We start from the raw sequence: 57671 nt of genomic DNA, 5'->3' as shown, positions 1-57671 counted from the left end.
GCTGAATGCCGAGGGCACGCTGAAGATCGCCGGCCCGTTTCTGGATGCCGAAGGCAAGCCGAATGGCAGCCTCGTTATTGTGGAAGCAGTTGATATCGATGCAGCCAAGGCGCTCGCCGATGCCGATCCCTATGCCAAGGCGGGGCTGTTCGAAAGCGTCGATGTGAAGCCCTATAACTGGGTCTTCAACAATCCGGGAGCTTGAGCGGGCATGGCGAATTACTGGCTGTACAAGTCCGAACCGTTCAAGTGGTCCTGGGAAATGCAGAAGGCCAAGGGCGAAGCGGGCGAAGAATGGACCGGCGTGCGCAATTATCAGGCGCGCAACAACATGCGCGCCATGAAAATCGGCGACAAGGGTTTCTTCTATCACTCGAATGAAGGGCTGGATGTCGTCGGCATCGTTGAAGTCTGCGCGCTGTCGCATCCGGACTCGACTGCCGAAGGCGATCTGAAGTGGGACTGCGTTGATATCCGCGCTGTCTGCGATATGCCGCAGCCGGTTTCGCTAAAGGATGTGAAAGCCAACCCCAAGCTGGAGAAGATGTCGCTCGTCACCTCCATGCGGCTTTCCGTGCAGCCGGTGACGGAAGAGGAATATTTGGAGGTCTGCCGCATGGGTAACCTCGCCAATCCGCCGAAATCACCGGACTGAGCCTTCGGTGAAGACCGATCCCGAACGCTTCATTCTCGACAATGCTGCCATCATGCATCCGCCGCATGTGCCGGAATTGCGCCTGCATCTCGCCACCGAAGCCCATGAGCTGTGGTTGAAGACGGAGGAGGAGCTGGAAGAGATCGGCCTGCCGCCGCCTTTTTGGGCCTTCGCCTGGGCGGGTGGGCAGGGGCTTGCCCGTTATGTGCTGGATCACCCTGCCAGCGTGTGCGGCAAGCGTGTGCTGGATTTCGCCAGCGGCTCCGGACTGGTCGCCATCGCCGCCGCAAAGTCGGGCGCGACCAGCGTTCTGGCTGCCGATATCGATCCGTGGACGGAGACGGCCATTCGGCTGAATGCGGCGCTTAATGGCGTGGCTGTCGATTTTACCGGGATCAACTTGGTGGGCAAGCCGGTTGAGGCGGATGTTCTGCTGGCGGGCGACGTGTTTTACGACCGCGCCTTTGCCGAACTTCTCGTTCCATGGTTTCTGGAACTGACTGAGAAGGGCGTGAGCGTCCTTGTGGGCGATCCGGGGCGTGCCTACCTGCCCAGACAGCGTCTTCGTGCCGAGGCGACCTATGAGGTGCCGGTGACACGGGCGCTGGAAGACAGCGAAGTGAAAAAGACTACCGTCTGGCGTTTCGTCTGATTAAGGCCGGATGATGCAGACGCCGTGCTCATAAGCACAGGCGTCGCCGGCGGTTTCGGCACGGACATTGATGATTTTAGCTTTCGGTGCAAGCCGGGCACCGATTGTTGCGTTTGCGCCGTTTCGCGCAAGCCGACCGCCTACCGCGAAATAATTGCCGTTGCCGCGAACGCGCAGCGCCGATATCGCGCCGACATAGGTGCCGCCGGAGAGGGTGGATGGCAGCCCATCGGTGGAGAAACTGACCTGTGATTGACGGTGCTGATAATGATGGCGGCCCTGAAAATCCTCTGCCATTACAGGAGGCATCACGGCGAAAACGACGCCCGTGACGACCATGGCGAAAGCGGCGATTCGACGCTGTAACATGAGCCTCATTCTCCGGATTTGTTTGGTTAATCAAAGGTAAATTACACGATTCCTGAATTACGTAAAGGTAAATATTTTGAGGGTGTAAATCTTGGAAACACTCGATTTTTTATTTTCAGGCAAAAAAATCTCAAAAAAATTCGTGAACCAATCGATTAAATTCGAATCGGTCATGAAATATGCTTGTCGTGACGCCCCCATGTGATTAAACGTCGCGGTTGGTGCAATGCACATTCTTTCGTCATGTGCAGTTGCTTGGGGGCGTCCTGTCTGATGGGCGCACGGGAAAACGCCGCGAGGTTCTGATGGCGAATTTGACAAATAACCGGCCTTTGTCGCCGCATCTTCAAATTTACAAGCCGATTCCGACGATGGTCGCGTCCATCGTGCACCGCATCACGGGTTCCGCCCTTTATTTCGGAACGCTGCTGGTCGCCTGGTGGCTTATCGCGCTTGCTTCCGGCCCGGCCTATTACGACTGGGTCAGCTGGGCGATGGGTACGATCATCGGCAAGATTATTCTGATCGGCTATACTTGGGCTCTCGTTCACCACATGCTCGGCGGCCTTCGCCATTTCATGTGGGATCTCGGGCACGGCTTTGAGAAGAACTTCAACACGAAACTCGCCAAGGCGACCTTTGTAGCGTCGATCTGTCTGACCGCGCTCATCTGGGTCATCGCCCTGATCGTGCGCTAAGGAGAAGCCTGTCATGGATATGCGTACACCTCTCGGAAAGGTTCGCGGCCTCGGCTCCGCCAAGGAAGGCACCGACCATTTCTGGCGTCAGCGCCTGACGGCGGTCGCCAACGTTCCCCTGCTGATCTTCTTTGTGGTCTTCCTCATCAAATATGCCGGCGCGCCCTATCCGGAAGTTGCAGCCGCGCTGTCCAACCCGCTCGTCGCGGTCATCATGGCTCTGGTGCTGGTTTCCGGCCTCGTCCACATGAAGCTCGGCATGCAGGTCATCATCGAAGACTACATTCACGCCGAGGTTTTGAAGCTCGTTCTTCTGATGCTCAACACGTTTTTCGCGATTCTGATTGGCGGTCTTTGCATCTTCGCCATTCTGAAAATCGCATTCGCAGGATAAGTCCGCCATGGCATCGATCAGTTCACCTTCCCAGAATGGCAAGGCCTACACCTATGTCGATCACTCCTATGATGTGATCGTGGTGGGCGCCGGCGGCGCGGGTCTTCGCGCCACGCTCGGCATGGCCGAACAGGGTTTCAAGACCGCCTGCATCACCAAGGTTTTCCCGACGCGCTCGCACACGGTGGCGGCGCAGGGCGGTATCGCCGCTTCGCTCACCAACATGACGCCTGACTGTTGGCAGTGGCACCTTTACGACACCGTAAAGGGTTCCGACTGGCTCGGCGACGTCGACGCGATGCAATATCTCGCCATGGAAGCGCCAAAGGCGGTCTATGAGCTGGAGCATTACGGCGTGCCGTTCTCGCGCAATGCCGAGGGCAAGATCTACCAGCGCCCGTTTGGCGGCCATATGCAGAATTACGGTGAAGGCCCGCCGGTGCAGCGCACCTGCGCCGCTGCCGACCGTACCGGCCACGCCATCCTGCACACGCTTTATGGCCAGTCGCTGCGCCACAACGCTGAATTCTTCATCGAATATTTCGCGCTCGACCTGATCATGGCACCGGATGGCCGTTGCACCGGCGTCGTGGCGTGGAACCTCGATGACGGTACGATCCATCGCTTCTCCGCCAAGATGGTGGTGCTGGCGACCGGCGGTTACGGCCGCGCCTATTTCTCCGCAACCTCGGCCCACACCTGCACCGGCGACGGCGGCGGCATGATTGCCCGAGCCGGCCTGCCGCTTCAGGACATGGAATTCGTACAGTTCCACCCGACCGGCATTTATGGCGCAGGCTGCCTGATTACCGAAGGCGCACGCGGCGAAGGCGGTTATCTCGTCAACTCCGAAGGCGAGCGCTTCATGGAGCGTTATGCGCCTTCGGCAAAAGATCTTGCCTCGCGTGACGTGGTGTCGCGCTGCATGACGATGGAAATCCGTGAAGGCCGCGGCGTCGGCAAGAACAAGGACCACATCTTCCTGCATCTCGATCACCTCGATCCGGCGATTCTGCATGAGCGTCTTCCGGGCATTTCCGAAAGCGCCAAGATTTTCGCCGGCGTCGACGTGACGCGCGAGCCGATCCCGGTCCTGCCGACGGTTCACTACAATATGGGCGGCATTCCGACCAATTATTGGGGTGAAGTGCTGAACGCCGATGCCGAAAACCCGGAACGCGTCGCGCCCGGCCTGATGGCCGTTGGCGAAGCCGGTTGCGCCTCGGTTCACGGTGCTAACCGTCTCGGCTCGAACTCGCTGATCGACCTCGTGGTCTTCGGTCGTGCTGCGGCCATCCGGGCCGCACAGGTCATCGATCGCGACTCGGCTGTTCCCGCTTTGGATATCGCGGCCTGCGACCGGATCATGGAGCGCTTCGACAGCCTGCGTTTTGCCAATGGCTCGACGCCGACGGCGGTGCTGCGCGACAAGATGCAGCGCGCCATGCAGGACGATGCGGCCGTGTTCCGCACGCAGGAATCGCTGGAAAGCGGTTGCCAGCGCCTGTCCGCCATCTGGAAGGAACTGCCTGATATCAAGGTCACCGACCGTTCGATGGTCTGGAACTCCGATCTGGTCGAAACGCTTGAGCTGCACAATCTGATGGCCAATGCGATTACCACGGTCTATGGCGCGGAAGCGCGCAAGGAAAGCCGTGGTTCGCACGCCCGCGAGGATTTCGTCGATGGCCCGTTCGCCGGTCGCGACGATGTGAACTGGCGCAAGCATACGCTTGCCTGGCTCAGCCCCGAAGGCGACGTCAAGCTCGACTACCGCCCGGTTCACACCGACCTGATTGCCGACGGCATCGATCCCAAAAAGATCGAGCCGAAGGCGCGCGTCTACTGATTTGAGGAACTGGACATGGTTGAACTCGCTCTCCCCAAGAATTCCCAGATCAGCGAAGGCAAGGTCTGGCCGAAGCCGGATAGTGCCAAGAATGTGCGCGAATACCGCATTTATCGCTGGAACCCGGATGACGGCCAGAACCCGCGCATCGATACCTATTATATCGATGTCGACGATTGCGGGCCGATGGTTCTCGATGCGCTTCTCTACATCAAGAACAACATCGACCCAACGCTGACGCTGCGCCGTTCCTGCCGTGAAGGCATCTGTGGCTCCTGCGCCATGAACATCGACGGCACCAATACGCTCGCCTGCACCAAAGGCATGGAAGAGATCAATGGCACGGTGAAGGTCTATCCGCTGCCGCACATGCCGGTCGTGAAGGATCTCGTTCCTGACCTGTCGAACTTCTACGCCCAGCACCGCTCCATCGAGCCATGGCTGAAGACGGTTTCGCCGGCGCCGGCCAAGGAATGGAAGCAGAGCCATGAAGACCGGCTGAAGCTGGATGGTCTTTATGAGTGCATTCTGTGCGCCTGCTGCTCCACCTCCTGTCCCAGCTACTGGTGGAATGGCGATCGTTACCTCGGTCCCGCTGTTCTGCTGCAGGCCTATCGCTGGCTGATCGACAGCCGCGATGAGGCGACGGGCGAGCGTCTCGACGATCTCGAAGATCCGTTCCGTCTTTATCGCTGCCACACCATCATGAACTGCGCGCAGGCCTGCCCGAAGGGGCTGAACCCGGCCAAGGCAATCGCGGAGATCAAGAAGATGATGGTGGAACGCCGCGTCTAAGGGCGATTCGCTGGTGACGGCAATTTATCCGGGCCGCGGTCTCCACCGCGGCTCTTTTTACAACCGGGTCTGGGAAATTTCGGTAAAAATTGACCGAAATGGTAATTATCCCGGCCATCGCTTGTGCAAGGTAAGGCTTTAGTAATAATTCAGCCTTCTTGTTCGATCATGGTCTTTCCGGAAGCGAGAGAATCGGGAGCTTGATATGCAGTTCAGATATGTGGTGACGGGCCTTGCGGTTGTGATGAGCCTTGCCGGTTGCCAACGTACCTCCTACGATTACAACAACAACGGCAGCAATAACCCCGGTTATACGCCGCCGTTGCAGGCACAGCCGGTCCCCTCCGTTCAGTCCGGTGCCCTGCCGCCACCCGGTGGCGCTTCGGGCAGCCAGTTCCCTTCGGCACCCGCATCCGCGGCGCCTGGCGGCGTGAATGTCGCTTCTGCAGCCCCGCCGGCGACGGCGCTCGACGTCACCAAGGAATCCATGGTCGGCAACTGGCGCATCTCCAATGGCGGCGCAAATTGCGACATGTTCCTGACGCTCACCAATCTCGGCAGCGGCTCGCGTGGCGGCACCCGTGGCTGCTCCGGCGAGCTGACGGCGATGGGTTCCTGGGAAGTGTCCGGCAAGATGGTTCTCTTTAAGAACCGTTCTGGTGACACGATCGGCCGCGTTTACAAGAGCGCCGATGCGCGCTTTGACGGCACGACCAATAGCGGCCAGCCGCTCAGCCTCAGCCGATGAGCATTTCCGGTGCATCCGGATTGCTTTCCTCGTTCTGAGCCATTCCATTCGTCGCGGGTGCTTTGCTGCGTCCGCGACAGGGGCGCTTTTTCATGAAGCCATTGCCTGATTACAATCATAGTGTCGTTGAACAGCTCAACGCATTGACGGCAGCTGGCACTTTGCAGGCCGATGCCGCTCAGCTTGGTGTGGCGACGCATCTCGATCGTATTCTCGCTGATCTGAAGGCGCGCAAGCCCGCCAGGAAAAAAAGCGCGCTCGGCTGGATGTTCGCGCGCAAGGCGGGACCAGCCACTTTCGTCAAGGGATTGTATGTCCATGGCAGCGTCGGCCGCGGCAAGACGATGCTGATGGATATGTTCTACGAGATGGCGCCCGTTTCTTCCAAACGGCGTTGCCATTTTCACGAATTCATGGCGGACGTGCATAATCGCGTGCATGCACATCGGCAGAAGCTGAAGAATGGTGAAACCAAACAGGCCGATCCCATACCGCCCGTCGCGGCCCAGCTTCTGGCGGAAGCCGAGCTGTTATGCTTCGATGAGTTTACCGTCACGGATATCGCCGATGCGATGATCCTAGCCCGGCTGTTCAGCGAGCTGTTTGCCAATGGCTGCACTTTGGTGACAACCTCCAACGTCGTGCCCGATAATCTCTATAAGGACGGCCTTAATCGCGGTCTGTTCCTGCCCTTCGTCGATTTGCTTAAAAAGTATGTGGATGTGGTGACGCTGGACAGCCCGACTGATTACCGGATGGAAAAGCTGGAAAGCCTGCCGGTCTATGTCACGCCGCTTGATGGTACGGCGGATCAGGCAATGGATATGGCTTGGCGGCACATGACTGCCGGTCATCTTGTTGCGCCGACGGAAATACCAATGAAGGGCCGCTCCATTCTGGTGCCGCGTGCCAGCGGTCGGGTCGCCCGTTTCTCGTTTTCCGACCTTTGCGAAAAGCCGCTCGGGGCTTCCGACTTCCTCGCCATCGCCAATCGGTTCGATACGGTCTTCATCGATCATATCCCGTTCCTCAACGCGGACAAGCGGAACGAGACCAAACGTTTCATCATCCTCATCGATGCGCTTTACGACCACAGCGTCAGGCTTTTCGCCTCCGCCGCGGCTATGCCGGAGGATTTGCTCGGCAAGCGCAAGGGCACCGAAGGTTTTGAGTTCGATCGCACGGCCTCGCGGCTGTTTGAGATGCGCAGCGCTGATTATCTCGTGCTTCACCATGAAAAGCGGCGGAAAGTTTGACACTTTCGTGACGCATTTTCTTACGTTTACGTAAGAAAATAATGATCTAAACGATTGAAAATATTCATCACAAAAGAATCTGTTGCCAATTTTGGCCAATGGGGCTAATCGAAGTGCGACAATTTGGCTGCCGGTTTGGCGCGGTGAAATTGAATTGAAGCTCAAGAGGAAGCATTCGATGGCTCGCAAAAAAATTGCACTTATTGGTTCTGGCATGATCGGCGGCACGCTGGCACACCTCGCCAGCCTGAAGGAACTGGGCGATATCGTCCTCTTCGACATCGCCGACGGCATTCCGCAGGGCAAGGGTCTGGATATTGCCCAGTCCGGCCCGGTTGAAGGTTTCAATGCGAAGCTTACCGGCGCTTCCGATTATGCCGCCATCGAAGGCGCAGACGTCTGCATCGTCACCGCTGGCGTTGCCCGCAAGCCCGGCATGAGCCGCGACGATCTTCTCGGCATCAACCTCAAGGTCATGGAACAGGTCGGCGCCGGCATCAAGAAATATGCCCCGAACGCTTTCGTCATCTGCATCACCAACCCGCTCGACGCCATGGTCTGGGCGCTGCAGAAGTTCTCCGGCCTGCCGAAGAACAAGGTCGTTGGCATGGCCGGCGTTCTCGACAGCGCGCGTTTCCGCCTGTTCCTAGCTGAAGAATTCAACGTTTCGGTTCAGGACGTCACGGCTTTCGTTCTTGGCGGCCACGGCGATACGATGGTGCCGCTCGCCCGTTACTCCACCGTTGGCGGCGTTCCGCTGACCGATCTCGTCAAGATGGGCTGGCTGACCGCCGAGCGCCTTGAGCAGATCATTCAGCGCACCCGCGACGGCGGTGCGGAAATCGTCGGCCTGCTGAAGACCGGCTCGGCCTATTATGCACCGGCTGCTTCGGCAATCGAAATGGCTGAATCCTACCTCAAGGACAAGAAGCGCGTTCTGCCAGCCGCTGCCCACCTCTCGGGCCAGTATGGCGTTGACGATATGTATGTCGGCGTGCCCACCATCATCGGTGCCGGCGGTATCGAGCGCATCATCGAGATCGAACTGAACAAGGAAGAAGAAGCAGCTTTCCAGAAGTCCGTCGGCGCTGTCGCTGGTCTTTGCGAAGCCTGCATCAACATCGCTCCGTCGCTGAAGTCATAACTTCAAGCGGCTCCAAACAGGGATTATTCCATGAATATTCACGAATATCAGGCCAAGGCTCTTCTGAAGGGCTACGGTGCGCCGGTTGCTGAAGGCGTTGCCATCCTCAAGGTCGAAGAAGCCGAAGCTGCTGCAAAGCAGCTTCCCGGCCCGCTCTACGTCGTCAAGAGCCAGATCCATGCTGGTGGCCGCGGCAAGGGCAAGTTTAGGGAACTCGGCCCCGACGCCAAGGGCGGCGTTCGTCTGGCGAAGTCGATCGAAGAAGTCGTTTCCCATTCGCGCGACATGCTCGGCAACACGCTGGTAACGGCCCAGACGGGCGATGCCGGCAAGCAGGTTAACCGCCTCTACATCGAAGATGGCGCTGACATTGCCCGCGAACTCTATTGCTCGCTGCTGGTTGATCGTTCGGTCGGCCAGGTTGCTTTCGTGGTCTCCACCGAAGGCGGCATGGATATCGAAGCTGTCGCCCACGACACGCCCGAAAAGATCCACACCATCGCCATCAACCCGGAAAAGGGTGTGAGCGATGCCGACATTGCTGCGATCTCCAAGGCTCTCGAGCTTGACGGTGCCGCTGCGGAAGACGCCAAGGCGCTGTTCCCGATCCTCTACAAGGCCTTCAACGAGAAGGACATGGCCCTCCTTGAGATCAACCCGCTGATCGTCATGGAAAATGGCCATCTGCGCGTTCTCGACGCCAAGATGTCCTTCGACGGCAATGCGCTGTTCCGCCATGACGACATCAAGGCGCTGCGCGACGAAACCGAAGAAGACGCCAAGGAAATCGAAGCTTCCAAGTGGGACCTCGCTTACGTGGCGCTCGACGGCAACATCGGCTGCATGGTCAATGGTGCTGGTCTTGCCATGGCGACGATGGACATCATCAAGCTGTACGGCAAAGAGCCGGCTAACTTCTGCGACGTCGGCGGTGGCGCCGGCAAGGAGAAGGTTGCGGCAGCTTTCAAGATCATCACGGCCGACCCGAAGGTCGAGGGTATCCTCGTCAACATCTTCGGCGGCATCATGAAGTGCGACGTCATCGCCGAAGGCGTGATTGCCGCGGTGAAGGAAGTCGGTCTGCAGGTTCCGCTCGTTGTTCGCCTCGAAGGCACCAACGTTGAACTTGGCAAGAAGCTTCTGAACGAATCGGGCCTTGCGATTACGGCTGCTGACGACCTGGACGACGCAGCCAAGAAGATCGTCGCGGCGATCAACGGCTAATTGAGGGACCGGAAATAATGTCTATTCTCGTTAATAAAGACACGAAGATCCTCGTTCAGGGTCTGACCGGCAAGACCGGCACCTTCCACACCGAACAGGCGCTTGCCTATTACGGTACGCAGATGGTCGGCGGTATTCACCCCAAGAAGGGTGGCGAAACCTGGACCGGTTCCAAGGGCGAAAGCCTGCCGATCTTCGCAACGGTTGCCGAAGCCAAGGAAAAGACCGGTGCAGACGCATCCGTGATCTACGTTCCGCCGGCAGGTGCCGCTGACGCCATCATCGAAGCCATCGAAGCGGAAATCCCGTTCATCACCTGCATCACCGAAGGTATTCCGGTGATGGACATGGTGCGCGTCAAGGCCCGCCTCGACCGTTCGAAGTCGCGCCTGCTCGGCCCGAACTGCCCCGGCATCATGACGCCGGAAGAATGCAAGATCGGCATCATGCCGGGCTCCATCTTCCGCAAGGGTTCGGTCGGTATCGTCTCGCGCTCCGGCACGCTGACCTATGAAGCCGTGTTCCAGACATCCAACGAAGGCCTCGGCCAGACGACGGCTGTCGGCATCGGCGGCGACCCGGTCAAGGGCACCGAGTTCATCGACATCCTGGAAATGTTCCTCGCTGACGACGCCACGCAGTCGATCATCATGATCGGCGAAATCGGCGGTTCAGCTGAAGAAGATGCGGCGCAGTTCCTGATCGACGAAGCCAAGAAGGGCCGCAAGAAGCCGATGGCTGGCTTCATCGCGGGCCGTACGGCTCCGAAGGGCCGCACCATGGGCCACGCCGGCGCTGTCGTTTCCGGCGGCAAGGGCGATGCAGAGTCCAAGATCGCTGCCATGGAAGCAGCCGGCATCAAGGTATCGCCTTCCCCGGCGCGCCTCGGCAAGACGCTGGTTGAAGTCCTCAAGGGCTGAGACCACATGAGACCGGTAACGGGCGGTGCGGCTTCAACGCTGCGCTGCCCGATGCCGCAAAGACGATAGACAGAACGGCATACCGCCCCGGCGGCAGACAGCAATAATCAAAGCGGCAGGCCGGTGAAACGGCCCTAACGGCATCGAGGAGGCGGACGGACAAGTCCGCAGGAACGAAAATGGCAAGGCAAGAAGCGAACGAGCAGTTTCAGATCACGTCGTTTCTGGACGGCGCGAATGCAGCCTATATCGAGCAGCTCTATGCCCGGTACGAAGAGGATCCCTCTTCCGTGTCGCCGGAGTGGCAGAGCTTCTTCAAGGCGTTGTCCGATAATCCGGAAGACGTGAAGAAGGCAGCCAAGGGCGCCTCCTGGAAGCGGGCCAACTGGCCGATCCCGGCGAATGGCGAACTGGTTTCCGCACTTGACGGCAACTGGGCCACGGTCGAGAAGGCCATCGAGAAAAAGGTTCAGGCGAAAGCCGATACGAAGAGCGCCGCTACCGGTAAGCCGGTCAGTGAAGCGGAAGTGCTGCAGGCGACCCGTGACAGCGTTCGCGCCATCATGATGATCCGCGCTTACCGTATGCGCGGCCACCTGCACGCAAAGCTCGATCCGCTCGGCATCGCCAGCGCCGTTGAAGATTACAATGAGCTCTCACCGAAGTCCTATGGCTTCGAAGACAGCGATTACGACCGCAAGATTTTCATCGATAACGTGCTCGGTCTCGAATATGCGACCGTGCGCGAAATGGTCGAAATTCTCGAGCGCACCTATTGCTCGACGCTCGGCGTCGAATTCATGCATATGTCCAACCCGGAGGAAAAGGGCTGGATTCAGGAGCGTATCGAAGGCCCGGACAAGGGTGTGGACTTCACGCCTGAGGGCAAGAAGGCCATTCTTTCCAAGCTGGTCGAAGCTGAAGGTTACGAGCAGTTCCTCGACGTGCGTTTCAAGGGTACCAAGCGTTTCGGCCTCGATGGCGGTGAATCGCTGATCCCGGCGCTGGAGCAGATCATCAAGCGCGGCGGCCAGGACGGTCTTCAGGAAGTCGTTCTCGGCATGGCCCACCGTGGTCGTCTGAACGTTCTGACCAACGTCATGGGCAAGCCGCACCGCGCTGTGTTCCATGAGTTCAAGGGCGGTTCGTTCAAGCCTGATGACGTCGAAGGTTCTGGTGACGTGAAGTACCATCTTGGTGCCTCCTCCGACCGCGAATTCGACGGCAACAAGGTTCACCTGTCGCTGACGGCCAACCCCTCGCACCTTGAAATCGTCAACCCTGTTGTCATGGGTAAGGCCCGTGCCAAGCAGGACCAGTTGGCCAAGCAGTGGGACGGTGACATCATTCCGCTGTCTGAACGCGCCAAGGTGCTGCCGCTGCTTCTGCATGGCGATGCTGCTTTTGCGGGTCAGGGCGTTGTTGCTGAAATTCTCGGCCTGTCCGGCCTGCGCGGTCACCGCGTTGCCGGCACGATGCATTTCATCATCAACAACCAGATCGGCTTCACCACCAATCCGGCCTTCTCGCGCTCGTCGCCCTATCCGTCTGATGTCGCCAAGATGATCGAAGCGCCGATCTTCCACGTCAATGGTGACGATCCGGAAGCGGTTGTCTATGCGGCGAAGGTTGCGACCGAATACCGCATGAAGTTCCACAAACCTGTCGTCATCGACATGTTCTGTTACCGCCGCTTCGGCCACAACGAAGGCGATGAGCCGGCGTTCACGCAGCCGAAGATGTACAAGGTCATCCGTGGCCACAAGACTGTTGCCCGCATCTATGCCGACCGCCTGATCGCGGAAGGTCTGATCACCGAAGGTGATTTCGAGAAGGTCAAGGCCGATTGGCGCGCCCATCTCGAGCAGGAATTCGAGGCAGGTCAGTCCTACAAGCCGAACAAGGCCGACTGGCTGGATGGTCAGTGGTCCGGCCTGCGCGCCGCCGACAATGCCGATGAGCAGCGTCGTGGCAAGACCGGCGTGCCGATGAAGCAGCTGAAGGAAATCGGCAAGAAACTGTCGACCATTCCGGAAGGCTTCACCGCGCATCGCACGATCCAGCGCTTCATGGAAAACCGCTCACAGATGATCGAGACGGGTGAGGGCATCGACTGGGCGATGGCGGAAGCGCTGGCTTTCGGTTCGCTTGTCGTCGATGGCCACAAGATCCGTCTTTCCGGTCAGGATTGCGAACGCGGCACCTTCTCGCAGCGCCACTCGGTTCTCTACGATCAGGAGACCGAAGAGCGTTACATTCCGCTCGCCAATCTCGCCCCGACGCAGGCCCGTTACGAAGTCATCAACTCGATGCTTTCGGAAGAAGCAGTTCTCGGCTTCGAATATGGCTACTCGCTGGCCCGCCCGAATGCGCTGACGCTCTGGGAAGCCCAGTTCGGCGACTTCGCCAACGGCGCACAGGTTGTGTTCGACCAGTTCATCTCGTCGGGTGAACGCAAGTGGCTGCGCATGTCCGGTCTCGTTTGCCTTCTGCCGCATGGTTATGAAGGTCAGGGTCCGGAACATTCCTCCGCCCGTTTGGAACGCTGGTTGCAGATGTGCGCCGAAGACAACATGCAGGTTGCCAACGTCACGACGCCGGCTAACTACTTCCACATCCTGCGCCGTCAGATGAGACGCGACTTCCGCAAGCCGCTGATCCTGATGACGCCGAAGTCCTTGCTGCGTCACAAGCGTGCCACCTCGTCGCTGGCGGAGCTGGCCGGCGAGTCCTCCTTCCACCGTCTCCTGTGGGACGATGCCGAAGTCATCAAGGACGGCCCGATCAAGCTACAGAAGGACGCGAAGATCCGTCGTGTGGTCATGTGTTCCGGCAAGGTTTATTACGACCTGCTGGAGGAGCGTGAAAAGCGCGGCATCGACGACATCTATCTGCTGCGCGTCGAACAGCTCTATCCGTTCCCGGCCAAGGCGCTCATCAACGAGCTTTCCCGTTTCCGCCACGCGGAGATGGTCTGGTGCCAGGAAGAGCCGAAGAACATGGGTTCGTGGTCGTTCATCGATCCTTACCTGGAATGGGTGCTGGCGCATATCGACGCCAAGTACCAGAAGGTCCGTTACACGGGCCGTCCGGCTGCCGCCTCTCCGGCGACCGGCCTGATGTCCAAGCATCTGGCGCAGCTTGCTGCGTTCCTGGAAGACGCGCTGGGAGAGTGAGAACTCTCCCGCATCGCCCCGTATAAAAGACACCCGAATAACGGAACTAGATCATGGCCACTGAAATCCGCGTACCTACCCTCGGCGAATCCGTCAGCGAAGCGACCGTCGGCACCTGGTTCAAGAAGGTCGGCGATACCGTCAAGGCCGACGAACCGCTCGTTGAACTGGAAACCGACAAGGTTACCGTCGAAGTCCCGGCGCCCGCCTCCGGCGTGCTGACCGAAATCGTTGCGCAGAATGGCGAAACCGTCGGTCTCGACGCGCTTCTCGGCCAGATCGCCGAAGGTGCCGCCGGCGCTGCAACCGCTGCACCGGCTGCGAAAGCTGCTGCAGCAGCCGCACCGGCAACAGTCGCAGCCGCTGCTCCTGCCGCCAGCGCCATGCCGCCGGCACCTGCCGCGGGCAAGCTGCTTGCTGAAAACAACCTGTCTGCCGACCAGGTGGATGGTTCCGGCAAGCGTGGCCAAGTTCTGAAGGGCGACGTTCTCGCCGCCGTTGCCAAGGGTGTTTCGGCACCTGCCGCCGCTCCGGCTCCGGTTGCTGCTCCCCGTCCGGTGTCTGCCGAGCAGGATCAGGTTCGCGAAGAGCGCGTGAAGATGACGCGTCTGCGTCAGACGATTGCCCGTCGCCTGAAGGATGCGCAGAATACCGCCGCCATGCTCACCACCTATAACGAGGTGGACATGAGCGCGGTTATGGACCTGCGTAACCGTTACAAGGACGTGTTCGAGAAGAAGCATGGCGTCAAGCTCGGCTTCATGGGCTTCTTCACCAAGGCCGTGACCCACGCGCTGAAGGAACTGCCGGCCGTTAACGCTGAAATCGACGGCACGGACATCATCTACAAGAACTATTGTCACGTCGGCATGGCTGTCGGCACCGACAAGGGTCTCGTCGTTCCCGTTATCCGCGATGCCGACCAGCTGTCCATCGCTGGCGTCGAAAAAGAACTCGGCCGCCTCGCCAAGGCTGCCCGTGACGGTTCGCTTGGCATGGCCGACATGCAGGGCGGCACCTTCACCATCACCAATGGTGGCGTTTACGGCTCGCTGATGTCTTCGCCGATCCTCAACGCACCGCAGTCGGGCATTCTCGGCATGCACAAGATCCAAGAGCGTCCGGTCGCCATCGGCGGTCAGGTCGTCATCCGTCCGATGATGTATCTGGCGCTCTCCTACGATCACCGCATCGTTGACGGCAAGGAAGCCGTGACCTTCCTCGTTCGCGTCAAGGAAAGCCTCGAAGATCCGGAACGTCTGGTTCTCGATCTTTAATCGGTCTTGCTTTTCCTTTCAGCGGGATTTCAACTGAGGTCCCGCTGAAATTGCATCAGGAGAGCGAAAGTGCAGCCGACATTTCTTGCCGCTTCACCCTTTTTACCGCTGATCGGTCTCAGCGTCCTGCTGCTTGTGGTGCATATCGTGCTGCAAGCCATGACGGCGACGCGGGAACTGGGGCTGGACTGGAATGCCGGCCCACGGGATGCGGAGAAGAAACCGGAAGGCAGGCTTGCCGGCCGTGCAGCGCGCGCGTCTGAAAATTTCCGGGAAACCTATCCCGCTTTCATAGCACTCGCCTTCGGCGTCATCATGGCCGGCGATCCGTCCGGACTGGCACTGACCGGCGCGTGGATATGGCTGATCTGCCGAGTGATTTACATACCGCTTTATCTGGCCGGCGTGCCTTATATCCGCTCATTGCTCTGGCTCGGCTCCCTGCTCGGCCTGCTGCTGATGCTTTTCGTGTTGATGTTCTAGAGGCTTGTTTCAGATGCATCAGTATTTAATCGAGCTTGCATCCCTGATGGCGATCTTCTTTTTCGCGATCGTCTCCCCCGGCGCCGATCTCGCGATGGTGATGCGCCAGGCCATGGTGCATGGGCGCAGGCAGGCCATCATCACCAGCTTCGGGGTGGGAACGTCGCTGATGTTCCACGTCACCTATACGATCCTCGGACTTGGTCTCATCATTTCCCAGTCGATCTATCTCTTCAACATCGTCAAGTGGCTGGGTGTCGCCTATCTGATCTATATCGGCATCAAGGCGCTGCGCGCTGGCAAGACGGAATTGCCGTCGGCTGAAGGCGAGGGTGGTGTTCAGGTCAAAAGCAGCCAGACGGCCCTGAAGGCCTTTACGCTCGGTTTCGCCGCCAATGCGCTCAATCCCAAGCCGGTGTTTTTCTTCCTGTCGATCTTTTCGACGGTGGTTCATGCCCATACGCCGGTCGCCATCAAATTCGGATATGGTCTCGTCATGGCGAGCTGTCTTATCCTGTGGTTCGTCGGCGTCAGCCTGTTCATGACGACGCCGCGCATGCGCGCTGCATTTCAGCGCGCCAGCCAATGGATCGACCGCACCAGCGGCGTGGTCTTCATTGCACTCGGTATAAAACTCGCAACGGAAAAAGCGGCCTGAGTTTCAGGTCAAACGCAAGCAGGGCAATGATCCGGTATCTTGCCCGACATCAATCAGGAAAACGAACATGGCATATGATGTAGTTGTAATCGGCACAGGCCCCGGCGGTTATGTTTGCGCGGTCAAGGCGGCACAGCTCGGCCTGAAGGTCGCTGTCATCGAAAAGCGCGCGACCTATGGCGGCACCTGCCTCAATGTCGGCTGCATCCCGTCAAAGGCGCTGCTGCACGCTTCCGAAACCTTCGCGCATGTTGCCCATGGCGTTGATACGCTGGGTATCGAAGTCGCTGCTCCGAAGCTTAACCTTGAAAAGATGATGGGTCACAAGGACGGCGTGGTGAAGGCCAATGTCGATGGCGTTGCCTTCCTGTTCAAGAAGAACAAGATTGATGCCTTCCAGGGTGCCGGCAAGGTGGTTTCCGCCGGCAAGGTTTCCGTCACCAACGACAAGGGTGAGACGCAGGAGATCGAGGCGAAGAACATCGTCATCGCCACCGGTTCCGATGTTGCCGGCATTCCGGGCGTTCAGGTCGATATCGATGAAAGCGTCATAGTCTCCTCCACCGGTGCGATCGCTCTTTCCAAGGTTCCGGAAAAGCTGATCGTTGTCGGCGGCGGCGTGATCGGCCTCGAGCTTGGTTCGGTCTGGTCGCGTCTTGGCGCGAAGGTTACCGTTGTCGAATATCTCGACAATATTCTCGGCGGCATGGACAGCGAAGTTTCCAAGCAGGCTCAGCGTCTGCTCGCCAAGCAGGGCCTCGATTTCAAGCTCGGCGCCAAGGTGACGGGTGTTGAAAAGACCGCCGCCGGCGCGAAGGTGGTGTTTGAGCCGGTGAAGGGCGGTGCTGCCGAGACGCTGGAAGCAAACGTTGTGCTGATCTCGACCGGCCGCAAGCCCTACACCGAAGGCCTCGGCCTTGCCGAAGCCGGTGTTGTGCTCGACAGCCGCGGCCGCGTCGAAATCGACGGCCATTACAAGACCAATGTCGAGGGCATCTATGCGATCGGCGACGTCGTGAAGGGTCCGATGCTGGCGCACAAGGCGGAAGACGAGGGCGTTGCGCTTGCGGAAATTCTCGCTGGCCAGCGCGGCCATGTGAACTATGATGTCATCCCGGCCGTGGTTTACACGCAGCCGGAAATCGCGTCCGTCGGCAAGACCGAGGAAGAACTGAAGGCCGCTGGCATCGCCTACAAGGTCGGTAAGTTCCCCTTCACCGCCAATGGCCGCGCTCGCGCCATGCAGGTGACGGATGGTTTCGTGAAGATCCTCGCCGACAAGGAAACCGACCGGGTTCTCGGCGGCCATATCGTCGGTTTCGGCGCTGGCGAAATGATCCACGAGATCACTGTGCTGATGGAATTTGGCGGTTCTTCGGAAGATCTCGGCCGCACCTGCCACGCGCACCCGACCATGTCGGAAGCCGTGAAGGAAGCAGCGCTCGCGACCTTCTTCAAGCCGATCCACATGTGATCGGCGTTTAAGCCCGTCGCTCGAAATATTAAATTTCAGTCATCTGTCGACCCCCGGCTTGCCATGCAGGCCGGGGTTTTTCATACTCGCGCCATAGCCGATCTAACCTTTTGATAAAAGGCAATAAAATGGCGTATTCCACTCAAGTTTCCTTCTCTGTCCCGCAGCGCGTCATTCATTGGATAATGGCGCTTTTGATCTTCTTCAACCTGCTGTTTCCCGACGCCATGGCGCATGCCTATCGGCTGATGCGGCGGGGCGAAACATTGACGCCGGAGCAGATTTCTTCGGCCAATATTCACGCCTATGTCGGTTTCTCCATCCTGTTGCTTGCAGTTCTGCGCCTCTGTCTGCGCTTCTTCCAGGGTTTGCCGCCGCATCCCGTCGAGGAGCCGCGACCGTTTCAAATCGCTGCCAAAGTCGCGCATTTTACCTTCTACGCGTTGTTCTTTATCCTGCCTTTATCCGGTATCGCCGCTTATTACTTCGGCGCTGAGGCGGCCGGGCAGTTACATTCCGGCCCCTTCAAGGCGCTGATGTGGGTGTTGATCGCCGGCCATGTCGTTGCCGTTCTGGTCCACCAGTTTTACTGGCGCACCGATATTCTGAAGCGCATGACGCACGGCTAGGGCATTTCCGGAGAAAGCCGCTTCGCAATTTTACCGGACATGCTCCAAGCGGCGGTTTGTCGCGTTTCTTCTCCGCCAGAAAAAGAAGATGGTCAGCCTTGCCGCATCGGGCGGCTGGGGTTCAGGGATGCGGGATAGCGAAGACATATTGCCGGGCGCTGACTGGTGGGATCGCTTTCAGGGAGAGATGGTGACGCCAGAATCGTCCTCGCTCAATGTGAGCAGGCTTCTTCTCGACCATCCCCCGGCGTGGATCAGCAGCCTGATGGCGCTTCGAAATCGTATTGTGTCGCTTTTCGGCCTCAGGACCGTTGAGCTGGCGGCGGGTGCTTCGGCGGGGGGATTTCCGGTACTGTCGTCTACAGCCGACCGAACCGTACTCGGTTTTGACGACAGCCATCTCGATTTCCGCATCGTCGTGGATCTGGAACAGGAAATGGACCGGCAGGTGGTAACCGTCACGACCATCGTCAGACGCAAGAACCTGTTCGGGTGGCTATATCTTTTTATGGTCGGGCCGTTCCATCGGCGCATCGTGCCGGCGACTATGCGGCCGTTCTGCGCCAATGTCCGGCCCGTTTAGGTCTCGGGGAAGAGGATCAGTCGACCCGTGTGAGCGTGAAGCCCTTTGCGCGCAGCAATTCGACCACGCCTTCCTCACCCGGCAGGTGCAATGCGCCGACGGCCATGAAGACATTGCCTTTGGCAAGCTCGGGGGTCGCCCGATCCGCCATGACGTGGTTGCGGTCGGTGATGATGCGTTGCTCGAAGGCGGCATAACCCTGATCGCCCTCTGCCGGTTTTTTGGTGTCGAGGCTTTTCAGCATGGGCATGGTCATGCCTATATCGCCCGCGACGTAAAGATCGGTCATGGTCGTCATGATATCGTCCATGCGATCACCGAGTTCCAGCGTTTCGATCAGCGCCTGTAGATGAAATTCCATCGGCAGCTCAGACATGGCCGTCAACTGCTCGACCATGGTTTCCAACCCGACGAGACGTTTTCCGTCCGCGACCGCATCTTCGGCCAGCTTCTTGTCGAGAAAAGACAGGCCGGTGGCCTTGCGGGCGAATTCACAGGCGGGAAGGGCGACGAAGCTAGACAGCATCCACGGCTTCATGCGCGAAACGGCGTTCAACGGAATGCCGCGTTCCTTGAGTCCCTTTTCCAGTCGCGCGACATTTTCCGGTGCCAGGATGTCGGTGATCGACTTGCCGTCCAGAAACATGGTGAGTTCCGGCTTGGCCAGCAGCGATGCGGCGATCTTCTTGTCATCGACGATTTCGTCCGATTCCACGATGACAGTTGCGGATTTTTCGAAGGCAGGTGCAGCGGCGGCAGGCATGCCGAGAACGCGCGGATCGGTGACATGCATGGTGCCGAGAAGAAAGGACGGGGCCGTTCCGGCCTTTTCGATACGCCAGAAATTACCCTTGCCGTTCGGGATCGCGGCGGCTTCCTGTTCGATCTTCGCAAAGCCCTGCGGATCGCTCTTGCGCATCTCCACAAGAATGTCGCTGCCCGTGCAGCTAATCTTCTGCTCGGCGGCCTGCGCCTCACCCAGCGATAGCAAGGTGGCGAGCACGATTGCGATGGCTGCGATATGCATTGCCGCCAGCAACCAGAGCAGGGCGTCACCGGTCTTGCCCATCAGGGTAGCGGTGAAATTTTGTGGTTTCATCAGGCTGTGCATGGGTCTCATCCGGTTCTCGTTCGCTTATAGAACGGCGGCTTGCACGTCTGGTTAATGACTATGGTTAAACAATTCCTGCTTTAGAGCTCGCCCGGTTCGACCGGAATTGTCGGACGTGTTCCATGTTTTGTTTTTACGCATTATCCTGATGTAAAACCGCTGCGCACTTTTACTGGAAATGCTTCATGCACGCGGGTGGGCGTTGTCGTAGATTTCCAACAATCTTGCGGTGTCGACGCCGGTATAGATCTGCGTGGTGGAAAGGCTGGCATGGCCGAGCAACTCCTGAATAGTCCGCAGATCGCCACCGCCGGCCAGAAGATGGGTTGCGAAGGAATGGCGCAACGCGTGCGGCGTGGCGTTTTCCGGCAGGCCGAACGCGCTGCGCAGCTTCTGCATTTCCCGCTGGATGATGGCAGGCTGGAGTTTCCCCCCGCGTGCGCCAAGGAACATCGGTTCATTCGCCGCCAGAGCATAGGGGCAAAGCTTCTTGTAGGCATCGACCGCTTCCGCCACCACTGCCAGCAGCGGCACGATACGCGTCTTGTTGCCCTTGCCGGTGATGCGCAGACTGCGGGCGCCGGGTGGGACATCGGCCGGCGTCAGACCGAGCGCTTCGGAAATACGAAGGCCGCAACCATAAAGCAGCGAAAGGACCGCTGCATTGCGGGCGGCGATCCATGGTTCCTCGTTCAACTGCGCCTCGGCCGTGGTGATCTTCAGCGCCTGACGGTCGGTCAGCGGCTTCGGCAGCGATTTCGGCTGTTTTGGCGCGCGCATGGCGGTGGCGCCGGCCGCATTGACGAGGCCTTTTTTTTGCAGGTGGTGAAGAAGGGAGCGCAGTCCCGCCAGATGCCGGCCAAGTGAACGCGCGCCAACACCTTCCTTGCGCCGGTTGGCCAGAAAGGCGCGAAGATCGACAGGGCGCAGATCGGCCATATCGGTCATGGCGGCGGGCTTGCCGATGTAACCGGTCAGGAACATCAAAAACTGGCGGGTATCGCGCTCGTAAGCTTCGATGGTATTGTCGGCAAGGCGGCGTTCGCCGGCGAGCGCGGTAAGCCAGGATTGACGTTCGTTCAACAGATCGGCTTCGGCAAAAGTCAGGATTTCGGTCACGCAGCGCTCCATTCCTGTTCCGCAGCCTATGCTCTCATGGTCAGTATTTGGTTAAGGCCTGTGTCTGCACTTTGCATCCGGCGTGGACTTTGCCGGGGTGAGCCATTACATCCGGGCGGTTTCCTTTTTCATTTCGCCGGGGCATGGTCGCGACATCATGGCAAAAGATTCGTCCGATCTGTTTGGGGCTCTGTTCGACCCACCGTCGCCCACGCGCACGGTGCCCGTTCTGGTGCCCATGCCGGCGCCCGGACCCTATAGTTATGCCGTGCCTGAAGATATGGTGGTGGAGACCGGTTCCGTGGTGCAGGTGCCGCTTGGTCCCCGGCAGGTCTTTGGCGTGGTGTGGGACGATGCCGGAGAGAAGAGCGTCGATCCGAAGAAGCTGCGGCCGATCACTAAAAGTTTCGAGTGCCCGCCGCTGAAGGCGGAAATGCGCCGGTTCGTGGATTGGGTCGCTGCCTATACGCTTTCTCCACCCGGTCTGGTGGCGCGGATGGCGCTTCGAGCGCCGGCCGCGTTCGATCCCGAGCCGATGATCGAGGGGCTTCGGCTAACGGAAGGCCGGCCGGAACGGCTCACTCCCGCCCGTGAGCGGGTGATGGAGCTGGCGGCAGAGGAGCATGGCTGGACGAAAAGCGGGCTTGCCCATGCTGCCGGTGTCTCGACCAGTGTCGTCGATGGCCTCGTCAAGCAGGGCGTGTTCGAGACGGTCTTTCTACCCGCCCCGCCTGTCGTGGCCGAGCCGGATCCTGATTATACCGAACCGCGACTGGAAGGCCCGCAGAGACAGGCGGCATCGGAAATTCTCGAGGATGTGCGCAAGGGCGGTTTTCACGTCTCGCTGATTGATGGCGTGACTGGCTCTGGCAAGACGGAGGTCTATTTCGAGGCGGTGGCCGAAACGCTACGGCAGGGCAAGCAGGTGCTCATTCTTCTTCCCGAAATCGCCCTGACGGCGGCGTTTCTGGAGCGGTTTCAGGATCGGTTTGGTGCAAAGCCAGCGGAATGGCATTCCGATGTGTCGCCACGAATGCGCGAAAAGGTCTGGCGACAGGCGGTGACAGGTGAGGTGAGGGTTGTTGCCGGCGCGCGCTCGGCGCTTTTTTTACCTTTCGACAATCTCGGTCTCATCATCGTTGATGAAGAGCACGATCCTGCCTACAAGCAGGAAGACCGTGTCTTCTATAATGCGCGCGATATGGCTGTCGTTAGAGCGAGGATCGCGGAGTTCCCGGTGGTGCTGGTGTCCGCCACGCCTTCGGTGGAAAGCCAGGTCAATGGCAGTTCGGGCCGTTACAACACCATCCATCTACATACACGTTTTGGCGATGCGGCGATGCCCGACCTGCATCTTGTCGATATGCGCCGCCATCCGCCGGAAAGGGGAGGGTTTCTTTCGCCGGTTCTGCTGCGCGGCATCGGCAAGACCATCGAGAAGGGCGAACAGTCGCTGTTGTTTCTCAATCGTCGCGGCTACGCGCCGCTGACGCTCTGCCGGGTCTGCGGCCACCGTTTCCAATGCCCGCAATGTTCCAGCTGGCTGGTGGAACACCGCTTTCGCAATCAATTGCAGTGCCACCAGTGCGGTCACAATGAGCCGACCCCGGATCATTGCCCGGAATGTGGAACCTTCGATCATCTGGTGGCCTGCGGGCCGGGAGTGGAGAGGATCGCCGAAGAGGTGGAGAAACATTTTCCCGAGGCCCGCACCATCGTGCTCTCCTCCGATCTCATGGGCGTCAAGCGCCTGCGTCTGGAGCTGGAGGCGATCGTCAAGGGTGAGGCGGATATCGTCATCGGCACGCAGCTCGTCGCCAAGGGGCACAATTTTCCCCTGATGACGCTTGTCGGCATCGTGGATGCTGATCTAGGACTTGCCAATGGCGATCCGCGCGCGGCGGAGCGAACGTTTCAGCTGCTCTCACAGGTGACGGGCCGCGCCGGGCGTACGGGGTTGAAAAGCCACGGCCTGCTGCAGACCTACCAGCCGCAGCATCCCGTGATGCAGGCGATCGTTTCGGGCGATGCGTCGGCCTTCTACGAAAGGGAGATCGTGGAGCGGGAAAAGGCCGTTCTGCCGCCCTTCGGACGCCTTGCCTCGATCATCGTCTCCGCCGATACGCGCGGCGAGGCGGAAACTCATGCGCGGGGCTTGAGAGCCGCTGCCCCGCAGGTTACGGGCATCATGCTGCTCGGCCCGGCGGAAGCGCCGCTGGCGCTGATCCGTGGTCGCCATCGTTTCCGTCTGCTGGTGCACGGGCGACGCAATTCCGACATGCAGTCTTTCCTCCGAACGCTTTTGGCCAACGGCCCGAAGGAGCGGGGCAGCGTACATGTGCAGCTTGATATCGATCCGCAAAGTTTCCTTTGAACTTTATCAATCAAGGCGTTTTCCCGCTGTCATGGCCGTGTCATAACGCAGCACACGAAAAGAATGATTTGGGGAACGAGATGGAGTTTTATTTTCCTGCCGAATTCGGTGAGCAGCTGGCCTTCGGTGCGGCGGCGGTGTCGGCCGTGATTGGCCTGTTTTTCATGTTCGCACCCGGCATGACGCTGCGCGCTTTCGGTCTTCAGCCGGCTGGCGAGCGCAGGGACGGCTATGCGCTTGTGCGTTCATCGCTTGCCGGCCTTTATCTCGGTCTCGGCGCCGCTGCGTTGCTTCTGGCGCAGCCCATGGTCTATCTCGCCTTTGGTGCGGCTTTTGGTCTGAGCGTGTTTGGCGGCATTCTCTCCATTCTCTCGGATGGAGGCGCAACCATGCGGAATTTCATACTCCTGGTTGTACACTTTCTGCTGTCCGCACTGTCGTTGAGCTACGTGTTCGGGTTGGTCTGAAGCGGGGTTTTGGGCTTTTGTGCCGCACCAAACCCGCATCCTGAGCGGAATCGGAAAATTTAAACGCATTCCCCCTTGCCCAAACGGCGCTTTCCGCTATTACGCGTGTTGCGAGTCCCGGCGTCCTATGCTAGACGGACCGCGAAATTGGGAAAAGACAGGGGGGAATTCCGGTCTTTTTCGGGGAAATTGAAACGATTTCAAGAATTTGATGCGGTGGATCTCCATTGCTGATGATCTTGGATGATTAGCAGGGAAAAAGTGCCCGTGGCAGACACCTCCCAGGGAACATCCGGTGTAGCGGAAAGGTATGCGTCGTCGCTTTTCGAGCTTGCTTTGGAAGCGGGTGCGGTTGAAGCGGTTGGAGCCGATCTGGACAAGTTCGGCGCACTTCTTGACGAAAGCGACGATTTGAAGCGTCTGGTTGCGAGCCCGGTGTTTTCCGCCGAGGATCAGTTCAAGGCAATCACCGCGATCTGCGAGAAGGCCGGAATTGCCGGTCTCGCTGTTAATTTCCTCAAGGTCGTTGCCAATAACCGCCGTCTCTTTGCCGTTCCCGGCATGATCCGAGCCTACCGCACCATTGCCGCTGCCCATCGCGGCGAAATCACCGCCGAGGTCACCTCGGCACATGCGCTCGACGAGGCGCAGGAAACTGAACTGAAAGCGGCGCTGAAGAGCGTTACCGGCAAGGATGTGACGATTTCCGTTACCGTCGATCCGTCGATCCTCGGCGGTCTGATCGTCAAGGTCGGTTCCCGCCAGATCGATACGTCTCTTCGCACCAAACTTTCCACCCTTAAGCTTGCACTGAAAGAGGTTGGCTGATGGATATCCGCGCCGCGGAAATTTCCGCAATTCTAAAAGATCAAATCAAAAATTTCGGCAACGAGGCGGAAGTCTCGGAAGTCGGTCAGGTGCTTTCCGTCGGTGACGGTATCGCCCGCGTTTATGGCCTCGACAATGTTCAGGCCGGCGAAATGGTCGAGTTCCCCGGCGGCATCCGCGGCATGGCGCTCAACCTTGAAGCCGACAATGTCGGTGTGGTTATCTTCGGTTCGGACCGTGACATCAAGGAAGGCGACACCGTCAAGCGGACTGGCGCTATCGTTGACGTTCCGGTCGGCCCGGAACTGCTCGGCCGCGTGGTTGACGCTCTCGGCAACCCGATCGACGGCAAAGGCCCGATCAATGCCGCCAAGCGTTCGCGCGTTGACGTCAAGGCTCCCGGCATCATTCCGCGCAAGTCGGTTCATGAGCCGATGTCGACCGGCCTCAAGGCCATCGACGCTCTCATCCCGGTTGGCCGTGGCCAGCGCGAGTTGGTCATCGGTGACCGCCAGACCGGCAAGACCGCGATCATTCTCGACGCGATCCTGAACCAGAAGGCCATTCACGACAATGGTCCTGACGGCGACAAGCTTTATTGCGTCTACGTTGCTATCGGCCAGAAGCGTTCGACTGTTGCCCAGTTCGTCAAGGTTCTGGAAGAGCGCGGCGCGCTGCAGTATTCGATCATCGTTGCTGCGACCGCCTCCGATCCGGCTCCGATGCAGTACCTGGCTCCGTTTGCCGGTTGCGCCATGGGCGAATACTTCCGTGACAACGGCAAGCACGCTCTCATCGGTTATGACGATCTTTCCAAGCAGGCCGTTGCCTACCGTCAGATGTCGCTTCTGCTGCGTCGTCCTCCGGGCCGCGAAGCTTATCCGGGCGACGTTTTCTACCTTCACTCCCGTCTTCTGGAGCGCGCCGCAAAGCTCTCCGACGAAATGGGCGCTGGCTCGCTGACGGCTCTGCCTGTCATCGAAACGCAGGGTAACGACGTTTCGGCCTTTATTCCGACCAACGTGATCTCGATCACCGACGGCCAGATCTTCCTTGAAACCGACCTGTTCTACCAGGGCATCCGTCCGGCCGTTAACGTCGGTCTGTCGGTTTCGCGCGTTGGCTCTGCCGCTCAGATCAAGGCGATGAAGCAGGTTGCCGGTTCGATCAAGGGCGAGCTTGCCCAGTATCGCGAAATGGCTGCCTTTGCCCAGTTCGGCTCGGACCTTGACGCTTCCACGCAGCGCCTGCTGAACCGCGGCGCACGCCTGACGGAGCTTCTGAAGCAGCCGCAGTTCTCTCCGCTCAAGACGGAAGAACAGGTTGCGGTGATCTTCGCCGGTGTCAACGGCTATCTCGACAAGGTTCCGGTCGCACAGGTCGGCAAGTTCGAGCAGGGTCTGCTTTCCTACTTCCGCTCGGAAGGCAAGGCGATCCTCGACACCATCCGCACGGAAAAGGCTATCAGCGACGATACCAAGAGCAAGCTCAAGGGCGCTCTCGATACCTTCGCCAAGTCTTTCTCTTAAATCAGGGCTCTTTTACTCGGACGGATAACGGATGCCTTCACTAAAGGATCTGAAAAACCGCATTGCCTCCGTGAAGGCGACGCAGAAGATTACCAAGGCGATGAAAATGGTCGCCGCGGCGAAGCTTCGGCGCGCCCAGGAAGCTGCGGAGGCCGCCCGGCCTTATTCTCAGCGCATGAGCGCCGTTCTCGCCAACATCGCCAAGGCGGTCGAGGCGGACGTTGCTCCGGCGCTGATGACCGGCACCGGCAAGGACGACGTGCATCTGCTCGTCGTCTGCACGGCTGAACGTGGTCTTTGCGGTGGTTTCAACTCGCAGATTTCCCGTTTTGCACGCGATCAGGCCCGCAAGCTGATTTCCGAAGGCAAGACGGTCAAGATCATCACGGTCGGCAAGAAGGGCTATGACAGCCTTCGCCGCGAATTTTCAGCCAATATCATCGAACGCATCGAATTGCGCGAAGTGAAAAAGGTTGCTTTCGAAAACGCCGACCAGATCGCCAAGAAGGTGATCTCGCTGTTCAATGCGGGTGAGTTCGATGTCTGCACGCTGATCTATTCGGAATTCAAGTCCGTCATCAGCCAGATCCCGACCGGCCTGCAGCTCATTCCGGCCGCAACCCCGGTTGTGGAAGAGGATGTGGCGACGCAGAGCGCCGTCTACGAATATGAGCCGGATGCGGCTTCTATTCTGGAAGACCTTATTCCGCGCAACATTTCCGTTCAGGTTTTCCGGGCTCTGCTTGAAAACGTTGCCGGTGAAATGGGCGCCAAGATGAGCGCGATGGATAATGCAACGCGCAATGCCGGTGAGATGATCAACAAGCTGACGCTTTCCTACAACCGTCAGCGTCAGGCTCAGATCACCAAGGAACTCATTGAAATCATTTCGGGCGCGGAAGCGCTCTGAGGTAAGGAAAGAGGGTAAGGATTATGGCTAAGGCAGCTACCCCCAAGAAAACCGCAGCGGTGACCGGCGCGGGCAAGGTTACCCAGGTTATCGGCGCTGTTGTCGACGTGGCGTTCGAAGGCGAACTGCCTTCGATCCTGAACGCGCTTGAAACCGAGAATAACGGCAACCGCCTTATTCTGGAAGTCGCGCAGCATCTCGGCGAAAACGTCGTCCGCACGATCGCAATGGACTCGACCGAAGGTCTGGTCCGCGGTCAGGCCGTTACCAACACCGGTGCACCGATCGAAGTTCCGGTTGGCCCGGAAACGCTTGGCCGCATCATGAACGTCATCGGCGAGCCGGTTGACGAAGCAGGCCCGATCGTTACCGCCAAGAAGCGCGCTATTCACCAGGATGCGCCATCTTACGTCGAGCAGTCGACGGAAGCACAGATTCTCGTCACTGGCATCAAGGTCGTCGATCTTCTGGCTCCTTACGCCAAGGGCGGCAAGATTGGCCTGTTCGGCGGCGCCGGCGTTGGCAAGACGGTTCTCATCATGGAACTGATCAACAACGTCGCCAAGGCGCATGGTGGCTACTCGGTATTTGCCGGTGTGGGTGAGCGTACCCGCGAAGGCAACGACCTTTATCACGAAATGATCGAGTCGAACGTCAACAAGCTTGGCGGCGGCGAAGGCTCCAAGGCCGCACTCGTTTACGGCCAGATGAACGAACCGCCGGGCGCCCGCGCCCGCGTTGCTCTTACCGGTCTGACGATCGCTGAGAACTTCCGTGACGAAGGCCAGGACGTTCTGTTCTTCGTGGACAACATCTTCCGCTTCACGCAGGCTGGTTCGGAAGTGTCGGCTCTGCTCGGCCGTATTCCTTCGGCCGTGGGCTATCAGCCGACGCTCGCAACTGACATGGGCCAGATGCAGGAACGCATCACCACCACGAACAAGGGTTCGATCACCTCTGTTCAGGCGATTTACGTTCCCGCCGACGACTTGACCGACCCGGCTCCGGCCACCTCGTTCGCGCACTTGGACGCAACGACGGTTCTGTCGCGTTCGATCGCTGAAAAGGGTATTTACCCGGCTGTTGATCCGCTCGACTCCACCTCGCGTATGCTCGACCCGATGATCGTCGGTGAAGAACATTACGAGGTTGCCCGTAAGGTTCAGTCGACGCTGCAGCGTTACAAGTCTCTTCAGGACATCATCGCCATCCTCGGCATGGACGAACTCTCGGAGGAAGACAAGCTGACGGTTACCCGCGCCCGCAAGATCGAGCGCTTCCTGTCGCAGCCGTTCTTCGTCGCCGAAGTCTTCACCGGTTCGCCGGGCAAGCTCGTTGCGCTCGAAGACACGATCAAGGGCTTCAAGGGCCTGGTCAACGGCGAATATGACAACCTGCCGGAAGCTGCTTTCTACATGGTCGGTTCGATGGAAGAAGCCATCGAAAAGGCAAAGAAGCTGGCTGGCGAAGCCGCCTGATGATGAATTGGCAGGCGCGTGGTTCACCCGCGCGCCTTGTCGACAATGACGGCAAAACCGCAATGGTGATGCCGGTGTTGTAACGAATAAGTCCGTGACGCCCGCGTAATTGAAAAGAAGTGAATAGCCATGGCTGACAGTTTCAAATTCGATCTCGTTTCCCCGGAACGTCTGCTCGTTTCCGAAACGGTTACGGAAGTCGTCATCCCGGCTACGCTGGGTGAGATGACGGTTCTGGCCAATCACGCGCCGACGATGACGACGATCAAGCCGGGTCTGGTGACGGTGAAGTTCGCCTCAGGTGAGACGCATAAATACGTCGTTTTCGGCGGTTTTGCCGACATTCTCCCGACCGGTTGCACGCTTTTGGCTGAATCTGCGGTTTCGGCCGATGATATGTCCCCCGACACGCTGCAGAAGCGCATCGATGCGGCCAAGTCCGAAATCGAAGAAGGCAATCATCACCACGAGCATCTGACCAAGCTTGAAAAGCACCTTTACGAACTGACGAACCTGCATGAGGTTCTCGTCGCTGCTTGAAAGCACCGGGCGGGTTCGAAAGAATGACTGCCCACAAAATATTACAAACAAACAAGCGGCCTCTTCGGTCGCTTTTTTGTTTTTCGGGTGCCTCTCAACTATCTGATGAGAAAGCCGTCTTTCTTTTTTTTAGGCACGTGTTTCGAGCCGCTTGAACCAATTCCGGGGCATTCCGGTAAGAGGGTTGCGGTTTTTACAGAACGCGCTTCAGGAAGTTGATTCCGGTTTTCAGAGCTTTAGGCTAGATTTGGTTTCGAAAAGGGATGCGGCCTCTTGATCGGGAGTGAGACGAGACAGGTGTCCGTTATAGAAGGAAGATCGCCGTGTCGGCAGAGGCAAGTTTCCGAAGGGTTGCAAGAACCGGTCTGCGAGAAGGGGTGGTAACGGAGGGCAGCCGTGCCGTGCCGGAGGAGGTGCCGGTCGCCTTTTCTTACGGTGGCAGCACCCATGCCGTGATGATGGCCAGCCCGGCTGATCTCATCGATTTCGCCGTTGGTTTCAGCCTGACAGAAGGCATCATATCGTCACGCGCCGAAATCCAGGCTGTTGAAGTGGTCGAGGCCGGGCAAGGTTTTGATGTTCAGGTGGATTTGCGGGATGCCAATGCCGATGCGTTGCGGGCAAGACGGCGACATATGGCGGGTCCGGTGGGCTGCGGCCTGTGCGGTATTGAATCCATAGAGCAGGCGGTTCGGCTCGTGCCGGATTTGAGCGGTGTGGAAATTTCCTTTGACGGTTATGACATTGTTGCTGCGATGAAAGCGCTGCATGACGCCCAAAGCCTTAACCGCGAGACGAGGGCCGTTCACGGCGCCGGCTTTTACAGTGCTGAAGGCGGTCTGCTGGTGGTGCGTGAGGACGTCGGCCGCCACAACGCGCTCGACAAGCTGGCAGGTGCGGTCATCAACGCAGGCATATCTTCCAGTGCTGGCATCGTAGCCGTCACTAGCCGCCTGTCGGTGGAGATGGTTCAGAAGACGGCGATCCTCGGCAGTGCCGTTCTGGCGGCCATTTCGGCACCGACCGCGCTCGCCATCGAAACGGCCGAGGAAGCGGGCATCACACTTGTTGCGCTGGTGCGGGGTGAAGACTTTGAAATCTTCACCCGCGCGGATCGCATTATTTTCTAGCTTTAGAGCATTTCCAATAAAAGTGCGCAGCGGTTTACGTCCGGAAAATGCGCAAAACAAAGGGTTAGATCGTTTTCGCGTTTCGGAGAAAAGCGGAAATGCTCTAAGGCCGTCGCCTTTTGGTGGCCATCCTGTTTCAGAGGGCTAAAACTCCGCCCATTCGGCTACGGCATTTCCCTGAGACCTCGTTGCGGTGGCATATCGAGGTTGTGGTGTCGGCAGTCTGGTGACCATCGCTGGCTTTTTGTCGGTTGGCCGGGCCGGTGATGCCGATGCCCCGTGCGATATTCTGAATTGCCGCAGCAATTCGTGCAGGGTTTCCGCTTCATTGGCGAGGCCATGGCTGGCGGCCGTGGTTTCCTCCACCATGGCGGCGTTTTTCTGGGTTGCCTGGTCCATGATGTTGACGGCCTGATTGATTTCCCTCAGGCCGTTCGCCTGTTCGCGCGACGCCTCAACGATGGCGGAGACGTTAGCATCGATTTCGCCCATCTGGGACTGGATATCCCGCAAGGCGCTACCGGTTCTGCCGACCAGATCAACACCATTGGCGACCTGTTCGCGTGAGGTATTGATAAGCGACTTGATTTCCTTGGCTGCGCGGGCGGATCGCTGCGCAAGTTCCCGCACTTCCTGCGCCACGACTGCGAAACCCTTGCCTGCTTCACCGGCGCGGGCGGCTTCGACGCCGGCATTCAGTGCGAGAAGATTGGTCTGGAAGGCAATGTCGTCGATGACGCCGATGATATTGGTGATTTCCCCGGACGAGCGCGAGATTGCGTCCATGGCGGAAATCGCCTGCTGAACGATCTCGCCGGAATGTTCGGCATGGTCTTTCGTCCGCAGCACCAGCTTGCCGGCATAGCCGGCGCGCTGGCTGGCATCGGTAACAGTGGTGGTGATTTCTTCCAATGCGGCTGCTGTCTCTTCCAGTGAGGCGGCCTGCTGCTCGGTGCGCTGTGAGAGCTGATCGGCAGCAATGCGGATCTCGCCCGAACCGGATGCGATGGTGGAGGCGTTGTGGGCGATGGTCTGCATGGTGGACTGAAGCTTGCCGACAACCTCGTTGAAGTCGTGGCGCAATTTTTCCATGCTGGGCACGAAGCTATTGTCGAGGCGCTGCACGAGGTCGCCATCGGCCAGCGCCTGCAGGCCATTGGCTAGAACGGTGATGGCGCTCATACGCGGTGTCACGTCGGTGGCAAATTTCACCACTTTCACCACCTTGCCGGTGTCATCCAGCACCGGATTATAGGCGGCCTGGATCCATATTTCCTTGCCGTTTTTGCCATAACGCACGAATTCATCCGAGATGAATTCTCCCGATGCCAGCCGTTGCCAGAAATTGCCATAGGCGGGCGACGCCGCATAGGCGGGGTCGCAGAACATCCGGTGGTGCCTGCCCTCAATTTCCTTGAGGTCGTAGTTCACCGTGGCGCAGAAATTTGGATTGGCGGTAATGATCGTGCCGTCGGGAAAAAATTCGATGGTGGCCTGCGAGCGGGAGAGTGCTTCCAGTTTGCCGGCGTCTTCCGCAGCCTTGATCTTCTTGGCGGTGATATCGGTGGCGATCTTGATCACCTTGTAGGGCTTGCCCGAACGAAAAACCGGGTTGTAGGAAGCCTCGATCCAGATGACCGCGCTGTCCTTGCGGATACGCCGATATTCCTTGGCCTGAAACTCGCCACGGGCGAGAGACTCCCAGAACTCCTGATAGGCACGCGATGCGGCGAAATCGCCGTCGCAGAAGATGCGATGGTGCTTGCCGGTGATTTCGGCGAGATCATAACCCAGCGCCGCGCAGAAATTGCCGTTTGCCGTGAGAATATTACCTTTGAGATCGAATTCTATGACTGCCTGCGATCTGGAGATCGCATCGAGCATGTTTCGGTTATCTGCGCTTTTCCCTAACCCCAGCATTGGACGTCCCCCGAATATCGGCCACAGCGCGGCCAACCGCATAAGAGGATGCGGTCCGCGCCGTATCATGTTGAACAACGAACAGGTTTGCCGCAGAAAGCGGCAATGCAGGCACTTGCGTCTTATCGGCCTAGGTCAGGTATCGGACCCGCGAGATGGCGTGTCGGTGCGGTACTGATTTTCAGCTTTTAATATTAGATATCTATAATATTAAAATGTTCTTATTTAAAAACACAGGAATAGAAAAAACAAAACCGCCGGGCGATGCTCCGGCGGTCTGGTCTGATTGTCGGTATTTGGAACGAAACAGGCTCGTCTCTTTTGCATGCGTCAGAATGCGGACCGGTAAGGAAAAGCAGGCCAATAGGCGGGCTTAAGCCGCGAGATCTTCCGCTTCGGTTCCCTTGAACATCTTGGCGAGGTTCAGGAAGCAGATCATGCCGTGTTCGTTGGCGATGATGCCTTCGGAATAGGACTTGTCAAAAGAGGCGGAGATTTCCGGAACCGGCTGTACCTGATTTGCCGGGATCGTCAGAATGTCGGACACGCGATCAACCAGCATGCCGATGACCATGTTGTGCACTTCGGCCACCACGATGGCGCTTCTCTCATTGGCGACGGTGCTCTTCATGCCGAGCTTGTGGGCCAGATCGATGATCGGAATGACCGAGCCACGCAGGTTCATGACGCCGATAACGTCTTTCGGCGCGTGGGGAATAGGCGTGGAAGGCGCCCAGCCGCGAATTTCGCGGATAGTCGTCGTCTTCACGCAGAATTCCTGATCGTGCAGGCGGAACGCGATGATTTCCAGCGTCTCACCGCCAAAATTGGTAGAGTTTATCATTGCCATCAGAATTCTTCCCAATGCTCGCTGTGGAGGCCGGCGCAAGTGCACCGACACTTGCATATGCGGATTTGGCGTTCTGCCTGGTGCCTGAACAGCCGGAAACAATATTTCCGTCTTCATTCAATGATTGTTATCATGAGATGGTTTCGCAAACCTAAATGCGCACGGCTCTGGAGCGTTTTCGCTTTTCTTTGAATGCGAAAACGCTCTCTCTTTGATTTACGCATTGTCCGAACGTAAAACCGCTACGCACTTTTACTGGAGTGCTTAGTATTCTTTCTCGTAAAATATACCGGCTGCACCTTCGCCATCGCCGCCCGCCTCACCGCGCAGTTTCACACCGCGCCCGACATCGAGGTTGATGATGGCTTTGGCACCGAATTCACCGCTCTGCTCCAATTCGAGATAGGTTCTCTCATTGAGATATTTGCCGGCGGAAACGCGGGCCTGGCCTTCTGAATCGGTCGAAATATCCAGATCATCGACGCCGAGATTGCTTCTGAGCTTGTCGAACAGCGAGGTTGAGCGACCGCCGGCCAGTTGTGCGGCGGCATCTGCCAGCCGGGCGATCTGCAGAGCGGAGAGTTTCGACATGGACTGGCCAAAGATCAGCTGCGCCATGACTTCATCCTGCGGCAGGGCGGGGGCCGAGGAGAAGGCGAATGTCGGGTCGTTGGCATTGCCGGAAACCGCAACCGTGACGGTGGTTGAACCGACCGTCGAATCCGCCTTCATATCGAGAACCGGGATAAGGCCGCCACCGAAGCTGATGTTGCCGGTGGTGAAATCAAGACGACGGGTGAGGATTTCCAGCCGGCCGCGACGCATTTCAAAACCGCCGGAAATGACGGGGACAGCCGCCGTGCCGCGGATCGTCAGATTGCCGATCAGTTCCGCATCGATGCCGCGTCCGCGCACGAAGATGCCGCTCGGTGCATTCACCTGCAGATCGAGATTGATGGTGGAAGAACTGCCGCTGCCGCCCTGATCGCCACCGAGCGCTTTCGCCTGCGCGCGCACCTTTGGCGGGGCGTTCTTGTGCTTGATGTCGATTTCCGTCAACGAGGCCGGGAGTTTTTCCGGAATGGTGATGGCGCTTCTGTCCAGCGTCAGGTTGCCGCCAAGCACGGGGGAATTCAGCAACGGGCCTTTCAGCGTCAATGTGCCGCTTACCACCGTCGTTACCAGTGTGCCGTCATTATAACCGGCACGATCGAGTGTGATCGATATATCGGCAGGGAAACCCGACCCGCCGGCTACGCCGACGCTGCCGGTTCCCGAGATCGTTCCGCCGCCCGCCAGCTTACCTGTCAGGCGGGAAATGATGGCGCGATCGCGATCGAAGGTGATGGTGGCTCCCAGTCCGTTGACGGTCAGGTTCCGGCGCACGTCGGTCAGGCGTGTGCCATCGGTGGTGATGCTGCCGGTAACAACAGGTGCTGTGGCGCTGCCAGAAATTTTCACGTCGATGGCGGCCGTGCCGTCCACATCGAGACCCTGCGCTGCGGTTTGCGCCGCAACCGCGGAGAAGGGCAACCTGCCGGTAAAGGCCATCGAAAGCGGGCGATTGCCGGCGATGCCGAGAGAACCGCCGCCCGAGAGCGCCATGCCGCCCTGACCGGTCACATTCGTATCGATCTGTAGCGTGCCGCCGGCGAAACGGCCGTTCGCCTTGATGCCAAGTGCTGCAAGCCCGGCGGCGCGGGTCTGCGAGACCTCGGCATTTGCCCAGTTGAGATTATAATCGACCGAGGGGTCGGATGCCGCGCCCTTGGCGCTGACGGTGCCGGATATGCTGCCTGCCGCATCCAGCCCGGCAGCGAAGGCATTTGCAAGACTGGCGGGAAGCGACCGGATATCGGCATTGATGTCGAGCGCCGATCCGGCGGTGCCGTTGACCTCAATGCGCCCGTCGCCGGTGATGATTGTCAGATCGGAGATGCGCGCTGTGCCATTCTGAATGGCAATGGTGCTTGGTTTTTCAAGCCGCACGGCAATGCCCTTGGGGGCGGCGGAAAAGGCGTCGAGCCTTACCGTCATCGGCGTTCCGCCGGTATCGGCGCTGCCCTTCACCACCAGCGGTGCATTGTCGTAACGGCCGTTGACGTCGAATTGCGTTGTCGTGCCGGAATGGCCGATGGTGGCGTTCAGGCCGGAAATCGAGGCGGCGCCGGCATTGACGCTGTCGGCACTGACCTTGCCGTTGATCGCGAGCGCCTGCAGGTCGTCGATGGAGATATCGGCGGCGAGTTTGGAGATTGTCGTCGTGCCCTGACGGATGCTGCCGCCATTGGCCTTTATCGTCGCGGCGATCCGGCCATTGGCGTTGCTCAGGGCGATATCGCCGGCAATATCGCCATCCGCCTGCTGCGCGGCAAGTGCGGCCAGCAGGGCAAGATCGGGGAAATTGAACGAAAGATTACCCGTGGGCAGGAATTGCTGCGAGAATTGCAGCTGCCCGTTCAGCAGGTTACGGCCCACGGCCACATGCAGTTCAGGTATCGCCGTACCGTTCTCCGTTTGCACCACATTGGCGTTGGCATCGATCTTCTGCCGGTCGAGGCTGCCGCTGGCGGTGAGCTTCGCCTGCGGTGCTGCGGGATCAGCCTTGCCTGTGGCATTGATTTTCAGTGCTTCGAGGGTTCGTCCGGCAAGGACAGCGCTTTCGGAACTCAGGGCGATGTTGAAATCAGGTGCAGACACTGCGCCGCGGGCATCGATTGCAAACTCTGCGACACCCTTTGCCTGCGGTGTCAGCTTTTCGAGAGCGGGAAATTTGCCGGTCAGGCTGGCGCTTAGCGCGTCGTTTTCGAGGCTGACATTGCCTGCCGCCTCTATCGTACCGGATTTGACGGTGAGGTTCTCAACGCTGGTGCGCCCGCCAATGGTGAGGTCGATATCGCCCTGCAGGGCGATTGTGGTGTCGAATTTTTCTGCGAGCGCCGGCGGCAGGGTGGCCGGCAGGGCGAAAAGCTGCACACTGGAGGTCAGGCGATTATTGGCGAGATCGAAACTGCCGTTCAGAGTTCCGCCGACACTGGCGCTTTCGAGCGTTGCACCGTCAAAGCCGATGGCGGAAGAGGTGAGGCTGAGTGGCGCCTTGATGGTGAGTGGCGCACGCACCAGCCGGTCGATATCAGGGCTGACGAAGGATGATTGCGTAACTGACAGGACGGTGGCGATGGTGCCGCTGCGGCTGGCGATGTTGAGGTCGGTGCTTTCGGCCGTCAGTTTGACATCGTCAAGCCGGCCCTGGGGCAGGGCAAGGCTGCGTAATGATGCCGTGGTCTTCAGGTGTGCGGCATCCGCGTTGCCTTTCAGGGAAAGGTCGAGGCCGTTGATGAGGGCCTGAACTTCGCCATTGCTGAGAGGCCAGCGGAAATCGACGGGACCGGCGGTACCGATGAGGTTGGCGGCAAGATCGTTTTGACCGTTCGGATCGATGGTGCCGGAAGCGGTCAGCAACAATGTGCCGGTCTCCAGCGTACTGCTGCCGATTTCGATGCGGCCCTGCGGTGAGAGCGTGGCGTTTGCATCGAGCTTCGTCTCACCGGCAAAAAGCTGGCGGAAGGCGGGGGGAAGGAGCAGATCCGGCTGGCCACCGCCCGCGATCTCGATACGGCGCGTGCCGTCATCGCCAAGAGTATGGCGGCCGCTAACATTGACGACGGGGTTACCGGCGACACCGCCGCGCAGCGTGCCGGTCCAGTTGGAAAGCGGTCCTTCGCCGTTCACGTCGATAGCGACGGCTGGCGTACCGGGCAGCGAAAGCAGCGTGGCGAGAAGCCCGCCTTCGGGCTCCTTCATCTCCGCTTTCAGCTTCAGGACATTCTCATTCGGCAGGAAGGCGATGTCGGCATTCACGGCAGCATTTACAGCATTGATCCGATGGGCCGATAGCGACAGCCTGATATCGTCCCGGGCAGCCTTGAGATTGCCTTCGGCCGTCAGCTCGAAAGGGCTGCCCAGAAGTGATTGGCCAAGGCTGATGTCGGGGAAGCTGAAACTATCGATGCCGACTTCAATCGGCAGCGACGAACTACCGGAGCTTTTGGTCGGCGTCTGTTCAGCGGCAAGCGGTTTACGCTCGACATCGATCGATCCGGCCGAGACCCGGTCGGCATGAAAGGTTCCGGCAAGCAGCGAGAGCGGTGACCAGTCGACGGCGATCTGGTTCACGCGGGCATAGGGTCCCTGCCGGTCTGAAAGGGTGACGTTGTCGAGCCGCAGTCGGCCGGTCAAAAGGCCGCTCGGGGGAGAAATCTCGATCGTCTGATCGGGCGTCGATACAAGTGCTGAAATCTGCTTCGCTGCAATTCTGGCGCCCATCGGTGTAAACCCGACAAACAGAACCGCAAGCAGCACCAGCACCACGCCGCACAAGGCAACGTAGCCCAGCCATTTCAGCAATCGAATCAACATTTTCATCAAAGGTAATCTACACTCTGCTTCAAGGGTGTTCGATGGTGGCGTTTAAAAAGACTGGCCGATGCCAGCATAAATGCCGAAACTGTTACCGCCATCATATTTATCAAGCGGCATGGCGACGTCGAGACGCAAAGGCCCGAAGGGCGTTGCGTAACGCAGGCCAATGCCGGCGCCCGCCCGGATATCGGAAAAATCTGGCGCCACATCTTCCGATACTACACCCGCATCGATGAAAGGCACGATGCCGATCGTATCGGTGACCTTGATGCGGGCCTCAACGGAGCCGACCACATAGGAGCGGCCACCGGTTGCGTCGCCCGCTGCATTATAGGGTGATATTTCCTGATAGCTGTAACCGCGCACCGATCCGCCGCCGCCGGCATAAAAGCGCCGTGTGGTGGGGATGTCCTGCAGGTTGCTGCCGCCGACGAGCACGCCGCCGGAAAGCTTTCCGGCCATGATCAGCCGGTCTTCCGCGCCAAGCCCCTTGTAACCGCTGATCGAGCCTTCGAACGACGAGAAGAACGTGCCGTTCAGCGCCTCATAGCTGGGCTTGGCGGCAATCGACGCACGAAAACCTTCGGTGGGGTTGAGTTTGTCGTCGCGCGTATCGCGAACAAATTCCAGCGGGATGGAGGTGGTCAGATATTCATTCTTGCCGAAGGCGTCTTCGGTATCGGCCCATTGCACCTCGAGACCGGCGGCGGCGGTGTCGGTGTCGTTGAGCTCGTAGGCAAAACCGGCTGTGCCCGTCACCGTCTTGGCGTCGTATGTGTCGGGGTGTTCGGTCTTGGCGATCAGGCTTGTCTTGAAGGTCGTACGCGGATTGAACATGCCGGGCTTGATGAAGGTGATGCCGGCCGAATAATCCATGCCTTCGACGCTTGATGCCTCGGCGATGCGCGAGACCGATCCTTCGATACGCAGCGACTCCGCCTGTCCGAACAGGTTTCTGTGGCCCCAATATCCCTGAAGGCCGATGCCTTCGGTGGTGGAATATTGCGCGCCGACGCCGAAATAGCGGTGCTTGCCTTCAGACACTTCGATGGTGAGCGGAATTGTGCCGTCGCGCGCCAGCGTGCCCGCTTCCTTGATCGTCAGGCTGGAGAAGACGCCTAGCTGGCGTAGCCGATCCGCAGCCTTGCGCAGCTTTTCCGGCGAATAGGGTTCGCCGCCATTGAGGCGCGAATAACGGCGGATGAAATCGCCATCGACGGTTTTTTCGCCGGTGACGGTGACCGTGCCCAGTGGGGCAACCGGCCCGCCTTCTGCAGCCATGGTAATGTCAACCGTGTTCGTCGCGTGGTTTGCCACCGCCTCGCGTTTCGTCAGCTTGGCAAGCGGACGGCCTTCGGCCTTCAGATCGTCGATAAGCTTGTTGCCGGCGCGGATGATTGCCAGAGATCCGGCCTCGCCGCCGGTGGTCAGGCCGTATTCTTCAAGGTTGCGGCCCGTCACATCGCCTTCGAGCCGGACGCTGCCCAGCGTGAATTTCGGACCTGGCGTCACCGTTATGACCACCGGTACGGGCGCGCTGTGATCAAAGACGGGATTGGGCGGCAGGGCATCCACATCCTTGCCGGCGAGGGTGACCTTGACGATGCCGCCGTAACGGGCGTTTTCGTAAAGCGCGGCGATCAGCCTGTCCCTGTCGTCTCTCGCCTTTATCAGGAGGCCGAGATCACCGGAGGCGGGCTTGTCCTTGTCTGCGAGAAGAAGCGAGCTGTTTTCCAGGCTGCCTTTCAGCGATTTATCTGCTTCACCTGCGTCAAGCGTGACGGCATATTTGACCGGATTGATGACTTCAACCTCCGGTTCTTCCGAACCCCAGAGGCGCACACCGAACAGTTTGAAGGCAAAGGCGTCACGGGTAAACGCCGGATACAGGGCGAACGTGAAAGCAACCGCAAGTGCGGTGCCAGCTTTCCGATACGCAATACCTGTCTTCGGGTTAGTTCGTGTTCTTCGCATAAGCTGCTTTATGGTTGAGCATTTATTTTGGCTCCAACCCGTTTCCTGTCCGTTAACATTGCAATTTAATCATAAATAAACGGCGTTGAGGACCCTTTGACTTGCGTTTTGCCCGCCTTAACGCAAAAAGCCCCGGGTGACCGGGGCTTCTGTGCAACGGTATTTCGCGGTGCGATTAACGGCAACGCGCCGTGTAACGCTGACCGTACTGGTCGCGATAATAGCAATAGCCCGGCTCGGAAGCATTGCCGATCAAGGCACCGCCTACACCGCCGATGGCCGCACCCACTGCTGCGCCACGAACATTGCCCGTGATAGCGCCGCCAAGGACCGCACCGGAAACGGCACCGATCGAAGCACCCTTTTCGGTCTGCGTGCAGCTTGCAAGCGACAGGCCGACCAGCGCAAATATGATTGCCTTTTTCATGAAACTCTCTCCAACGTTACAATGAGCTCTTCGGCTCGGTAGGCGTCCCATATTTATCTGCGGCGACTGCTACCTCCGACCGCCACAGATAACTAACAATTCGATGTCGTTTAGGGAAGCCTCCTGTTTCGGGGATTCCGCCGAGCGTAAATCGATTGCGTGCCAGACAACGGGGCTACGCGAAAAAGGTTCCAAAATTCGTGGTTTTTTGATGTGAATCAATTTTGTACTTTTCATCGGCGGCTATAAACGGTTTATTGGAATGGTTCAAAACAACGGCGAATTGACGCAGACGCGGTTAAAGTGGCCCGAAAGGGTTGACGGTCCCGGTAGCGGAGCGGAAAACGGTCTGGTCAATTCTGGAGCATGGCATGGACTTCGAGGCATTTTTCACGACGGAACTGCAAAGCCTGCATTCTGAGGGACGTTATCGCGTTTTTGCGGATATCGAACGCCAGCAGGGGAATTTTCCCCGCGCGACACGGTATAACGCCAATGGCGAGCGCAAGGACGTAACGGTCTGGTGCTCCAACGACTATCTCGGCATGGGCCAGAACCCGAAAGTCATCGAAGCCATGAAAGCGGCGATCGATCACTGTGGCGCGGGTGCGGGAGGCACCCGGAATATTTCTGGTACCAACCATTATCATGTCTTGCTCGAACAGGAACTTGCCGATCTGCACGGCAAGGAATCGGCGCTGATCTTCACCTCGGGTTATGTGTCCAACTGGGCAACACTCGGCACACTCGGCCAGAAGATTCCGGGCCTCATCATTTTCTCCGATGCGCTGAACCATGCTTCGATGATCGAGGGCATTCGTTATGGCCGTTGCGAGCGAGTGATCTGGAAGCACAACGATCTCGAAGATCTCGAGGCAAAGCTCAAGGCTGCCGATCCGAACGCGCCGAAGCTCATCGCCTTTGAATCCGTCTATTCGATGGATGGCGATATCGCGCCGATCAAGGAAATCTGCGATCTGGCCGATCGTTATGGCGCCATGACCTATCTCGACGAAGTTCACGCCGTTGGCATGTACGGTCCGCGCGGTGGCGGCATTGCCGAGCGCGAAGGCTTGATGGATCGCCTGACGATCATCGAGGGAACGCTTGGCAAGGCCTTCGGCGTCATGGGCGGTTATATTACCGGTTCGACGGCCGTCTGCGATTTCATCCGCTCTTTCGCCTCCGGCTTCATCTTCACCACGGCCCTGCCGCCGTCGCTTGCTGCCGGGGCCATTGCCTCGATCCAGCATCTGAAGGCCAGCCCCTTCGAGCGCGCCCGCCATCAGGACCGGGTGCGCAAGCTGCGCGGCCTTCTCGACGCGCGCGGCATTCCGCATATGGACAATCCAAGCCACATCGTGCCTGTCATGGTGGGCGATGCCGCCAAGTGCAAGTGGATTTCTGATATCCTGCTCGACAATCACGGCGTCTATGTGCAGCCGATCAATTACCCGACCGTGCCGCGCAAGACAGAGCGCCTGCGTATTACCCCGACACCGCTGCATACCGATGCCGATATTGAGCAGCTGGTCGGTGCGTTGCACCAGCTCTGGTCACATTGCGCGCTGGCGCGGGCGGTGGCGTGAGGCCCGACTGAGTTTAAGGGTAAGAAAAGCGAACGCGGAGAGGTGAGATGCAGACATCGATCCAGTATCCCGAACCGGAAGATTTCATAGCCGCGCTCGCAAAGCCGTTCGATAGCGAAGCCGTCACGAAGATCGTGGCACCTTTTGGTGTGAGTTGGTCGGATGCCATCAAACTCGACAGGGATCTGGCGATATTTGATCTCAGCGCGGTAACGTTCGGCGTGGACTTCCATTTCAAAGACCGGGCTCTCGTGAACGAAAGCGATGGCCATTCCGTTGGTGAGGGTCCGAACCTGCTGACGAGTTGCGCTTGCTGGGGTTATGAAAAAGGTGTCGAAACCTATGGGGGGTCTTTGTGGAAAGACCTTCGTTTCTCGGACACCAAGGTCGACGCAATTGCCAAACTGGGCGAGCCGGACCGGGTCGGACGATATGATATTCACCAGTGGATCTTGCCGGATTTCAAGCTGTCGATCCACTGGAACAGTCCAGACAAAATCCGCGTCGTCTCTTACTGGATGATATCGGAATAGGCGGCCGGCGCGCCGGCATATCAGGGTGATGCCAACCCTTGAGAACGTGTGTCTACGACGTGCCGGTTAAGCCGCTTTTCCGATGTCCGTGACTATTTCCATTGCATGATCCCGAGCTTCCCTGTCTGCCGCAAACACATCTTCAATCGTGGCGGCGGAGCGGCCGTCATGCATGCGGTTCATGACCGTTTCGACGATTTCAGCCATGTCGAGGAAGCCGATGCCGCCCGCAACGAAGGCGTGAAAGGCGGTTTCTTCGGCTGCATTCAGGACAGCACCCTGTAAACCGCCACGCTCCAGCGCCATACGGGCGAGCCGCAGCGCGGGGAAGCGGGCTTCATCCGGTGCCTCGAAATCGAGCCGCGCCAGTTTTGCGAAATCCAGCCGCGCAACGTTCAGATTGCCGCGCTGCGGATAGGTAAGGGCATAGGAGATGGCGGTGCGCATGTCGGGTGAACCGAGCTGGGCGATATAGGAACCGTCGCTGTAACCGACCATCGAATGTATGATCGATTGCGGATGGACGATCACCTCAACCTGATCGGGTCTGAGATCGAAGAGGTATTTCGCCTCGATCATTTCCAGCCCCTTGTTGAACATGGAGGCGCTGCCGATGGAGACCTTCAGCCCCATCGACCAGTTGGGATGGGCGCGGGCAATATCGGCCGTAACATTGGCCATCTCGTCGCGCGACCAGGTGCGGAATGGCCCGCCGGAGGCCGTCAGCACAATACGCTCCACGGCCTGTTTGTGATCCCCCGTCAGACACTGGAAGATCGCGCTATGTTCGCTATCGACCGGGATCAGCCTGCCGCCGCCCTGTTTGACCGTGCGCAGAAAAACATCGCCGGCTGAAACGAGGCATTCCTTGTTGGCAAGGGCGATATCGGCGCCGCGCCGGGCGGCTGTCAGCGTCGGGGCAAGGCCAGGCGTCCCGGCAATCGCCGCCATCACCCAGCCGGCATCCACCGACGCCGCTTCTTCAAGGCCGGATTTGCCAGCCGCGACTTTTACACCGGTGCCGGCAAGGGCGGATTTCAATTCTTCATATTTGTCATCTTCGGCCGTCACCACCATCTGTGCACTGAATTGACGCGCCTGCTCTGCCAGAAGCGCGATATTTCCCGCGCCGGTCAGCGCCATGATCTGGAATTGGTCGCGGCCGCCCAGTTGACGCACGACATCCAGCGTGTTGGTGCCGATCGAACCGGTCGAACCCAATATCGTCAGTTTGCGTGGCATTTCACTGGCATTCGTCATCTTCGGTCCGTCGGTATTGTGCGGTTCGCACCTTTTAGAGCATGTCATTCTTGCGAAACCGCTGCACGGTTTCGGTGACATGCATTAGCCTCTACTCGCGAAAATCAGCCATAACAAGGATAAAGCCCGGCTATTGTTTTTGCGGATGGCAAAGCCATATGCAAGAAAAACGATGAGAGGACTTAGATGCGACGTTTCCTGGTTTCCAGCGGATGGATTTTTGCGGCAAGCCTTGTGCTGGTGCTGGTCTTTATTCCTCTCGATCCACGTCTTTCCGAAAGCGCGCAGGCCCTGCCCGGAACGATCGTCTCCTTCAATCGCGCCATCACCGATTTTGGAACCTTCAGCTGGATGCTTTATTCCACGGGCGCCCTTGCCATTCTCGCCTATGTCGGCGCACGGGTCTTGCAGGCGCAGACCTATGCGGGGCGCTTGAGAACAGCATGGCGGCTTCTCGCCTATTTTTTCCTGACGATCGGAACGGCGAGCATTCTCGTCCATACGCTGAAATTCCTGATCGGGCGGGCGCGGCCGGAGCTTTTCCTGGAAATCGGCGCCTATAGCCTCACCCCATTTACCGGGGATAATCTCTATGAGAGCTTTCCTTCCGGCCATTCGACCGCTGCAGGAGCATTTTTCGGTGTTTTTGCCATGCTGATGCCGCGCTTCCGCTGGGCGTTTCTTTTGCTTGCCCTTGTCATCGGCGTTTCGCGTGTCATCGTTGGCGCGCATTATCCAAGCGACGTTGCCGCCGGGCTGCTGCTCGGTATGTGGACGGCCATGGCCTTCGCTTTTATCTTTGCCCGGTCCGAAATGCTGTTTCGGTTCGATGCCTATGGCTGGCCGCAGCCGAAAAATGCAAATCTTCCGGTAGCGGATCCACGATAGGGACGTTTACGGGGCGGAAACGGAGAGATGTGATGGAAGAAGCGAAAGTCGCGCCGGACAATGACGGCAGGGCCGTTCAGCACATCCGCACCTCCGTTGCCATTGCCGGCGGTGGGCCGGCGGGTGTGATGCTTGGCCTGCTGCTTGCGCGCAGCGGTATCGATGTGACGGTGGTCGAAAAACACGGAGATTTCCTGCGCGATTTTCGCGGCGATACCATCCACCCTTCCACGCTTGAACTGATGGAGCAGCTGGGTTTCATCGAGGAGTTTCTGAGCCTGCCGCATACCCGTGCGCCGCGGCTGAACGCGGTTATCGGCGATGAGCGCATCACGATTGCGGATTTTTCCCGGTTACCGGTCCGCTATCGCTTCATTGCCTTCATGCCGCAATGGGATTTTCTCAATTTCATCGTCGGCAAGGCCGGACAATATGAGAACTTCCGGCTGCTGATGAATGCGCCGGTCACCGGCCTGATCGAGCGTGATGGGCGCGTCGGCGGTCTCATCGTCAATACACCTGATGGTGTGATCGAGATCGCCGCTGATCTGGTGGTGGGTGCGGATGGCCGCAACTCCATCGTCCGCGAGGCGGCGGGGCTCGAAATCCAGCGGTTCGGTATTCCGACCGAGGTGCTGTGGATGCGCCTTTCGAAACAGCCGGGCGATTCGACCGAAACCATGGGTCATGTCGGCTCGCGACAGGGTTTCGTGATGATCAACCGGGGCGATTACTGGCAGTGCGGTTATGTGGTGCGCAAGGGGTTTTTCGCGGACATCAAGCTGCAGGGACTTGAGGCGTTCAGGGACAGGGTGGCGGAAATCTGCCCTTTCCCGCGCGAGAGGCTTGACGAGCTTACGAGCTGGGATGATGTGCATCTGCTGACTGTTCGCATCGACCGGTTGAAACGCTGGTGGAAACCCGGCCTGATCTGTATTGGGGACGCGGCCCATGCCATGTCGCCGGTTGGCGGTGTCGGCGTCAATCTGGCCGTTCAGGATGCCGTTGCTGCGGCCAATGTGCTCGTACCGGTGCTCTTGTCCGGTCGGGCCATTACCGATGACGATCTCGCCGCAATCGAAAAACGGCGGTCCTTCCCAACCAAGGCCACGCAATTTCTGCAACGGATGATGCGTATCGGTCGCAAGAAGGGGCAGGCGGAGAAGGCGGAAAAGCCGAAAGGTCCGCCGGCCTTCGTGCGGGCGATCATGCGATTTCCGCTTTTTGCCCATTTGACGGGCCGGCTGGTCGGGCTGGGCTTCCGCCGGGAAAAGATCGAGACATAAGACCGCTCAGGCAGGGAGGGCGATTTCCTTCTCATATTTCAGGCCGATAACGGCAGAGCCGATCAGCCCCGGCTCGATCCGGCAAATGGCAGGCACGACCAGCGGGCGGTTGAAACGCCGGAGAACGCGGCTTCTGACCGCTTCGTCCAGAGCGATGAGAAGTTCCCTTGAATTCGAAAGCCCGCCGCCGACAGGCACGATGGTCGCGCCGGTGACGTTGATGACCATCGCCAGCGGCGAGGCGAGAATATCGATGAGGACATCGATGGTTCTTGAAGCCTGCGCATCGCCCGCCTGCCAGGCGGAGATGATGTCCTCGCTGGTCATCTCCTGCCGGTGAAGATGCAGGTGCAACTTTTCCATGCCACGGGCGCTGCCGATGGCATCAACGCAACCGGTGAGGCCACAGCCGCACTCAAAACGCGGCAGCGCTACCGGCGGGTTGCCGGCCAGGGTTGCTGCCACCGGTCCATGGCCCCATTCGCCGGCGAAACCACCGTCGCTGTTGATGAGCCTGCCATCGATGACCAGTCCGCCGCCGACACCCGTTCCGAGGATGACGCCGAAGACGACACGATGGCCCTGTCCGGAGCCGATTTCCGATTCGGCGATCACGAAACAATCGGCATCGTTTGAAACGATGACGGGAAGGTTCAGAGCTTTTTCCAACTCGTCCTTCAACACCCGGCCATGGATACTCTGAATATTGGCAACGGTGGCCTTGCCGGTTTCGGGATCGATGACACCGGCAATCGACAGCGACACGCAGGCGGGTGTGCCGCCGCTATTGTCGATGACGGATTTGAGGCCGGCCGCGAAGTCCTCGAAACTGGTTTTCGGCGTCGGTATGCGCGGCACGGGGCGAATATCATCCGGGGCATAAGCAATCGCCCCCTTGATGGTCGTTCCGCCAATATCGAAACAAACGATCATTGTTCAGGCTCCGGAACGCGCGGCATCGTGGATTTTTTCTCCGTCGATCCATGTGGAATGCATTTGAAGGTCAGGTGTCAGCAAGACGAAATCCGCATCGGAACCGGGCTGGAGTTTTCCCTTGGCCGTCGCACCGATGGCTTCTGCCGGATAAGTGGAGGCCATTCTCAAGGCCTCCTCCAGCGGCGTGTCCATCTTCTCATGCATGAAACGGATGCAGGAGAGCATGTCGATATCCGCCCCCGCCAGCGTGCCATCGGCAAGTGTCAGGCGTCCGCCATTGCGATAGACGCGCCGGCCGTTCAGTTCGAAGCCGTCATCATCCGTGCCGATGGTGGACATAGCATCGGTGACGAGGAAGATGCGGCCGGGGCCGTTCTTGGCGCGCAGCGCAATGCCGATTGCCGTGGGATCGACATGGAAACCATCGGCGATCAGCCCGCAATCAAGTTTTCCGTTCGAGAGTGCGGCTCCAACCAGACCGGGTTCGCGGTGGCCGAGCGGGCTCATGGCGTTGAAGAGATGGGTCACCATGGAAGCGCCGGCATCAGCATAGGCCGTCGCCACGTCGAGGCCGCTGTCGGTGTGGCCAAGGCTGACGACGATGCCGGCCTTTCGGAGCGCTGTAACCTGCTCCTTAGTCACGTTTTCCGGGGCAATGGTCGTCAGCACGAAGGCAAGTTCCGCCTTGCAACGGGTCAGAACCTCGAGATCGGCTGCTTCCATCTTGCAGATCAGCGCCGGATCATGGGTGCCCTTGCGTGCGACGGAAAGATGTGGCCCCTCGAAATGCAGACCGAGGAAACCCGGCACATTGGCCGCAACGGCGGCGATGCCCGCCTGTGCTGCTTTGGAGGTCACATCCGGCCGGTCGGTGATGAGCGTGACCATCAGCGCCGTGGTGCCGAATTGGGCGTGTGCGGCGCAAATGCGGGCGATGCCGGCGACATCCGGCTGGTTGTTGAACATGACCCCGCCGCCGCCATTGACCTGAAGGTCTATGAAGCCCGGCACGATCAGCAACTCTTTCGCATCAATCACTTCGGCTTCGGCAGGTACGTTGTGTGAGATGGCGGTAACATGTCCATCGCTGGTCAGCAGCACCTTGCCATCGTGCCAGGCGGCGCCATCGAAAATACGGGCGCCGACAAATGCCTTTATGCCGCTCATTGGGTTTCCGTGACCTTCTTCAATGCCGCAGGTGCATCCGGGTTGAAGCCGCGCGCGCGCGACAATTGCTCGATGAAGCCGTAAAACGGCGCGATCAGCAACAGGGCATCGGTCAGTGGATGGTTTGTTTCCACGAAGGGCAGGGGTTTGGCCGGGCTGCCTTTTGCGGATGTGACGAAAACATTGGCGCCTTTATGGGCAAGATTTGCGGCGATATCCGTCACCGAGGTCTCGGCGCGGTCGCGCGCGGCAAAGGCGATGATGGGGAATTTCGGTGCGACCAGCGAGACCGGGCCATGCATGACTTCTGCCGAGGAGTAGGCTTCCGCATGCAGCTCGCAGGTTTCCTTGCATTTCAGCGCGGCTTCTGCGGCAATGGCAAGGGCGGGGCCACGGCCCAGCATATAAAGCGATTCCTCGCCCTTCACCGCTTCGGCGATCTGGCTCCAGTCGAGTGCAACGGCTCTTGCGAAATTCTGCGGCAGGGCGCTGACCGCCTTGGCGAGCAGGCTGTCTTCCGTCCACTCGGCAAGGATCGCGAGGCCAGCGACGATGGAATTGACGAAGGATTTGGTTGCGGCAACCGCTTTTTCCGGTCCCGCCTGGATATCGATGGCCTGATTGGCTGCATTGCCAAGCGGAGAAGGCAGCGTGTTGACGAGGGAGAAGGTGAGTGCGCCACCCTTGCGGGCACTTTCCGCCAGCGCAACGATATCAGGGCTTTTGCCCGATTGCGACACGGCGAAGGCCGCCGCCCGTTCCAGCCGTAGTTTCGTCTGGTAGATCGAGGCGAGCGAAGGCCCCAGCGACGCCACCGGCAGCCCGGTCTGCAATTCGATCGCATACTTCAGGAAATGCGCGGCGTGGTCGGAGGATCCGCGCGCAATGGTGACGATAACGGCTGGATCGCGGGCTTTCAGCTGGCCGCCGGCTTCCTGAAAATCATTTCTCGCATTGTCCAGCAGACGGGCGACGGCATCGGGAATCTCGTTGATTTCCTGGCGCATCAGGGTTGTCATCGTTTCATGTCCTTGATCGGTGTGTTTCACTCTGAGGTCATCGTCAGTTCGGCGACGAGGTCATAGGCGTCGCTGCGGTAAAGGGCGCGGGATATTTCCATGAGCCGCCCGCTTTCCAGATAGGCCATGCGCTGAACGGACAGCGCCGCCGACCCCGGCGGAACGCCGAGCAGCAGCGTTTCCTCATCCGTGAGATTACGGGCGGAAATGCGCTGAATGGCACGGACTGGACGAATGCCGTTTTTCTCAAGCTCCAGATAAAGCGAGTTCTCGACCATCTGCGGGTCGGGCAGAAGATCACCGGGCAGGCTCGTCACTTCAAGCGCAATCGGCTGGTCATTGGCAAGGCGTAAGCGGGTAAGCCGCGCCACCATGGCGGATTGGGAAAGGCCGAGCGCCATCATCTCGTCGCCGGTCGGATAGAACAAACCCCTGTCCAGCCAGCGCGTGCTTGCGGCCATGCCCCGGCGGCGCATGTCTTCCGTAAACGAGGTAAGCTTGGTCAGTGGCTGCTGCATGCGGGTGATGGGTTTGACGACGAAGGTGCCGGAACCGTGCCTGCGAACCAGAAGGCCGTCGCGCACCAGATCATCCACCGCCTTGCGCACCGTCACGCGGCTCACACAAGCGCTTTCGGCGATGTCGCGCTCGGGCGGCAGGGCGTCGCCATGCTTCAGGCGGCCGGCATTGATGGCGTCTTCAATCGTCTGACGCAGTTTCAGGTAGAGCGGGCCGCCGCCTCCCGATTGCAGGTCATCCAGATTAAGCACTGCCCCGTTCATCCATAACCTCTGTCACAACTAATCTGGCCAATTCTGGCTATACCATACGCGCCATAATCGGCAATACCAAAATAGAACCATTAGCGAATTTGTACGATTAATAGGGGTTTATTCGATGTTTTGCCAAATAATGAGGCCTTACGCCTGAAATTTGCTCATTAACCAAAAAAATTTTCCGGTTGTAGATATTGCTCTAGACGATTGGCATTTTTTTGGTATTGTTTTCGCAGCGGTGATCGGCGGCGCCCTGTTGCGCATCCGCATCGCTGGGAAAAATCGGTCTCCAGTCCTCGGTTGGGCGTGCGAAATCGAATTTAACTTGACCGTCGTGAAAATTAATTTCATCGTGGCAGGCAATTATCGCAGATAACTGAATGGCCAACGTAGAAATGGTCGATTCTGCGAAAATGAATTACGAATGAACAGGGAACAAAGTTCATGAAGGTGGGAATTATCGGACTCGGATTCCGTCTCGGTTATCTGGGCTACGTTTTTCATGAAATCGACAAGGATTTCGAGATCGTCGGTTATGTCGATCCCGCTCCGGCTGGTCTGCCGGGTCTGCAGGAAAAGGGCATTTCGGTCGGCAAGGCGTATGGCAGCCCCGAGGCGCTGATCGCCAACGAAAAATTCGATCTTCTGATGATCGGTTCGCCGAACCATATGCATCTTGAGCATATCCGTCTCGGGCTCGAGGCCGGTTGCACCATCTTCAGTGAAAAGCCGATCGTCGTCAGCATTGAGGAAAGCCTTGAGCTCGCCCGGCTGCTCAACAAGCACGGTCATGAGCGGCTGCTGGTGGGTCTTGTCCTGCGTTATTCGCCGCTCTACCGCGATCTGCGCGCCGCGCAGGCCGAAGGCAAGCTCGGCGATGTTGTTTCCATCGAGGCCTCGGAACATATTCCGCCCTATCATGGTGCGTTCTTCATGCGCGACTGGCGGCGTTATGAGCATTATTCCGGCTCCTTCATGCTGGAAAAATGCTGCCACGATCTCGATCTTTATAATGGCGTCGTCGGTGCGCGGCCGCGATACGTATCGAGTTTCGGCGGACGCAAGAGCTTCACAATTGCCAATGCTCCGCAAAATGACGGCATCAACGACATGGAAGTCTACCACCGCAAGCCGAGCGGCTGGATGGGTTCCGAAAAGGTCTTCGACAGCGACGGCGACATCATCGACTACCAGACGGCGATCGTTGAATATGAAAACGGCGCGTCGCTCGCCTTCCATACCAATCTCAACGTTCCCGACGATTTTCGCCGTTTCTGCGTGATCGGCGCCAAGGGCATGGCGGAGGGCGACTTCGTGCGCGGCTTCCTCAATGTGCATAATGCCCGGACCAACGAAAAGACCGTGGCAAAGACCTATTCGGCGGCAACCACGCTCTCCCAGCATTATGGCGCAGACGAGCAGATGGCAGCGGATGTAATCGCCCATATCGTCAAGGGTGAGCCCCTGCCGGTTTCCGCACTTGATGCGATCGAGGCCGGCATTCTGGCGCTTGCCATGGATGAAGCGCGTCACGGCCGCAAGGTGGTGGACCTCAAGCCGATCTGGGATGAATATGACCTGGCGCTCCATGGGCAGCCAAAATCGCCCGCCGTGAAATCGGCTTAAGGGGGCGCTGCGATGGATGCGAAACGCAGCGCGGTTATCTTCGCCTGGCTTCTTCTTCTGCCGGCGCTCCTATACATCACGGTTATCGTTGCTTATCCGCTCGTCGATACCTTCATCCTGTCGTTTACCGATGCGTCGCTCAGAAAAACGACGAACTGGATAGGCTTCATCAACTACGAGAAAATCTTCAACGCGACTTTTGCCGATGTCATCACGCGGACCTTTGTCTGGACGTTCTTTTCCGTCTCGATAAAGATGATCATCGGCACATTTGGTGCAGTGCTGCTGAATTCGGCCGTTCCCGGAAGGGCGCTGTTTCGCATCCTGACGATGCCGCCATGGATCGTGCCGATGGCTATCGGCATCTTCATGTGGGGCTGGATGTATAACGGTCAGTTCGGCATGATTTCCGGGGTGCTGCAGAACACCGGTCTGGTGAACGGCCCGGTCGCGTTCCTGGCCTATGGTAACACGGCCTTCTGGGCGACGATCATTACCGATGTGTGGATCGGCGTGCCGATGGTGACGCTGTATCTGCTGGCTGCAATCCAGGCCATCCCGCAGGACCTCTACGAGGCGGCCTGGACGGACGGCGCCAGCCGCGCCTATCGCTTCCGCCGCATCACGCTGCCGCTGATGCTGCCCGCCATGATCACCATGTCGATGATCTCGCTGATTTCGACCTTCAATTCCTTCGACATCATCTGGATTTTGACGCAGGGCGGCCCGACCGGCCAGACGACGACGATGATCATCGATACCTATAAAACGGCGATCGGTTCCTACAAATACGGTGAAGGTGCGGCCCGCGCCGTGCTGATCTGCATCTTCCTGTCGATCTTCACCTATTTCTACTTCCGCATCACCAGCCGTATCTCGCAGGAGGCCACCCGATGACCGACAAAAATGCGATGATCAACCGTTACAGGTGGTATGAAATCGTCGGGATCTATTGTGGCGTCGCGGTGTTTTTAACCTTCGTGCTGGCGCCCTTCGTGGAAGGCTTTCTGGTATCTCTGAAACCGCTCAGCCTCCTGTTTTCCTCGCCCTACAAGTTCTGGCCGCAAAACGGGTCCTTCGAGGCCTACCGAACCATGTGGGTCAGTGTTCCCGGCTTTGCTCGCTACGTCTTCAACTCCTTCTTCATCTCGACGATCTCGACGATCATCGTTTTGCTTTTGGTGGTGCCGGCCTCCTATGCTTTTGCCCGCTTCCAGTTTCGTGGGCGAGGACAGCTGTTGGGTGCGTTCCTCGCCATCAACATGTTTTCGGGCGCCGTTCTGTTGATCCCGCTCTACCGGCTGATGCGCAATATGGGCGTGTTGAACACCTATCTGGCGATGATCATTCCCGGTGCCGCGTTCCTGATCCCCACCGCCATCTGGCTGCTACGCACCTACATGCTGCGCATTCCGCGAGAGCTGGAAGAGGCGGCCTATGTGGACGGTGCGAGCTACTTTTACACCTTCCGCCGGGTGATCCTGCCGCTGGCGATGCCGGGCATCGCCGTCGTCTCCATCACCACCTTCATCGGCGCTTACGCCCAGCAGTTCATCTTCGCGCTCACTTTCAATTCCAAGACCGAATATATGCCGCTGCCCATCGGCCTGTTCGCCTATTTCGGTCGTCAGGAAGTCATCTGGAATGAGTTGATGGCGGCCAGCTTCGTCGGCATTGCGCCGGCCATGATCGTGATCTTCTTCATGCAACGATATCTCGTCAGCGGGCTTACCGCCGGCGCGGTGAAATAAACAACAACAGGAACGACCACCAAAACGGGAGACTAATTATGGCACTGAAACATTACGGATTGGCGCTTTGCGCATTCGCATTTGCCGGTTCCACTGCCCTTACGACGGTGACGGCACATGCCGCCGACAAGGAGATCAGCTGGATCTATTGCGGCGACAAGATGGACCCAATCCATGAAAAATACATCAAGGAATGGGAAGGCAAGAATGCCGGCTTCAAGGTTGTTCCTGAGGTCGTTGGCTGGGCGCAGTGCCAGGACAAGGCAACGACGCTCGCCGCCGCCGGCACGCCGGTCGCCATGGCCTATGTCGGTTCGCGCACGCTGAAGCAGTTCGCACAGAACGATCTCATCGTTCCGGTGCCGATGACGGAAGACGAAAAGAAGACCTATTACCCTAACATTGTCGACACAGTAACTTTCGAGGACACGCAGTGGGGTGTGCCGGTCGCTTTCTCGACCAAGGCGCTCTACTGGAACAAGGACCTGTTCAAGCAGGCGGGCCTCGACCCGGAAGTGCCGCCGAAGACCTGGGCCGAAGAAATCGCCTTCGCCAAGCAGATCAAGGAAAAGACCGGCATTGCCGGTTATGGCCTGCCCGCCAAGACCTTCGACAACACCATGCACCAGTTCATGCACTGGGTTTACACCAATAACGGCAAGGTTATCGATGGCGACAAGATCACCGTCGACAGCCCGCAGGTTCTCGCAGCGCTGAAGGCTTACAAGGACATCACGCCCTATTCCGTCGAAGGTCCGACCGCCTATGAGCAGAACGAAATCCGCGCCATCTTCCTCGATGGCAAGGTTGGTATGATTCAGGCCGGTTCGGGTGCTGCCACCCGCCTGCAGGAAACCAAGATCAACTGGGGCATCGCAACGCTGCCGCTCGGCCCTGAAGCCAAGGGTCCCGGCACGCTGCTCATCACCGACAGCCTGGCGATCTTCAAGGGAACCGGCGTGGAAGAAAAGGCGACCGAATTCGCCAAGTTCATCACCTCGCCCGGCCCGCAGGGCGAATATGAGCTGCAGGGCGGCGCTGGCCTCACTCCGCTGCGTCCGTCGCCGAAGGTTGATGAATTCATCGCCAAGGACCCCTTCTGGAAGCCGCTGATCGACGGTATCGCCTATGGTGGTCCCGAGCCGCTCTTCACCGACTACAAGGGCTTCCAGGATACGATGATCGAGATGGTGCAGTCTGTCGTTACCGGCAAGGCGACCCCGGAGGATGCCGCGAAGAAGGCTGCTGCCGCTCTCGAGCAGTATAAATAATCCACAATGCGACGGTTGCGGGCGCAGGTCGCCCGCAACCTCTTAAATTCGCCGCGAGAATGCCAGCCGCTGTGACGGAAGGGGCTTCTCGTGTTTTTCAACGGTTCCGGTAAAGCGCGGTCTTTCTCGCATTGCGGAACGTCTCTGAGCGCAGCCTGATGTCGGCTGGTGACGGGAGAGGCAAGTTTTGGGTCAGCTTTATCTCAACAACGTCCGCAAGAACTATGGACATTTCGAAGTCATCAAGGGCGTTCAGCTCGACATCAGGGATGGCGAGTTCGTCGTTTTTGTCGGCCCTTCGGGATGCGGCAAATCCACATTGCTGCGCATGATCGCCGGCCTTGAGGATATTACCGCCGGCGACGTCGTCATTAACGGCGTGAAGGTCAATGAATTACCGCCGGTCAAACGCGGCATCGCCATGGTCTTCCAGTCCTATGCGCTCTATCCGCATATGACGGTTTTCGAAAACATCGCTTTTCCGCTCCGCGTCGAAAAGATGGAAGAGGCCAAGATCAGGGAGAAGGTCGAGGGGGTTGCCAGGATCCTGCAACTCGACCAGCGCCTGCAGCAGCGTCCCGGCATGTTGTCCGGCGGCCAGCGCCAGCGTGTCGCAATCGGCCGCGCCATCGTTCGCGAACCGAAGATATTCCTGTTCGACGAGCCGCTTTCCAACCTCGATGCGGCGCTTCGCGCCGATATGCGCATCGAACTCACCAATCTTCATCGGACGTTGCAGGCGACGATGATCTATGTCACCCACGACCAGGTGGAAGCCATGACCATGGCCGACCGCATCGTGGTGCTGAATGCCGGTGAAATCGCCCAGGTCGGCGCGCCGCTAGAGCTTTACCACAAGCCGGCGAACCTGTTTGTGGCGGGCTTCATCGGCAATCCGAAAATGAATTTCCTGAAGGTCACCTGCAAATCCGTCAGCGCCGAGGGCGTGACTGTCGAATATGAGGGTCAGACGATCACCGTGCCGGTGGAGCCTCGCGCCGGCCTCGAAGGCAGGCAACTGACGCTTGGCATTCGCCCGGAACATACGGGTCTCGAAACGGCTGACCTCAACGTCAACTTCGCGCCCAGCGTCATCGAGCGGCTTGGCGTGAATACGATCGCTTATGGCATCGCCCCGACGGGTGAGAACTATTGCGCGCTGCTTTCCGGTTCTGCGCCTGTTGTCGTCGATGAACCCATCATCACCGGCATAAAGGTATCGGATTGCCACCTGTTTGATGAAAGTGGCATTGCGCTGGAACGGCGCGTCGACCTTTCAGTCCTCAAGCTTATCCAATAAGGGGCAGGAACCGGGCTATGAAATCTGTTTTCCCGCGCCCGGCTGTTTCTGATGCGATGCATTTCCGGCGGGTTTCCGTCGTCGCTGCCAGACGAAAAAATGACGCCGGGCTTTTGGCCCGGCGTTCGAAGCTTTCCTGCATGCCCGCTCGGTCACGGCATGGGATTGGGCATGTAACCGGTGAAACCGCTGATCTTCCAGCGTCCTTCATGCAGCCGGCAATAATAGAGCGTCTGCCATTTCATGACGTCGAAGCTGCCGTCGGCCTTGCGAAGCCCGCCGTTGAACTTCTTGCGAACCAGCGCGGTTTCGCCTTCCACCTCGATCTCTTCCAGCGTGGTTGTGGTGAAGATGGCGCCTCTCGGGTCTTCGGCAAATTGCTGGGTTTGAAAATCCTTGGCCTGTTTCAGCCACTCGTCGCGATAGGCGGCGAGCGACGGGAAGGACAGGCGCCAATTGTCCGGGTTAGCCTCACGATTGGCGTTGATGCCGAGAAAGCCGTCCTCGACGAAATCATCCGCGACCTGCGACCAGTCGGCGGCGAGGAACGCATCGATGTCCCGCGTCACCAGCATTTCCCAGATAAAATGGCGGGCGGTGTCTGTTTCAGCAAAGGGGTTTTTGAATGGATCGCGCATGGTTGTGGTCCGTTGTTGAAATTATTTTCAGGATTTGGAGATTTCTCTGGCGGAGATTGTTGGCATATGCTCATCTCGCAATCAACAAAGAAAATAATTTTCAAATCAGGGATGTGCGGCGTGTCGTCATCGGGACGAAAGATGGGCGATTCATGGGTATGTACGGTTGACGGGCGTCTTGGATTAGGATGCATCGGTAACGGGGCCAAGCCTTAAGTTTTGGCGGAACGGAGACCGGTGAACATGGATATTTTCGCAAGAATACAGGAAGACAGGGGGCAGTTCTCGCAATCGGAACGGCGGATCGCCGATATTCTGGTTTCGGACTTCGAATTCGCCGTCAATGCCTCGATCATCGAGCTTGCGGCCCGTGCCGAGGTTTCTCCGCCGACGGTGACGCGTTTCTGCCGTCGTGTGGGTTGTCTGAGCTTTTCGGATTTCAAGGTCAGTCTCGCCAAGACCGCTTATGTGGGCATTCGTTATCTCACCTCGGAACCATCAAGCACCGGCCCGTCGGATGTCGCGGAAGAGGTGCTTGCCAAGGCGCAGGAAGCGCTTTTCCTGCTGCACAAGACGCTCGACCCCGCCCTCGCCGAAAAAGCGGCGATCAAGATCGCCAATGGCGGCATGATCTATGCTTTTGGTGCCGGCGGCAATTCCTCGATGATCGCCTCGGAAATCCAGAATCGGCTGTTCCGCCTTGGCCTGCGTGTCTCCACCAGTGCCGATCACAGCATGCAACTGATGATGACGGCCGCCGCACGCAAGGAAGACGTGATCATCGGTTCGTCCTTTTCCGGTCGCAATATGGAACTGGTGAAGTGTTTCAGGCTGGCGCGGGACATGGGGGTGACCACTATCGCGCTGACCCAGAGTGACACGCCGCTTGCCGTGGCTGCGGATATCGTTGTGGCCGTCAACGTGCCCGAAGGAAACAACATCTTCCGTCCGACCTCATCGCGTTACGCCTATCTGGCGGCCGTCGATATTCTGGCGACACTTGCTGCTTATCACCATCGGCAAAGGTCGATGGTGACATTGCGTCACATCAAGCAACAGCTCGTGGAACATCGCGATTCGGATGACAGGCAATTGCTCGGTGACTGAGGGCGGCTGACGAAAAACATGGGCTGCATTGCCTGAAATCCCGCCCTTTGGCGGGTCGGAAAGCTTCAAGGGAGTGGTAGGAGATGAAGGACAGGAAAGACCAGCTCGCCGTCGTTACCGGCGCGGCAGGTGACATTGGTCGGGCGATTGCGGCGGCACTTTCTGAAAGCCATGCGAAGGTGGTGCTCGTCGATATCGATGCCGACGCCCTTTCCAAGGCGCTTTCCCTGCTTTCCGGTCCCGGCTTCGTTGCGAAGACCTGTGACGTCACCGATCCGCAGGACCTTGCGCGGCTGGCCGCCGAGGTTGCGGAACTGGGTGATGTCGCGACCCTCGTCAACAATGCGGGTGCTGCAAGGGCCGTGAGCCTGCATGACACGACCGCCGACATATGGCGCAAGGACAATGCCCTCAATCTGGAAGCGCCGTTTCTCTGCTTCAGGGCTTTCGAGGAAGCGCTG

At 58.7% G+C, this 57671-nt stretch carries 52 protein-coding genes (2 of these 52 cut by a window edge); 38 read left to right on the top strand and 14 right to left on the bottom strand.

The features are described 5' to 3' along the window. The 3 genes in view from FCH38_RS15210 to FCH38_RS15200 are tightly spaced (at most 7 nt apart) and all read left to right on the top strand, a layout consistent with a single transcriptional unit that may run on beyond the window. Positions 1–205 carry the 3' portion of a YciI-like protein gene (locus tag FCH38_RS15210; RefSeq protein WP_174374259.1) on the top strand. The gene continues 89 nt to the left of window position 1, outside the view, so 205 of the gene's 294 nt are visible here — the last part of the coding sequence; the start codon falls outside the window, past its left edge; the stop codon is at positions 203–205. A gap of 6 nt (positions 206–211) precedes the next feature. Next, positions 212–655, top strand: coding sequence for an EVE domain-containing protein (locus FCH38_RS15205; RefSeq protein WP_003504993.1), 444 nt, complete (start codon positions 212–214; stop codon positions 653–655). A gap of 7 nt (positions 656–662) precedes the next feature. Then, entirely contained in the window at positions 663–1307 is a 645-nt protein-coding gene (locus FCH38_RS15200) for a 50S ribosomal protein L11 methyltransferase (RefSeq protein ID WP_174374258.1), read from the top strand. Here FCH38_RS15200 and FCH38_RS15195 read toward each other — a convergent pair whose 3' ends face one another. Continuing rightward, the gene (locus FCH38_RS15195; protein WP_174374257.1) at positions 1308–1676 is read right to left on the bottom strand and encodes a hypothetical protein; all 369 of its coding nucleotides are present in this window, start codon (positions 1674–1676) and stop codon (positions 1308–1310) included. Positions 1677–1981: 305 nt separating this feature from the next. Between FCH38_RS15195 and sdhC the strand changes: the two genes are divergently transcribed. From sdhC to FCH38_RS15115, 16 genes are all read left to right on the top strand, one after another. Beyond that, positions 1982–2374 carry a succinate dehydrogenase, cytochrome b556 subunit gene (sdhC, locus tag FCH38_RS15190; protein WP_149900518.1) on the top strand — a complete coding sequence of 131 codons (393 nt, stop codon included), beginning with the start codon at positions 1982–1984 and terminating at the stop codon, positions 2372–2374. A 13-nt stretch (positions 2375–2387) separates the two neighbouring features. Further along, on the top strand, positions 2388–2768 hold the full coding sequence (sdhD, locus tag FCH38_RS15185) for a succinate dehydrogenase, hydrophobic membrane anchor protein (RefSeq protein WP_149900519.1): 381 nt from the start codon (positions 2388–2390) through the stop codon (positions 2766–2768). Between the two features lie 7 nt (positions 2769–2775). Further along, on the top strand, positions 2776–4617 hold the full coding sequence (gene sdhA, locus FCH38_RS15180) for a succinate dehydrogenase flavoprotein subunit (RefSeq protein WP_153515526.1): 1842 nt from the start codon (positions 2776–2778) through the stop codon (positions 4615–4617). A 15-nt stretch (positions 4618–4632) separates the two neighbouring features. Continuing rightward, positions 4633–5412: a succinate dehydrogenase iron-sulfur subunit gene (locus FCH38_RS15175; RefSeq protein WP_174374256.1), complete on the top strand. Its 780-nt coding sequence runs from the start codon at positions 4633–4635 to the stop codon at positions 5410–5412. A gap of 205 nt (positions 5413–5617) precedes the next feature. After that, the gene (locus FCH38_RS15170) at positions 5618–6160 is read left to right on the top strand and encodes a protease inhibitor Inh/omp19 family protein (RefSeq protein ID WP_149900522.1); all 543 of its coding nucleotides are present in this window, start codon (positions 5618–5620) and stop codon (positions 6158–6160) included. 92 nt (positions 6161–6252) lie between these two features. Then, positions 6253–7416 carry a cell division protein ZapE gene (zapE, locus tag FCH38_RS15165; protein ID WP_174374255.1) on the top strand — a complete coding sequence of 388 codons (1164 nt, stop codon included), beginning with the start codon at positions 6253–6255 and terminating at the stop codon, positions 7414–7416. A 178-nt stretch (positions 7417–7594) separates the two neighbouring features. Next, positions 7595–8560, top strand: a complete 966-nt coding sequence (mdh, locus tag FCH38_RS15160) for a malate dehydrogenase (protein ID WP_149900524.1) — start codon at positions 7595–7597, stop codon at positions 8558–8560. A gap of 30 nt (positions 8561–8590) precedes the next feature. After that, a complete protein-coding gene (sucC, locus tag FCH38_RS15155) occupies positions 8591–9784 on the top strand; it encodes an ADP-forming succinate--CoA ligase subunit beta (protein ID WP_174374254.1) in 1194 nt (397 codons plus the stop codon). A gap of 17 nt (positions 9785–9801) precedes the next feature. Continuing rightward, positions 9802–10704: a succinate--CoA ligase subunit alpha gene (gene sucD, locus FCH38_RS15150; RefSeq protein WP_006310787.1), complete on the top strand. Its 903-nt coding sequence runs from the start codon at positions 9802–9804 to the stop codon at positions 10702–10704. A gap of 179 nt (positions 10705–10883) precedes the next feature. Continuing rightward, positions 10884–13880 carry a 2-oxoglutarate dehydrogenase E1 component gene (locus tag FCH38_RS15145; RefSeq protein ID WP_149900527.1) on the top strand — a complete coding sequence of 999 codons (2997 nt, stop codon included), beginning with the start codon at positions 10884–10886 and terminating at the stop codon, positions 13878–13880. A gap of 53 nt (positions 13881–13933) precedes the next feature. Further along, positions 13934–15157, top strand: coding sequence for a 2-oxoglutarate dehydrogenase complex dihydrolipoyllysine-residue succinyltransferase (gene odhB / locus FCH38_RS15140; RefSeq protein ID WP_174374253.1), 1224 nt, complete (start codon positions 13934–13936; stop codon positions 15155–15157). A 69-nt stretch (positions 15158–15226) separates the two neighbouring features. Continuing rightward, entirely contained in the window at positions 15227–15640 is a 414-nt protein-coding gene (locus tag FCH38_RS15135) for an MAPEG family protein (protein ID WP_174374252.1), read from the top strand. A gap of 13 nt (positions 15641–15653) precedes the next feature. Next, positions 15654–16298 carry a LysE family translocator gene (locus FCH38_RS15130; RefSeq protein WP_149900530.1) on the top strand — a complete coding sequence of 215 codons (645 nt, stop codon included), beginning with the start codon at positions 15654–15656 and terminating at the stop codon, positions 16296–16298. Positions 16299–16365: 67 nt separating this feature from the next. After that, positions 16366–17772, top strand: coding sequence for a dihydrolipoyl dehydrogenase (gene lpdA / locus FCH38_RS15125; protein ID WP_153515534.1), 1407 nt, complete (start codon positions 16366–16368; stop codon positions 17770–17772). Between the two features lie 128 nt (positions 17773–17900). Then, entirely contained in the window at positions 17901–18401 is a 501-nt protein-coding gene (locus FCH38_RS15120) for a cytochrome b (RefSeq protein ID WP_174374251.1), read from the top strand. A gap of 127 nt (positions 18402–18528) precedes the next feature. Further along, the gene (locus tag FCH38_RS15115; RefSeq protein ID WP_174374382.1) at positions 18529–18984 is read left to right on the top strand and encodes a DUF2867 domain-containing protein; all 456 of its coding nucleotides are present in this window, start codon (positions 18529–18531) and stop codon (positions 18982–18984) included. Between the two features lie 16 nt (positions 18985–19000). Here the strand turns inward: FCH38_RS15115 and FCH38_RS15110 are convergent, their stop codons facing one another. After that, positions 19001–20095 carry a TraB/GumN family protein gene (locus FCH38_RS15110; RefSeq protein WP_174374381.1) on the bottom strand — a complete coding sequence of 365 codons (1095 nt, stop codon included), beginning with the start codon at positions 20093–20095 and terminating at the stop codon, positions 19001–19003. A gap of 183 nt (positions 20096–20278) precedes the next feature. After that, entirely contained in the window at positions 20279–21226 is a 948-nt protein-coding gene (locus tag FCH38_RS15105; protein WP_174374250.1) for a tyrosine recombinase XerC, read from the bottom strand. Between the two features lie 145 nt (positions 21227–21371). Here FCH38_RS15105 and FCH38_RS15100 point away from each other — a divergent pair, with 145 nt between their 5' ends. The 8 genes from FCH38_RS15100 to fdhD all read left to right on the top strand — a co-directional run bounded on the left by FCH38_RS15100 (position 21372) and on the right by fdhD (position 30470). Next, positions 21372–23588, top strand: coding sequence for a primosomal protein N' (locus tag FCH38_RS15100; protein WP_174374249.1), 2217 nt, complete (start codon positions 21372–21374; stop codon positions 23586–23588). 80 nt (positions 23589–23668) lie between these two features. Continuing rightward, positions 23669–24055: a phage infection protein gene (locus tag FCH38_RS15095; protein ID WP_153515538.1), complete on the top strand. Its 387-nt coding sequence runs from the start codon at positions 23669–23671 to the stop codon at positions 24053–24055. A gap of 261 nt (positions 24056–24316) precedes the next feature. Continuing rightward, positions 24317–24883 carry a F0F1 ATP synthase subunit delta gene (locus tag FCH38_RS15090; RefSeq protein WP_170979849.1) on the top strand — a complete coding sequence of 189 codons (567 nt, stop codon included), beginning with the start codon at positions 24317–24319 and terminating at the stop codon, positions 24881–24883. Then, positions 24883–26412 (top strand): F0F1 ATP synthase subunit alpha, encoded by a 1530-nt coding sequence (gene atpA / locus FCH38_RS15085; RefSeq protein ID WP_174374248.1) that lies wholly within the window; start codon positions 24883–24885, stop codon positions 26410–26412. Before FCH38_RS15090 ends, atpA begins: the two co-directional genes overlap by 1 nt. Positions 26413–26443: 31 nt before the next feature. Next, a complete protein-coding gene (locus FCH38_RS15080; protein WP_149900538.1) occupies positions 26444–27322 on the top strand; it encodes a F0F1 ATP synthase subunit gamma in 879 nt (292 codons plus the stop codon). Positions 27323–27345: 23 nt separating this feature from the next. Next, the gene (atpD, locus tag FCH38_RS15075) at positions 27346–28800 is read left to right on the top strand and encodes a F0F1 ATP synthase subunit beta (protein ID WP_149900539.1); all 1455 of its coding nucleotides are present in this window, start codon (positions 27346–27348) and stop codon (positions 28798–28800) included. A 129-nt stretch (positions 28801–28929) separates the two neighbouring features. Next, positions 28930–29340: a F0F1 ATP synthase subunit epsilon gene (locus FCH38_RS15070; RefSeq protein ID WP_149900540.1), complete on the top strand. Its 411-nt coding sequence runs from the start codon at positions 28930–28932 to the stop codon at positions 29338–29340. A 323-nt stretch (positions 29341–29663) separates the two neighbouring features. Next, the gene (gene fdhD / locus FCH38_RS15065) at positions 29664–30470 is read left to right on the top strand and encodes a formate dehydrogenase accessory sulfurtransferase FdhD (RefSeq protein WP_174374247.1); all 807 of its coding nucleotides are present in this window, start codon (positions 29664–29666) and stop codon (positions 30468–30470) included. Positions 30471–30614: 144 nt separating this feature from the next. Here the strand turns inward: fdhD and FCH38_RS15060 are convergent, their stop codons facing one another. The 5 genes from FCH38_RS15060 to FCH38_RS15040 form a co-directional block, all read right to left on the bottom strand. Continuing rightward, positions 30615–32354 (bottom strand): methyl-accepting chemotaxis protein, encoded by a 1740-nt coding sequence (locus FCH38_RS15060; protein WP_174374246.1) that lies wholly within the window; start codon positions 32352–32354, stop codon positions 30615–30617. 409 nt (positions 32355–32763) lie between these two features. After that, a complete protein-coding gene (locus FCH38_RS15055; RefSeq protein ID WP_003504949.1) occupies positions 32764–33240 on the bottom strand; it encodes a chemotaxis protein CheW in 477 nt (158 codons plus the stop codon). 264 nt (positions 33241–33504) lie between these two features. Further along, the gene (locus tag FCH38_RS15050) at positions 33505–37665 is read right to left on the bottom strand and encodes a translocation/assembly module TamB domain-containing protein (RefSeq protein WP_174374245.1); all 4161 of its coding nucleotides are present in this window, start codon (positions 37663–37665) and stop codon (positions 33505–33507) included. A gap of 45 nt (positions 37666–37710) precedes the next feature. Continuing rightward, entirely contained in the window at positions 37711–39636 is a 1926-nt protein-coding gene (locus tag FCH38_RS15045) for an autotransporter assembly complex protein TamA (RefSeq protein ID WP_174374244.1), read from the bottom strand. A 175-nt stretch (positions 39637–39811) separates the two neighbouring features. Continuing rightward, complete coding sequence (locus tag FCH38_RS15040; RefSeq protein WP_003492347.1) at positions 39812–40063, bottom strand: YMGG-like glycine zipper-containing protein; 252 nt, start codon at positions 40061–40063, stop codon at positions 39812–39814. 371 nt (positions 40064–40434) lie between these two features. Here FCH38_RS15040 and hemA point away from each other — a divergent pair, with 371 nt between their 5' ends. Both hemA and FCH38_RS15030 read left to right on the top strand, forming a co-directional pair. After that, positions 40435–41652: a 5-aminolevulinate synthase gene (hemA, locus tag FCH38_RS15035; RefSeq protein WP_045021181.1), complete on the top strand. Its 1218-nt coding sequence runs from the start codon at positions 40435–40437 to the stop codon at positions 41650–41652. A 47-nt stretch (positions 41653–41699) separates the two neighbouring features. Continuing rightward, the gene (locus FCH38_RS15030; protein WP_174374243.1) at positions 41700–42185 is read left to right on the top strand and encodes a hypothetical protein; all 486 of its coding nucleotides are present in this window, start codon (positions 41700–41702) and stop codon (positions 42183–42185) included. Positions 42186–42251: 66 nt separating this feature from the next. Here FCH38_RS15030 and dxr read toward each other — a convergent pair whose 3' ends face one another. Continuing rightward, positions 42252–43445 carry a 1-deoxy-D-xylulose-5-phosphate reductoisomerase gene (gene dxr, locus FCH38_RS15025; RefSeq protein ID WP_174374242.1) on the bottom strand — a complete coding sequence of 398 codons (1194 nt, stop codon included), beginning with the start codon at positions 43443–43445 and terminating at the stop codon, positions 42252–42254. Between the two features lie 186 nt (positions 43446–43631). Between dxr and FCH38_RS15020 the strand changes: the two genes are divergently transcribed. Further along, complete coding sequence (locus FCH38_RS15020; protein WP_153515546.1) at positions 43632–44333, top strand: phosphatase PAP2 family protein; 702 nt, start codon at positions 43632–43634, stop codon at positions 44331–44333. A gap of 32 nt (positions 44334–44365) precedes the next feature. Continuing rightward, on the top strand, positions 44366–45619 hold the full coding sequence (locus tag FCH38_RS15015; RefSeq protein ID WP_174374241.1) for an FAD-dependent oxidoreductase: 1254 nt from the start codon (positions 44366–44368) through the stop codon (positions 45617–45619). Positions 45620–45625: 6 nt separating this feature from the next. On the opposite strand, the gene FCH38_RS15010 is transcribed toward FCH38_RS15015, so the two are convergent. From FCH38_RS15010 to FCH38_RS14995, 4 genes are read right to left on the bottom strand one after another with little or no spacing between them, the layout of a single operon-like run. After that, on the bottom strand, positions 45626–46552 hold the full coding sequence (locus FCH38_RS15010; RefSeq protein WP_174374240.1) for an ROK family protein: 927 nt from the start codon (positions 46550–46552) through the stop codon (positions 45626–45628). Between the two features lie 3 nt (positions 46553–46555). After that, positions 46556–47722, bottom strand: coding sequence for an N-acetylglucosamine-6-phosphate deacetylase (gene nagA / locus FCH38_RS15005; RefSeq protein ID WP_174374239.1), 1167 nt, complete (start codon positions 47720–47722; stop codon positions 46556–46558). Continuing rightward, on the bottom strand, positions 47719–48741 hold the full coding sequence (locus tag FCH38_RS15000) for an SIS domain-containing protein (protein ID WP_174374238.1): 1023 nt from the start codon (positions 48739–48741) through the stop codon (positions 47719–47721). Before FCH38_RS15000 ends, nagA begins: the two co-directional genes overlap by 4 nt. A 26-nt stretch (positions 48742–48767) precedes the next feature. After that, positions 48768–49523 carry a GntR family transcriptional regulator gene (locus FCH38_RS14995; protein WP_149900552.1) on the bottom strand — a complete coding sequence of 252 codons (756 nt, stop codon included), beginning with the start codon at positions 49521–49523 and terminating at the stop codon, positions 48768–48770. Positions 49524–49961: 438 nt separating this feature from the next. Here FCH38_RS14995 and FCH38_RS14990 point away from each other — a divergent pair, with 438 nt between their 5' ends. The 5 genes from FCH38_RS14990 (at position 49962) to FCH38_RS14970 (ending at position 55465) form a co-directional block, all read left to right on the top strand. Continuing rightward, on the top strand, positions 49962–51143 hold the full coding sequence (locus FCH38_RS14990; protein ID WP_174374237.1) for a Gfo/Idh/MocA family protein: 1182 nt from the start codon (positions 49962–49964) through the stop codon (positions 51141–51143). A 12-nt stretch (positions 51144–51155) separates the two neighbouring features. After that, on the top strand, positions 51156–52040 hold the full coding sequence (locus FCH38_RS14985) for a carbohydrate ABC transporter permease (protein ID WP_149900555.1): 885 nt from the start codon (positions 51156–51158) through the stop codon (positions 52038–52040). Then, positions 52037–52894: a carbohydrate ABC transporter permease gene (locus FCH38_RS14980; RefSeq protein ID WP_149900556.1), complete on the top strand. Its 858-nt coding sequence runs from the start codon at positions 52037–52039 to the stop codon at positions 52892–52894. The genes FCH38_RS14985 and FCH38_RS14980 overlap by 4 nt, the downstream gene beginning before the upstream one ends. A gap of 38 nt (positions 52895–52932) precedes the next feature. After that, positions 52933–54165: an extracellular solute-binding protein gene (locus tag FCH38_RS14975; RefSeq protein WP_174374236.1), complete on the top strand. Its 1233-nt coding sequence runs from the start codon at positions 52933–52935 to the stop codon at positions 54163–54165. Between the two features lie 187 nt (positions 54166–54352). Beyond that, positions 54353–55465, top strand: a complete 1113-nt coding sequence (locus FCH38_RS14970) for an ABC transporter ATP-binding protein (RefSeq protein ID WP_174374235.1) — start codon at positions 54353–54355, stop codon at positions 55463–55465. A 152-nt stretch (positions 55466–55617) separates the two neighbouring features. On the opposite strand, the gene FCH38_RS14965 is transcribed toward FCH38_RS14970, so the two are convergent. Then, positions 55618–56103, bottom strand: coding sequence for a hypothetical protein (locus tag FCH38_RS14965; RefSeq protein WP_153515552.1), 486 nt, complete (start codon positions 56101–56103; stop codon positions 55618–55620). Positions 56104–56346: 243 nt separating this feature from the next. Between FCH38_RS14965 and FCH38_RS14960 the strand changes: the two genes are divergently transcribed. Next, on the top strand, positions 56347–57210 hold the full coding sequence (locus tag FCH38_RS14960) for a MurR/RpiR family transcriptional regulator (protein ID WP_149900560.1): 864 nt from the start codon (positions 56347–56349) through the stop codon (positions 57208–57210). A gap of 83 nt (positions 57211–57293) precedes the next feature. After that, positions 57294–57671, top strand: partial view of an SDR family oxidoreductase gene (locus tag FCH38_RS14955; RefSeq protein ID WP_174374234.1) — the start only. 405 nt of this gene lie beyond the right edge of the window; only the first 378 of its 783 coding nucleotides appear in the window; the start codon lies at positions 57294–57296; the stop codon falls past the right edge of the window.

Origin of the sequence: Agrobacterium tumefaciens, assembly GCF_013337285.1 — a bacterium.
Taxonomy (GTDB): Bacteria; Pseudomonadota; Alphaproteobacteria; order Rhizobiales; family Rhizobiaceae; genus Agrobacterium; species Agrobacterium burrii.
Note: the sequence above shows the minus strand (reverse complement) of the source record. Positions and strands in the feature narration are given on the sequence as shown.

What these genes read in the sequence shown, in the direction of transcription:
- FCH38_RS15205 (WP_003504993.1), top strand. Translation starts at nt 212, where the DNA reads ATGGCGAATTACTGGCTGTACAAGTCCGAACCGTTCAAGTGGTCCTGG.
- FCH38_RS15195 (WP_174374257.1), bottom strand. Translation starts at nt 1,676, where the DNA reads ATGTTACAGCGTCGAATCGCCGCTTTCGCCATGGTCGTCACGGGCGTC.
- sdhC (WP_149900518.1), top strand. Translation starts at nt 1,982, where the DNA reads ATGGCGAATTTGACAAATAACCGGCCTTTGTCGCCGCATCTTCAAATT.
- sdhD (WP_149900519.1), top strand. Translation starts at nt 2,388, where the DNA reads ATGGATATGCGTACACCTCTCGGAAAGGTTCGCGGCCTCGGCTCCGCC.
- sdhA (WP_153515526.1), top strand. Translation starts at nt 2,776, where the DNA reads ATGGCATCGATCAGTTCACCTTCCCAGAATGGCAAGGCCTACACCTAT.
- FCH38_RS15175 (WP_174374256.1), top strand. Translation starts at nt 4,633, where the DNA reads ATGGTTGAACTCGCTCTCCCCAAGAATTCCCAGATCAGCGAAGGCAAG.
- FCH38_RS15170 (WP_149900522.1), top strand. Translation starts at nt 5,618, where the DNA reads ATGCAGTTCAGATATGTGGTGACGGGCCTTGCGGTTGTGATGAGCCTT.
- zapE (WP_174374255.1), top strand. Translation starts at nt 6,253, where the DNA reads ATGAAGCCATTGCCTGATTACAATCATAGTGTCGTTGAACAGCTCAAC.
- mdh (WP_149900524.1), top strand. Translation starts at nt 7,595, where the DNA reads ATGGCTCGCAAAAAAATTGCACTTATTGGTTCTGGCATGATCGGCGGC.
- sucC (WP_174374254.1), top strand. Translation starts at nt 8,591, where the DNA reads ATGAATATTCACGAATATCAGGCCAAGGCTCTTCTGAAGGGCTACGGT.
- sucD (WP_006310787.1), top strand. Translation starts at nt 9,802, where the DNA reads ATGTCTATTCTCGTTAATAAAGACACGAAGATCCTCGTTCAGGGTCTG.
- FCH38_RS15145 (WP_149900527.1), top strand. Translation starts at nt 10,884, where the DNA reads ATGGCAAGGCAAGAAGCGAACGAGCAGTTTCAGATCACGTCGTTTCTG.
- odhB (WP_174374253.1), top strand. Translation starts at nt 13,934, where the DNA reads ATGGCCACTGAAATCCGCGTACCTACCCTCGGCGAATCCGTCAGCGAA.
- FCH38_RS15130 (WP_149900530.1), top strand. Translation starts at nt 15,654, where the DNA reads ATGCATCAGTATTTAATCGAGCTTGCATCCCTGATGGCGATCTTCTTT.
- lpdA (WP_153515534.1), top strand. Translation starts at nt 16,366, where the DNA reads ATGGCATATGATGTAGTTGTAATCGGCACAGGCCCCGGCGGTTATGTT.
- FCH38_RS15120 (WP_174374251.1), top strand. Translation starts at nt 17,901, where the DNA reads ATGGCGTATTCCACTCAAGTTTCCTTCTCTGTCCCGCAGCGCGTCATT.
- FCH38_RS15115 (WP_174374382.1), top strand. Translation starts at nt 18,529, where the DNA reads ATGCGGGATAGCGAAGACATATTGCCGGGCGCTGACTGGTGGGATCGC.
- FCH38_RS15110 (WP_174374381.1), bottom strand. Translation starts at nt 20,095, where the DNA reads ATGCACAGCCTGATGAAACCACAAAATTTCACCGCTACCCTGATGGGC.
- FCH38_RS15105 (WP_174374250.1), bottom strand. Translation starts at nt 21,226, where the DNA reads ATGGAGCGCTGCGTGACCGAAATCCTGACTTTTGCCGAAGCCGATCTG.
- FCH38_RS15100 (WP_174374249.1), top strand. Translation starts at nt 21,372, where the DNA reads ATGGCAAAAGATTCGTCCGATCTGTTTGGGGCTCTGTTCGACCCACCG.
- FCH38_RS15095 (WP_153515538.1), top strand. Translation starts at nt 23,669, where the DNA reads ATGGAGTTTTATTTTCCTGCCGAATTCGGTGAGCAGCTGGCCTTCGGT.
- atpA (WP_174374248.1), top strand. Translation starts at nt 24,883, where the DNA reads ATGGATATCCGCGCCGCGGAAATTTCCGCAATTCTAAAAGATCAAATC.
- FCH38_RS15080 (WP_149900538.1), top strand. Translation starts at nt 26,444, where the DNA reads ATGCCTTCACTAAAGGATCTGAAAAACCGCATTGCCTCCGTGAAGGCG.
- atpD (WP_149900539.1), top strand. Translation starts at nt 27,346, where the DNA reads ATGGCTAAGGCAGCTACCCCCAAGAAAACCGCAGCGGTGACCGGCGCG.
- FCH38_RS15070 (WP_149900540.1), top strand. Translation starts at nt 28,930, where the DNA reads ATGGCTGACAGTTTCAAATTCGATCTCGTTTCCCCGGAACGTCTGCTC.
- FCH38_RS15060 (WP_174374246.1), bottom strand. Translation starts at nt 32,354, where the DNA reads ATGCTCGATGCGATCTCCAGATCGCAGGCAGTCATAGAATTCGATCTC.
- FCH38_RS15055 (WP_003504949.1), bottom strand. Translation starts at nt 33,240, where the DNA reads ATGGCAATGATAAACTCTACCAATTTTGGCGGTGAGACGCTGGAAATC.
- FCH38_RS15050 (WP_174374245.1), bottom strand. Translation starts at nt 37,665, where the DNA reads ATGAAAATGTTGATTCGATTGCTGAAATGGCTGGGCTACGTTGCCTTG.
- FCH38_RS15045 (WP_174374244.1), bottom strand. Translation starts at nt 39,636, where the DNA reads ATGCGAAGAACACGAACTAACCCGAAGACAGGTATTGCGTATCGGAAA.
- FCH38_RS15040 (WP_003492347.1), bottom strand. Translation starts at nt 40,063, where the DNA reads ATGAAAAAGGCAATCATATTTGCGCTGGTCGGCCTGTCGCTTGCAAGC.
- hemA (WP_045021181.1), top strand. Translation starts at nt 40,435, where the DNA reads ATGGACTTCGAGGCATTTTTCACGACGGAACTGCAAAGCCTGCATTCT.
- FCH38_RS15030 (WP_174374243.1), top strand. Translation starts at nt 41,700, where the DNA reads ATGCAGACATCGATCCAGTATCCCGAACCGGAAGATTTCATAGCCGCG.
- dxr (WP_174374242.1), bottom strand. Translation starts at nt 43,445, where the DNA reads ATGACGAATGCCAGTGAAATGCCACGCAAACTGACGATATTGGGTTCG.
- FCH38_RS15020 (WP_153515546.1), top strand. Translation starts at nt 43,632, where the DNA reads ATGCGACGTTTCCTGGTTTCCAGCGGATGGATTTTTGCGGCAAGCCTT.
- FCH38_RS15015 (WP_174374241.1), top strand. Translation starts at nt 44,366, where the DNA reads ATGGAAGAAGCGAAAGTCGCGCCGGACAATGACGGCAGGGCCGTTCAG.
- FCH38_RS15010 (WP_174374240.1), bottom strand. Translation starts at nt 46,552, where the DNA reads ATGATCGTTTGTTTCGATATTGGCGGAACGACCATCAAGGGGGCGATT.
- nagA (WP_174374239.1), bottom strand. Translation starts at nt 47,722, where the DNA reads ATGAGCGGCATAAAGGCATTTGTCGGCGCCCGTATTTTCGATGGCGCC.
- FCH38_RS15000 (WP_174374238.1), bottom strand. Translation starts at nt 48,741, where the DNA reads ATGACAACCCTGATGCGCCAGGAAATCAACGAGATTCCCGATGCCGTC.
- FCH38_RS14995 (WP_149900552.1), bottom strand. Translation starts at nt 49,523, where the DNA reads ATGAACGGGGCAGTGCTTAATCTGGATGACCTGCAATCGGGAGGCGGC.
- FCH38_RS14990 (WP_174374237.1), top strand. Translation starts at nt 49,962, where the DNA reads ATGAAGGTGGGAATTATCGGACTCGGATTCCGTCTCGGTTATCTGGGC.
- FCH38_RS14985 (WP_149900555.1), top strand. Translation starts at nt 51,156, where the DNA reads ATGGATGCGAAACGCAGCGCGGTTATCTTCGCCTGGCTTCTTCTTCTG.
- FCH38_RS14980 (WP_149900556.1), top strand. Translation starts at nt 52,037, where the DNA reads ATGACCGACAAAAATGCGATGATCAACCGTTACAGGTGGTATGAAATC.
- FCH38_RS14975 (WP_174374236.1), top strand. Translation starts at nt 52,933, where the DNA reads ATGGCACTGAAACATTACGGATTGGCGCTTTGCGCATTCGCATTTGCC.
- FCH38_RS14965 (WP_153515552.1), bottom strand. Translation starts at nt 56,103, where the DNA reads ATGCGCGATCCATTCAAAAACCCCTTTGCTGAAACAGACACCGCCCGC.
- FCH38_RS14960 (WP_149900560.1), top strand. Translation starts at nt 56,347, where the DNA reads ATGGATATTTTCGCAAGAATACAGGAAGACAGGGGGCAGTTCTCGCAA.